Origin of the sequence: Pseudomonas sp. CFBP 13602, assembly GCF_014842725.1 — a bacterium.
In the GTDB taxonomy this organism is placed as follows: Bacteria; Pseudomonadota; Gammaproteobacteria; order Pseudomonadales; family Pseudomonadaceae; genus Aquipseudomonas; species Aquipseudomonas baltica.
This window is the reverse complement of record NZ_JACYVT010000001.1, coordinates 344082-401752: the sequence shown is the minus strand read 5'-3', so window position 1 is coordinate 401752 and position 57671 is coordinate 344082. Positions and strand designations below refer to the sequence as shown.

The following is a 57671-nucleotide window of genomic DNA, read 5'->3' as shown; positions in this document are numbered from 1 at the left end:
GCCGCCAATGCTGACCCCGCCGCCGCTGGTGTCGGTCAGCTTGATCACGACCCGATCAGGATCACTGGGGCCTCCTGGCCAGACCTTGGCCATGGAGGCGCGCAGACGGTCTCGCGAAAAATCGTCGATGAAGGGGATCTGCGCCAGATAATTGCTTTTCCTGTTGGCGGTTGCCAGGCAGCGTCCGAGAATGTCGGCGTAGCGGGCGAGTTGGCTGGCGCTCGCGCGCTGGATCCAGGGGGGTAGCAGCTCGGCAAGCTGCACGTTCGCCGCATCGACGGCCAGACGGTCCAGGCCAACGGTGAGCATGTTGTCGGCGCGGCTGTAGTCTGCATTGCGCTGGAACAGCGTGGCGGAAAACCCGCATTGGACGGCCAGCGCCATGTTGACGCCCAGACCGGTCAGCTGACGATGGCTTTCCAGCGCATCGAGCTCGGTAATGAAGTCGCCGGTCAGCGCACGGGTTTCCACGTGAATGCCGGAGACGGGAGCGGCCTGGAAGTGTTCCAGGACTGTCGCGATCAAGGCCGGATCCAGGCCGTTGAGCCAGCGGGTACGGGCGTGCGGATGACGGGCCGAAGCCGCCACGGTTTTCTTCAGTTGCTGCAGCGAGTCGAAGGCGAACAGCCCGTGGTCGCCGGACCACATCAATACCGGGCTTGCAGGCTTTGAATGGCAGTGCAGCACGAACATGTCGGCCAGCGGGATGGTGTTCGTTTCTGAAGGCACCCGCAAATAGATGGCATGCACGTCGGTGTCGGCAGCATTGCGCAAACGGGCCGTGGGATAGTCGAGTGCAGTGGCGAGCAGTTGCAGCAGTGTCTCGTCGATGCTGCCCTCACGCCGGGCGACGGCCAGGCTGGTGCGCAGGCCGAGTTCACGCAATGCCCGCCGTTGACCTGGCAAGTCATAGGCACCCAGGCAAGGTGGTTGCGGTGCGGACATCTGCCGGCGCACCAGGCCGCGGTAGGTTTTCGTCAGTGCCGGACTGCAGGCCAGCACGAGTTGTTCTATATGCTCGACGTCGGGCCAGTTGAGCTCGATGCCTGCCAGGTTCAGCACTCGATCCGCCGAGGTCAGTGGCGCGATGATGGCGCCGCTGGTCCGCTCCAGAAAGTAGTCGACCAGCCCGATAGCCGCCAACTCCGGTGCTCCGTCGATGTGGAGGCGCAGCTCGTCGGCCGGTAGCGGTGACTGCATCGCCAGCAGGCCGGGTGCGAACAACAGGCGCACACCGTCTTTGACCGGGGAGACGCAGTGCATGGTCGATCGCTGCCAGTTGCGCAGGGTTTCGATCTGCAGCAGCCAGTTGCTCTTGGCCCCATTCGTGGAAGGCTCGACTGCCTGCAGGGCCAGGGCGGTGATCGGCCGCTCGCCACTGAGCCAGTGCAGCCGAGGGTGTGCCAGCATGCGCAGATCCAACGCTTCGGCGACCGCCAGCAGCGGAGAAGGGCGCAGGGCTGACGCGTTGCCGAACACCTCCTGCACCCGGCGCCGTTGCAAGTCGATCAAGCCGTCGGCCAGGGTCTGGAACGCTTGCCCGGTCAGCGCCAGGCGCTGGGGTACAGGCCGAATCATCGCGTTGAACAATGCTCGATCGCTTTTGATCAGCCGCAGGCTGTCGCTCGCCCCGGCGACCAGCCCTTGCAGGTAGTCACCCAGCGCCTGCAGGTCGGCACAATGCGACAGACCCTGGTCCGTGCTGAAAATGTAGTAGCCGAGGCTGGCCTGGTCGGCGTCGCTGATGATCAGCGTGCCTGGCCAGGCCACGGGCTCGTCGTTCAGCGCCTGGTCGGCGTTGAATCGAAGGGTTTCCAGGCGCAAACCGGCAGGCGCTGGCGATGTCACCACCGATTTCAGCAGCTCCAGTTGCGCGTTGCTCGCATGCAGATGGCTTTGCGCCTCCAGCACTGCACTCAGGTAGGCAGTCTGCAGGCTCCGACCCAGGCCATCGCGCAGGCTGCCGCGCTCGTTGTCGGGGTTGGCGCGCCAGAAGTCGGCCAGCGCAGCGCTGTAGTTTTTCGCCAATCGTGAGTTGGTGGCCATCAGCGTACTGCGGTAGCAAAGCGCATCGGCGTCACTCAACGTCTGTCCATAGACGCCGAGGAAACGATGTTCGCAGTCGGGTTGCGGTGAGTCGGCGAGCAGGTCCAGAGCGGTATCGAGCAAGCGCTGCACGTTGACCACTGCCTGAGTCTGGCGGTCGACACGATGCACTTTGTGGCTGCGCGGGATGATCGGGTCGCTGGCAGGCATCGCAGTGCGCAGCGCTGCGGTGAGGTCTCGGTCGAGGATATCGCCGAGCAGCGGCAACTGATGCCAGGTACGGTCGATGGCTTTCAGGCGCCGCGCTTGCGCCAGAATGACCGCTTTCATCCAGCGCTTGAACGGTGATTGAGTCACTGACACCCATTTCGGCTCGCGCGTGCTGGTCGGCCGAGCCCCGGCTTCGGCCTGCAACCGCGCCAACAGGGCATCGCGCAGGGCGGCGCTGCTGGTGAACGGCAGGATGCCTGTGAGTGGCGAGTAATAGTAGGCCGCCGCAAGGTCCGGATCGGTGCGCGTGATGCGCAGTCCGCAGAACACGCCGGGATCGGCATTGCCCAGCAGGCAGACCTGCATGTCCGGCGCAATGGTGGGGCTATCTGGCAGGCCCCGCAGCCAGTCGTACTCGATGACGCTCAGTTGTTCGCTTTCAAATGCCTGGGTGAGGTGGCGGGACATGCACTGGGCAAGTTGACGCGAGTGAAACCAGGGGAGGGTATTGGCCATGATGCGCTCCATCGAAGGAACAGGCGGCAGGTGCCGGCCTGAGAGCGATCAAGGCTAGGGCGATGCAGGCGTACCATGGCTGTACATATGTGGCGAGGGGAGACATACGGATGAGGCTTGAGACGCACTTGCCCCGAGGCGTGGTCGGGGCAGGTGGGATGCGGCGGTGAAGCGCAGCTCTGGACCGGGAACAATCAGACCGGGAACAGTTCGCTCAGCTTCATGGCCAGCATCATGTCGCCTTCGGCGCGCAGCTTGCCGCCCATGAACGCCTGCATGCCATCGGTTTCGCCGCTGACGATGCCCTTGAGGGTTTCGCTGTCCATGACCAGGGTCACGTTGGCGTCCGGGTTTTCGCCTTCCTGCAGCTCGCAGGTACCGTCTTTCACCAGCAGGGCGTACTGCTTGTCTTCGTCGGTGATGTTGAATCCGAATACCAGGTCCAGGCCTTTGGCGGCCTCTGGATTGAACTTGGCTTTCATGGCGTGTACGGCGTCGGCTACGGAGGTCATGGTGCGGTCCTTTTGTTGGAGGTGTGCAATGATCGCGAGGGCCTGGGCGGCCTGGCTCGATAGGGCAGTGAAAGTCCTGCGAGGTTAGGGGGGGTATCGGCGCCTGTCAACGAATAATCATACGTGCGTTTGAATGGCTCGTTTGATGCCGAGCGTTTCCCGGCTGGCCCAAGGCTTTGCCCCCCGGTATGCTGGGCTCATTCCATCGTCCCCTGGCTTGGCGGGCGTCATGCATGTAAGGAGTCACCGTGGAGTTTTTCGCCGATTACGCCGGGTTTCTGATCCGCACCGTCACCCTGGTCGTTGCCATCCTGGTGGTGTTGGCCGCCATCGCGTCGCTGCGCGCCAAGGGCCGGCGCAAACCGGCCGGCCAGTTGCAGGTCAGCAAGCTCAATGACTTCTACAAGGGCCTGCGCGAGCGGCTCGAGGCCGGTCTGTTCGACAAGGACAAGCTCAAGGCCTTGCGCAAGGAACAGGCGAAGAACGAGAAGAAAGCCAAGAAGAAAAAGCCCGACAGCAAGCATCGGGTCTTCGTCCTGGACTTCGATGGCGACATCAAGGCTTCCGCCACCGAAAACCTGCGTCATGAAATCACCGCACTGCTGACCCTGGCCACCCCCAACGACGAGGTCGTGCTGCGCCTGGAAAGCGGCGGCGGCATGGTCCACAGCTACGGCCTGGCGTCCTCGCAACTGGCGCGCATCCGCCAGGCCGGTGTGCCGTTGACCGTGTGCATCGACAAGGTTGCCGCCAGCGGCGGCTACATGATGGCCTGCATCGGCGAGAAGATCATCAGCGCGCCGTTCGCCATCCTCGGGTCCATCGGCGTGGTCGCGCAGTTGCCCAACGTCAACAAGCTGTTGAAGAAGCACGACATCGATTTCGAGGTGCTCACCGCCGGCGAGTACAAGCGCACCTTGACCGTGTTCGGCGAGAACACCGAGAAGGGCCGGGAGAAATTCCAGGAAGACCTCGACGTCACCCACAAGCTGTTCAAGAGTTTCGTTGCCCACTATCGCCCGCAGTTGTCGATCGACGATGTGGCGACCGGCGAGGTCTGGCTCGGCGTGGCGGCGCTCGACAAGCAGCTGGTCGACGAGCTCAAGACCAGCGACGAATACCTGGCCGAACGCGCCAGGCAAGCCGAGGTGTTCCATCTTCATTACGCCAAGGCCAAGAGCCTGCAGGAGCGCGTAGGGCTGGCAGCCAGCGGCTCGGTCGAGCACCTGGCCGGCAAGGCCTGGGAGAAGCTCAGCCAGCAGCGTTTCTGGTAACGTCCAGCGTTATGTAACACCGGGCGCTTCGGGCGCCTTGCTCCACTGGGCCATCTGCGGCATGTCGCCGTGGATTACCCGGATTGGAGCTTGCTCTTGGTTACCCCAGCACCCGCGCTGCATGTCAGCGACACCCCCGCCCATTACCCTGTCATCGCCAAGCATGTCCCGGACTGGTTGCGAAAGGCCGAGCCAGTGGCCATTCGCGCCTACGAGAAAGCCTTGCGCCAGAACCGCGCGAGCCAGGCGACTGCGCAGTATCTGGCGAAAGATTTCGTCGGTCCGGCCGAGTTCGTCGGCTCCCGTCTGCAATCGGCGTTCGACGCTGCCTTCGGTGCAGCGGGCGCTGTCGATGTCACTCGCGCCGAATGGGTCGAATTCGACCGTGGCTCGGCGATTCTCGGCCGACCGCTCAGTGTGCGGCGGCGTACGTTGCTGGAAGCGGCCATGGCCAATTTCAGTGAAGACGAAGCCAGCCCCGGCCACTTCACCGGCGGCACGCTGCTGCTGCAACCCGATGCCCTGCAATTGCGGCTCGAAGAGCACGGCCTGCGCTGGAGCTACGGTTGGCACTATCAGGCCAAGGACACGATCGCGGTACAACCTCACCAGTTCGCCCGGCTGTGCCGCGACCTGGATCTGGGCCGTGCCTACCAGCAACGCTTCGATGAGGTGTTCAAGCCCACGGCGCTCAGAAGCCAATGGGTCACGGGTGCATTTCGCGCCAATATACGCAGCGAACTGGCCGTGCAGGCGCAGCAGGCGTTGCTGCGCGGCCAGCTCGATGCGCAAGCCTGCAGCGTGGTGCAGCAGCTGCTGGCAGATACGCCGGGTGAGGTGAAGTGGCAGGGTCAGCCAGTGATATTGTGCGATCTGCGCGGTTTGGTCACTTGGGTGCACAGCGGCACGACGTTGCACGGTGTGGTGTCCATCCAGACCAGCACGCAATCCAGTGCACCGTGCATCGTCTATATGCCTGGTGCTGGCGACGGTGCCTTCAAGCAGTACCCCAGCTTCGACGCGTTCGGTTCCGACCTGCGTGCGAAGTTGCGTGACGGTGCCTTCCAGGGCTGGTTTGCGGGGTTCGTGGCCGAGCCCGACCGCCGCGAGTTCTTTCTCAGGCTGAACAACACGTTGCGTCCGCAACGTGTCGAGTGGGGCATTGCACAGGGTCCACTGGATGATCCGGACGCCGATATCGGTCTGCGCCGCACCACCAGCGCCCAGGCTTTGGTACCGCTGCTGCACGAGGCGATGCTGGCCAAACGCGCGGCGGATGCGCGCTACTTCGTTGTACCGACTGCCGAGATCGACGCCGCCGAGCGGCAGGCGCGCTGGATGCACTACCTGCAGCAGGGCGTGACGCTGCTCAATGTTGCCGCCTTGTCGGTGCCGGCCCTCGGTGCGTTGATGGCCGCCGTCGGCACCGTTCAACTGCTTGGCGAGCTGTTCGTCGGCATGGACGACTGGACCCACGGGCAGACCGAAGAAGCGGCAGCTCACTTTTTCGCCGTCGCGGTCAATCTCGCTGTGGTGGGCGCCACGGTCGCAGGCGGCGTGGCCCTGGCGCGGTCGCCGTTCGTGGCCGGCATGCTGCCGGTCGTCGACCGAGCCGGGCGCACCCGCCTGTGGCCGACCACCCTGGAAGCGTTCGCAGCCCGCGAGCAGCTTCCGCAGACGCTGGTGCCCGATGCGCAGTGGCAATACGTGCACGGGGGCAGCCACTACATCAAGCACGATGGACTGTTCTACCGACAAAGCTTCGAGGCCAGTAGCGCAAGGTGGTACATCGAACATCCTGCGGCCGACGTCGAGTATCGCCTGGCCTTGACCCACAACGGTGAAGGCGCCTGGCGCGTGGCCCACGAAGATCCAGGGCAATGGACTGCCGTGCAGGCGCTGCGTCGATTCGGCCCTGCGCTGGACGGGCTGGATGATGCCGCGCTGCAACGGGTGCGCCAGGTCAGCGGAATCAGCGGGCGTCAGTTGCGCGATCTGCATCGTCGCGGCGGCAAGCTCCCGGCGCTGGTCAAGGCGTGCGCCGATGACCTGCGCGCCGAACGGGCCGTGCTGGCGCTTCCCGCGAGTGAGCGTACGGCTGCTCTGGCGCGTTTGCGCGAAGCAGCACCAGCGATACCTGTCGGGCATCCGGCGGCCGCCTTGCTTCGCGATTTTCCCCGCCTGCCGCAGGTGGTTGCCGAAGAGATCGCGGCCGGCGCCAACGACCGCGAACGGGCACAGCTGATTGCCGCCGCCCGCGTTCCGCTGCGCTTGGCCACCCAGTCACGCTGGAGCCTGTGGGAGGCGCAGCTCAATCGGGCCATCCTCGGCCTCACTGGCGCCGGCGATGCACGCAGCGCCAGGCTGCGCCAGGGCCTGACGGCGGCCATGAGCGAGCAACAACAGCGCACTGTTTCGCCGCAGAAACTCTTGGCCCTGGCAGCCGGGGATCGCCCGCGGGCCGCCCGGCTCATTGGCCAGCGCCGGCCCAAGGCCTTCACGGCGCCCGAGCGCATCGCGGGGCACCGCTGGGGTTATCGTCTCAGCGGTCGTGGTGGCAGCCAGGACGAACTGGCGCAACCTGTGCGTCCCCTCAGCGCCGCTCGCCAGCAGGCACGCTTCGACGAAGGGCGGCGGCTGGATGCCTCCCTGGCCCACTGGGCCCAGGAAAGCACCACCACGCCAGGTCCCGATGGGCAACCCGTTGCGGTCGCCAGCGCAGATCGCGAGCTGGCGCGGCAGCGCATCATGGCTTCCTGGCGCGGCGAGGCACCCCTGGCCGAGGACGGTGCCGGTGAAATGTCGCAAGTGCTCGATCTCTCGGAGTTGCGCATTGGTACGCTGCCGGTGCTGGAAGGCGACTTTTCCCGGGTTCGCTACCTGTCGCTGGAACAGTGCGGCCTGACCGAGCTGACGCCCGGGTTTCTGGAAATGTTCACCCAATTGGAACACCTGGAGTTGCAAAGCAATTACCTGACGCGGATCCCGCCCGGTGTCACGGCGCTGAACGAACTGCAGATGATCGCGCTCGACGACAACCGCCTGCAGGCCTCGCCAACGATGTTCGATGAGGTGGCCACACTGCCTGGCCTGCACGCACTGGTGCTGCGCGACAACCCCATGCAGATTCCCCCGACCGCCGTGCAGCGCCTGGCCAGCCTGTCCTCGTTGCGCTACCTGGCCCTGGACAACACCGATGGCCAGGCGATGGCCGAGCACCTGCCCATTCTTGCCAGGCTGCCCAACCTGGAAAGCCTGTGGGTGGGCCGCAACGGCATGACCCTGACGCCCCAGGCCATGCAGGCGCTGGGCAGCCTGCAAACGCTGGACTACCTGGACCTGTCGGGGAATCCGGTGGGCCCGCACCTGGACCTGAGCCTGCTTCAGGCCATAGGCGGGCTGCGCCTGCGCGATTGTCAGCTGCAGCAGTGGCCTGTCGGCTTGACCGGCCTGATGGACCGTCAACCGCTGCGCCTGCGCTGGGTCGAGCTGGACGACAATCCCATCGTCGAGGTGCCCGAGCTGCACACGCTGGCGTTCTTCCGAGGCGAGCCACAAGTGCCACGCCCGCTGGGTCTTTCTTTCGCCCACTTGAGCGCCGTTGCGGTCAGCCGCCTGCAGGCCGTGGGCGTGGTCTTCGACTACCTGCAGATACTGGCGCAAGCGGCCGACGGCGAGGCTGCGGCGCGACTGGCCAGGCTGCGTGCGATGCCGGGCAGCCGGCGCTTCATGCAGCTGCTGGGCAGGCTCAGCGATACCGCAGACTACCGTCTGGTCCCCGCCAACCTGGCCGAGCGGGCCTGGAAAGTGATCGACGCGGCAGCTGCGTCGAGCTCGCTGCGCGAGCAATTGTTCGCCATCGCCCAGCGCCCGGACACCTGCGGTGATCAGGTGATGGCACTGTTTGCCGACCTGGAACAACAACAGATGTACGTCCGCGCCGCCGACCCCACGCTCGATGGGCCGCAACGCAGTGCTCAGCTGCTTGGGTTGTCGCGCAGCCTGTACCGCCTGGATCGCGTCGACAGCCTGGCCCGCGCCGATGTGCGGGCGCGCGCGGCGGCCCGCGATATCGACGCGGACGAAATGGAAGAGGTCGAGGTACTGCTGGCCTACCGGATTGGCCTGGCCACGCGGCTGGGTCTGTTGAACCAGCCCCATGGCATGCTGTTCGGGGCCATCGAACCGGTGACGTTGGCCCAGCTCGATGCGGTGGCCGGCCAGGTGCTGCAAGAGGAGAGCGATGCAGCCCTGTTGGAGTGGCACATGAGCCAGGACTACTGGCTCGATTACCTGCGACGCGAGCACCGAGCTCGCCTGGACGCCGCCCAGGCACCGTGGCAGGTGCGCCTGGCGCAGCTGCAGGCGCGTGACTATGACGACGGTTTTGACCAGGAGCTGGTCAGCTTGCAGGTGGAGCGCCAGGCCGCGGAAATGACAGTCCTGCGTGCGCTGACGCAGGAGGCCATGACGCAATAGGCAAGCCCCGGCGGCTGTGGTGCATGGCTACCGCAGCCGCCCTTGTTGGCTCTGTTTTGCTGGGCGTTCTTCGAAACCAGGAAAGCCAAGCATGTCCAGCACCGAGATTCCCCTTCCAGGTCGCCATGATGCGTTCATTCGTGAGCGCACCCCCGCATGGGCCGCCGCCATCGGCACGACGCAGATGAACCAGTTGCAGCAAGCGCTGGTGTCCGAGCAATTCAGCTCGAACGGCCCACTGCCTTGGTTCACCCGTGCTTCGAGCGAGCATCGTGACGCTTTGATATCAGCCCAGGTCGAGCGCCAGCGTTGCCGCTCGAAGCTGAGCCTGGCCCTGGCCGGGTTTCGCAGCGTGGTCGCGTTCGCCGAACCCATCCTCGCCGAGGCCATGCGCATGCGCTTCGGCGCAACCTTGAATGTCCATGCCACGGACTTCATCCGTATCCAGACGCGCGAACACCTGCTGGGTCTGGATAACGACCATGTGCCTCAAGCCGAACCACTGATCATGGCAGCGCTGGGCAACTTCGTGGCAGACCCGGATTTTCATCCGCGCACCACGCTGGCACCCTCGGGCAGCGTGAAAAAGAGCGGTCCGTTCCCGCTCGGGCCGTTCACCAGCCGCTTTGAATACCGCATCGACAACCCACTGCCGATCGACCCCGGACGGTTCGCCACCCTGGTCCGCCAGTTGGACCTGGGGCGTCTGTACCAGGCGCACTTGAGCGAGGTGTTCGAAGCCACCGCCACCCGTGCCCAGGTCGCTGCCGCAGTCAACGCGACCCGCAGGGCCCAGCTGCGGGTGCTGGCCCATGTCGCCCGGATGAAGGGGGACATCGACGAGCAGGGCTTCAAGGTGGTCGAAAGTGTGGTCGCCGGGCGCGTCGAGCGCTGGGGTACCGGCACGGTACAGTTCTCTCGGCTGAGCCTGCTCGGGTCGGCGCTGCACGATGTGCTGGTGATCGGGCCGGCGCGCGGAGTGGGCCAGGCGACGGCGCCCATGCCTTGTCTGGTATGGATGCCGGGCGATGCGCGGGCACCCCTGAAGCAATACGCATCGACGGCCGAGTTCATCCAGGCGCTGGCTGTGGAGCTACTCAAGCCCGAGTCCGTTCGCCGGTTGCTTGCGCGGGTGGCGCAGACCGAACGCGCCGAGTTCCAGGCGCGCCTGCAACGTCGGCTCTGGCGCACCGAGGACGGTGACAACGGGCGCAAGATCGCCGTGGTCAATGCGCGGCCCAAGCTGGATATCGTCGAGGTGTCGGTGCGCGGCGAGCTGTTTGCCCATCTGCACGAGCGCCATGTGGCTTGGCTCAAGGCCGAAGCCAGGTGCCTGGCGGTGCCTACCGATCGGATCGACGCTGATCAGCGTCAGGCGCGCTGGAGCGGTTGGCTGGAGGAGGGGGTGTCGCTGTTGAACCTGGCTGCACTGTGCATTCCGGCGCTGGGCGAGGTGATGGTGCCGGTGATCGCGCAACAGCTGGTCGGTGAGGTCTACCACGGCATCGAGGCCTGGGAGGATGGCCGCACGGACGAAGCGTTCGGACACTTCAAGGGCATCGTCGGCAACCTGGCACTGGCCGTCGTTGCCCACGGCGTGGCCGCCGATTTCGGCACGACCTATCGCGCGGACGGTGTGGTCGACGAGATGCAACAGGTGCGGCTGGCCGACGGTCGCCAACGCCTGCTGCACCCGGATCTGCAGGACTACCGGGCAGTCGATTTGCCCGTCGCTATCGCGGCCGACGACCAAGGCGTCTACCGCCACCTGGGCAAGACCTTCATCCGGCTCGACGATCACTTTTTCGAGGTGCAACTCACTGCCGATCAGGCTCGGGGCCATGTGATTCATCCCACAGGCTCCACGGCCTATCGCCCCAGCGTCCAGCACAATGGCGCAGGCGCCTGGCAGCACTCTCTGGAGCAGCCGTTGCAATGGCGCGGCGCCGGGTTGATGCGCCGCTTCGGTCCCATGACCGAGCGCATAGGCGACGACGACCTGCTGACCCTGGCCGAGATCCATGGCGTACCCCTGGACCGGTTGCGTCGCCTGCACGTCGACCAGGAGCCACTGCCGGCGGCCCTGCACGAGGGTGTCATTCGCTACCGGGCCCATCAGGACCTGGCCGCGCGCATGGGGCCCAGCGGCCAGGGTATGTTCGATGAGCAGGGCAAGCAGCTGTTGGCCTCGCTGATCGAGCGCCAGCAGCCTGCTGCCAGCCGCGAGGCTGGAATACTGCGTCGCGATTTTCCGGGCCTGCCGGTGCGAATTGCCAATGAGATCGGCGCGTCGGTCAGCGCTGCCGAGCGCACGCGTATCCGCGAAGCTGGGCGGCTGCCGCTGCGTGTGGCCGAGCAGGCGCGCGCGCGGTTGGCACAGTGGCGTTCGAGCCAGGCCTGTAGCGCGCTGATCCTCGACACCGGTGGTTCTGCGGACCGCGACAAGGTGGTGATCGGCCTGTTGCCCAGCCTGCCGGGATGGACGGGCCGGGTGCGCCTGGAGTTGCGCGACGGCGGCCAGGCCGGCGACGTCACCGCGGCAGCGGGCGTCGGGGTCGATACCGAGCTCAAGTACATCGTGGCCAGTGAGGGCCGCTACCGCGCCTATGACCAGCGCGACCAGGAACTGGGCGGGTGGATGGATCTGTACAGCGCCATCTGCCGCGCCTTGCCCGACGCCGAACGCAGCGCCCTGGACCTCAATCCCAGCGCCGGGGAGGCACTGCGCCAGCGCTTGAGTGGCCTGGTTCGGGCCGACCGCAGCCGCGTGTCGCGACTGCTCGGGCAACGTCAGGTACAGCCTTGGTTCAAATCACCGGAACGCCATTCGCAGGGCATCGGCTACGCGCTCAGCGGGCGTGGCCAACCAGGCTGGAGGCAGAACCGACGGTTGCGGCACCTGTATCCGGGTTTGTCGCAAGCCAGTCTGCAGGTGCTGCGTGAATCGATGGTACGGCCCGATGAGTCGTTCGAGATGGCCTTGCAGCGCCTGGAGCAGGAATTTCAGGTATTGCGCCGGGAACTCAAGGATTGGCGCCGGCGCGCGCCGGTGGACGTGAACAGGGACAACGCTGCTCGCGATATCATCAGCGCCTGGCGCAGGGAAACCACGATTCTGGACCTTGGCGGGCAGCGCCTGGGTGATCTGCCATTGCTGGTGGCCGACCTCAGCCATGTGCGGCACTTGCGCATGAGCGCCATGGGGTTGCAAGGCGATCCCTCGTTCTTCCTGTCGGTGTTTCCCAATCTGTTCAGCCTGAACCTGTCGAACAACCGGCTGACAGCCATTCCGGGGCAGGTGCGCTCGATGGCCAGGCTGATGACCCTGGACTTCGACGAAAACCTGCTGGCTCCCTCACCGCAGATGTTCGATGCATTGATCAGCCACCCCACCCAGACCGCGCTGCGCTACCTCAGCCTGCGACGCAGCTTCGCGATCCGCCTGGCCGAGGGCAGCATCGTCGATAACCCTCTACCGGCTGAAGCCCTGCAGGCGCTGGGGCAAATTCCGCACCTGCGCGAGCTGGATCTGTCGAGCAATGCGCTGACCCTCGACGATGCCGCCTGTACCGCCCTGGGGCAATTGCGGGAACTGGAAACCTTGCGCCTGCAGCGCAACCATATTCGCTTGAGCGAGGCACGACGCACGGCGCTGGCAGGCTTGTCTGGCCTGCAGACCCTGGATCTGAACGGCAACCCGCTGCTGCTGCCGCCCACGCTCGACAGACTGCTGTCGTTGCGCTATCTGGGGTTGAGCGGGACTGGCATCGGCACCTGGCCGCCGGGGCTGACGCAGGTCTTCAATCGCGTGCCTCAGGTGATCAGAATTGCCAACCTCAGCGGCAACGAGATCGTCCGCGTGCCGGTGTTGGAAAACAGCGCCATGGCGCAGATCAACCTGAACCTGGCCAACCACGGCCGTCCGGTGCTGAATCTGGACAACAACCCCTTGTCGGAACCCAGCTATCAGCGCCTGAGTCGGGCCGGTGTGTTCCCGCGTCGACGCTGGATGGGCGGTGCTGGCGCAGCAGGCCGCCCGGTGGTCGACCAGCGCTGGCTGGAAGGCTGCGAAGCGGGCCTTGCGCAGCGCATCGCGGCGGATCGCAGCAGTGAGGGGGCGGCGGCTTTCTATCGGGTAATGGATCAAGTCTCGCGCACGGCGGGCTACGCCAGACACTCCCTGGCCTACAAGCAGCGCATGTGGGCGATCATGGAGGCACTGGTGCCGCCGGTGCAGGGGGGCGCTGGTGATGGGCTGGGTGTGGTGGACCTGCGTCAGCAGCTGTTCGATCAGGCGACCTTGACCGAGAACACCTGCGGCGATGGCATCAGCGTGGTGATAGATGACTTCGAAACCCGGGTCCTGGCCTGGCAGGCGGCATCCAGCGCCATTGATGGTGGGGCGGCGATGTTCAAGCCGTTGCTGGCCTTGAGTCGCCAGTTGTACAAGGCGGCGTTGGTGGACGAATACGCCGTGGGCATCACCCAGGCGCGCCTGCAACGGCGCGAGGCGTTGCTGGCTGGCGATCCTGCGCCGGCGCTATTGCCGTTCGACGAGATCACCGAGGCGGAACTGCAGGCCGCCGTGCCGGACGAGGTGGAGATTCGCTTGCGCTTGCGCGGGTTGGCGCAGTCACGCCTGGGGCTGCGCGTGCAACCCGAGATGCTCTACACCGAGCAGATCGCTTCGGCCACTGTCGAGCATGTGGTACGCGCCGTGCTGGAGCGCGCTACCGACAGCGGATTGACCGACTGGCTGGTGGATCAGCCTTTCTGGCAGCTGTACCTGCGCAAGGTGTACCCGGAGCGTATGTCAGCGCTTGCGGACTTCTGGGCCGAGGTGATCAACCATTTCGAAGAAGCCCTGGATGCCAACGCTGCATTCACCACAGAGGTATCCGGGCTGCCGCCGTTGCTTGAGCAGCTGAAAACCTTGGCGCCCAGCGTGGTATGGCAGGGCGAGCAGGGGGAGGCGGCGAAAGTGGTGCTGACCGAACAAGCCACGCTGGATCTCTACGGGGCCATCGATCAGGCCCGTCGAAAGGCGCTGGACGCGCTCCATCGAGCGCTGACTCAGGCAGCGTTGGTCGGTTCTTAGGAAGGATCGAGCGGCGGCGTGCAAGTTTGTGACCGCCGCGCCAGCAGTGGCGCGGCGGCTACGGCCTGCAACCAGGGTTCAGCGGCGACGGAACAGCGGCAGCGGTTCGTCGGTGGCCGCCTGGTAGCTCACGGAGAAATCCTTGAGGCTTTCCAGGGCTTCGTACGGGTCTTTGTCGGCGCGCAAGGCGAAGGCATCGAACCCGCAGCGGTGCAGGTAGAACAATTGGTCGCGGAGCACGTCGCCAATGGCGCGCAGTTCGCCCTTGAAGCCATAGCGATCGCGCAGCAGGCGCGCATTGGAGTAGTTGCGGCCGTCGGTGAAGGCCGGGAAGTTCAGGGCGATGACCTGGAACTCGTTGGCCTGTTCACCGATTTCCTCGGCTTCTTCGTCGCTGTCCAGCCAGACGCCCAGCCCACCGTCCCGAGCCTTGAGCGCCGGACCGTGCTCGCGCCACAGCGAGAGGGGCACGATCAGGTCGTCACAGTTGCTGATGCCGTCGAACGAGGTGTCCTTGGGCAGCAGGTGCCAGGTTTCGTCGACGACTTCGTTGTTCTTAATGATTCGCTGCATAGACGCGCTCCTTGAAGGGGTCGATGCCGATCCGCTGGTAGGTATCGATGAAACGCTCGTCTTCGGTGCGTTTTTCCACGTACACGTCGATCAGCTTGGAGATGACATCGGGCATGGCGTCCTGGGCGAATGACGGGCCGAGGATCTTGCCCAGGCTAGCGTCGCGGCTGGCGCTGCCACCCAGGGACACCTGGTAGAACTCCTCACCTTTCTTGTCCACGCCAAGGATGCCGATGTGGCCGACGTGGTGGTGACCGCAGGCGTTCATGCAACCGGAAATATTGAGGTCCAGTTCGCCGATGTCGAACAGGTAGTCCAGGTCGTCGAAACGGCGCTGGATGGATTCGGCGATCGGAATCGACTTGGCGTTGGCCAGGGAGCAGAAATCACCGCCCGGGCAGCAGATGATGTCGGTCAGCAGGCCGATGTTGGGGGTGGCGAAACCGCCTTCGCGCAACTCGTTCCAGAGGCTGAACAGCTGCGCCTGTTCGACGTCGGCCAGAATGATGTTCTGCTCGTGAGAGGTGCGCAGCTGGCCGAAGCTGTACTTGTCGGCCAGATCGGCGACGGCGTCGAGTTGCTTGTCGGTCAGGTCGCCGGGTGCGACGCCGGTGGGCTTGAGCGACAGGGTCACGGCCACATAGCCCGGCTTCTTGTGGGCCAGGGTATTGCGCGAGCGCCAGCGGGCGAAACCCGGATGCTCGGCATCCAGTTGCGCCAGGTCGGCGGCGAAGTCGGGCAGGGCCTTGTACTCCGGGTCGACGAAGTGCTTGGCCACGCGGTGCAGTTCGGCCTCGGTCAGTGTGGTGCTGCCGCCGCGCAAGTGCTGCATCTCGGCATCGACTTTCTGGGCGAACACTTCCGGCGTCAGGGCCTTGACCAGAATCTTGATCCGAGCCTTGTACTTGTTGTCGCGACGGCCATAGCGGTTGTAGACGCGCAGGATGGCATCGAGGTAGCTGAGCAGGTCCTGCCAGGGCAGGAACTCGTTGATGAACGCGCCCACTACCGGCGTCCGGCCAAGGCCGCCACCGACCAGTACGCGGAAGCCCAGCTCGCCAGCGTCGTTGTGCACCGGCTCCAGGCCAATGTCATGCACTTCGATGGCGGCGCGGTCGGTGCTTGCACCATTCACGGCAATCTTGAACTTGCGCGGCAGGTAGGCGAATTCCGGGTGGAACGTGGTCCACTGGCGAACGATCTCGCACCACGGGCGCGGGTCGATCACTTCATCGGCGGCCACGCCGGCGAACTGGTCGGTGGTGACGTTGCGCAGGCAGTTGCCGCTGGTCTGGATCGCATGCATCTGCACGGTAGCCAGTTCGGCCAGGATGTCGGGAATGTCTTCCACGGCCGGCCAGTTGAACTGCACGTTCTGTCGCGTGCTGATGTGCGCGTAGCCCTTGTCGAAGTCGCGAGCGATCTTGGCCATCATGCGCGTCTGCCGCGATGTCAGCTGGCCATAGGGCACGGCGACGCGCAGCATCGGGGCAAAACGCTGGATGTAGAGGCCGTTCTGCAGGCGTAGCGGGCGAAACTCTTCTTCGCTCAGTTCGCCAGCCAGGTAGCGGCGGGTCTGATCTCGGAACTGCTTGACGCGGTCCTCGATGATCCGTTGATCGTACTCGTCATAAACGTACATGGTGATCCTGTTCTCAGGCTGTCTTGTCGCATCATCAGAAAAGCACGCGCACGGTCGCGGGCTCTCGACAGAGCCGACGGAAGATAACAGTTTGTAAATAGACGTAAAAGTGATGTTTGAGTATATGCACAGAACCAGAATGCATATGCCCCGAGGTACCTGTCACCCCTGTAGGAGCGGTCATCGCCCGCGAAGGCCGTACCGCGGAGTGCCTGCCCCCACAGAGTTCGCGATCGCCTTGTGGGAGCGGGCCCTGCCCGCGAAGCGCGCGCCGCGGATTGGACTCAGAGGGCCTTGCTGACGTGAATGTCGCTGATGCTCGCCGCAGCGTCGCCGTGCAAGGCGACCAGGGCAGCCTGGGCCTCTTCCAGCGAGCCGGTGGCCAGGTGGGCGAAGTCCCAGCGGCGTTGGCCGTCGAGGTTGTAGCGGATCACATACTTGATCATGGGCGCCCCTGTATCAGGTGAATTTCGAAGCCGTGCGGCGCACGATCTTGATCTTGTGGGTGAAGCTGCTCTTGCGCGCCACGCTGGACAGCTTGGTGCCCGCAGTGTCGATGGTGATGTTCCAGAAGCCTGTGCTCGGCGCGCTGATCTTGGCCGGGAAGGTATCGAACGCGCCGCCGTGGTAGGTGTGTCGTCCACCGTTCTTGAAGCTGCGGAAATTGGCATCGCTCATCAGGCGGATGTTGCAGAGCTGGGAGCACTCGATGACGACCAAGTCATCTTCATTGAGGTGCTCGCGCTGGTGAACGAATTTCATGGGCTCTCCACTGTTGCCGGTGCGCGAGTTACAGGTGCGCGCAAAAGCGCAACGATATCATGCGCGCCGCGGCACGGATAAATTCTACCGATGCATGGAGCAAATTCATGACCTTGCGGTCACAGGGTATTTAATGACGGAGATGCATCATGAAGTGGGCCTGGTTGACGGCAGTGGTATTGCTCGGTGGTTGTGCCACCGTGACGGACATCGAGAAAAGCCCCGAGACCATGAGCGTGATTTCCGGCAAGACCCCCAAGGAGTATTCCACCTGCGTGGTCGCCCAGCTGAGCGACAGTCGCGGGCCCTCCGTGATCGAGCAGAAGCATGACGGCTATCGGATCATCGTTCCGCAGAAACTCTCTAAGGATCCAGCCGCCGTGCTGATCGTCGACGATCGGTCCGGCGGCAGCAGCATCAAGGTGCACGAACGTCTGTCCAACGTGCCGCTGCGCCCTGCCGACGTGCGTCAGGCGGCCGAGAAATGCATTTCCGGCTGAGCCGTCTCTACTTGCACACCACCACCAGGCTGCGGGTCTGGTAGTTGCCCAGGTCGGCATCTGCCAGCCCGATCTCGCCGGTACGCCGCGGTACACCTTGCGTCGCGACCGTCTGATAGCCGGCAGGGCACTCCAGGCGGGCTTGTTCGTCGCACTTGTCCCAGGACATGGCTTGACCCGAGCAATCGATGTTCAAGCCTTGTTGGCCGTTCTTGAGAATGGTGGGCGAAGTGCTTGCGCAGGCCGAAACGGCAAGCACGGCAAGGGTGGCCAGGGTGGTGCGCAGGAGGGTGCTCATGGGGCGGGATTCTTCAGGTAGACAAGGGGGCCGCTATGCGGTGGCGCAATGCTATACACTGCCAGGCGGCAAGGGTAGTTGTGCAAGGAAATTTTCCGTTGCTCGACCGGTGTAGCAATATTTACCTTGCAGTGGAACTATCTGCATCAGGATTTCTCTATCAACCAATCGGTTGGCCAGCGGCAGGCATTGTTAGGTAGTCGACGCCTGAACCCGACTGTGCCGTAACTCGTCAGCATTGCTCTTCTGTAAGGACTCACATGATCAAGAAATGCTTGTTTCCAGCGGCCGGCTACGGTACTCGCTTCCTGCCAGCGACCAAAGCAATGCCCAAGGAAATGCTGCCGATCGTCAACAAGCCGCTGATCCAGTACGGCGTCGAAGAGGCTCTGGAAGCTGGCCTGAGCCAGATTTCCATCGTCACCGGGCGCGGCAAGCGCGCGATCGAAGACCACTTCGACATCAGCTACGAGCTGGAAACCCAGATCAAGGGCACCGAAAAGGAAAAGTACCTGGTCGGTATTCGCAAGCTGATCGACCAGTGCACCTTCTCCTACACCCGCCAGGTGCAGATGAAAGGCCTGGGCCACGCCATTCTCAGCGGTCGCCCGCTGATCGGCGACGAGGCGTTCGCGGTAGTGCTGGCGGACGACATGTGCGTGAATCTGGACGGCGACGGTGTGCTGCAGCAGATGGTCAAGCTGTACAACCAGTTCCGCTGCTCGATCGTGGCGATCCAGGAAGTCGACCCGCAGGAAACCCACAAGTACGGTGTGATCGCCGGCGACATGATCCGTGAAGATATCTTTCGCGTGACCAGCATGGTTGAAAAGCCAAAGCCTGAAGATGCGCCGTCGAACCTGGCCATCATCGGCCGCTACATCCTGACCCCGGACATCTTCGACCTCATCGAACAGACCGAGCCAGGCAAGAGTGGCGAGATCCAGATCACCGATGCCCTGATGAAGCAGGCCCAGAACGGTTGCGTGCTGGCCTACAAGTTCAAGGGCGAGCGTTTCGACTGCGGCGGCGCCGAAGGCTACATCGACGCCACCAACTTCTGCTTCGAAAACTTCTACAAGACCGGCAAAGCGTTCATCTGACGCCCAATCGGTTAGCATGATCGACGCCGCTGCCCTCTGGACAGCGGCGTTCTTGTTTATGGCTACGGCTCGCGTGCGGGCCGTGCAGGTGCCAGGAGAGCAACATGAGCTATGACTTCGATTTATTCGTGATTGGCGCCGGTTCCGGCGGCGTGCGCGCGGCGCGCTTCGCCGCAGGGTTCGGCGCGAAAGTGGCAGTGGCTGAAAGCCGCTACCTGGGCGGCACCTGCGTCAATGTCGGCTGCGTGCCGAAGAAGTTGCTGGTGTATGGCGCCCACTTCGCCGACGACTTCGACCACGCCAGCGGTTTTGGCTGGAGCCTGGAGAAGCCTTCGTTCGATTGGCCAACCTTGATTGCCAACAAGAACAAGGAGATCGAACGGCTCAATGGCATCTATCGCAACCTGCTGGTCAACAGCGGCGTGAAACTGCTGGAAGGTCATGCACGCCTGGTGGACGCGCACACGGTCGAAGTGGATGGACAGCGCTTCAGCGCCGAGCACATCCTGATAGCCACCGGTGGCTGGCCGCAGATTCCCGATGTGCCGGGACGTGAGCATGCCATCACCTCGAACGAGGCGTTTTTCCTCGAGCAACTGCCCAAGCGTGTCATCGTGGTTGGTGGCGGTTACATCGCCGTCGAATTCGCTGGGATCTTCAATGGCCTGGGCAGCGAAACCACCTTGCTCTACCGCGGCGAGATGTTCCTGCGTGGCTTCGACGGTGCGGTGCGCAAGCACTTGAGCGAAGAGCTGACCAAGCGCGGCATGAACCTGCAGTTCAATTCCGATATTGCCCGCATCGACAAGCTCGACGACGGCAGCCTCAAGGTCACGCTCAAGGACGGTCGCGAGCTGGCGGCGGACTGCGTGTTCTATGCGACCGGGCGCCGGCCGATGCTGGATAACCTGGGGTTGGAAAATACCGGCGTGCAGTTGGACGACAAGGGGTTCATCCAGGTCGACGAGCAGTTCCAGACCACAGAGCCCTCGATCCTGGCGCTGGGCGATGTTATTGGCCGTGTGCAGCTGACCCCGGTAGCGTTGGCCGAGGGCATGGCCGTGGCGCGTCGCCTGTTCAAGCCTGAGCAGTATCGCCCGGTGGACTACAAGCACATCCCCACTGCAGTGTTCAGCCTGCCGAACATCGGCACCGTGGGCTTGACCGAGGAAGAGGCGCGCGAGCAGGGGCATTCGGTACAGATCTTCGAGAGCCGTTTCCGACCCATGCAACTGAGCCTGACCCATAGCCAGGAGCGCACCCTGATGAAACTGGTGGTCGATGCCGACACCGACAAGGTATTGGGTTGCCACATGGTTGGCCCTGATGCCGGCGAGATCGTGCAAGGGTTGGCGATTGCGCTCAAGGCGGGCGCGACCAAGCAGGTCTTCGACGAAACCATCGGCGTGCATCCCACCGCTGCCGAGGAATTCGTCACCATGCGCACTCCAGTGGACGCCTGAGCCTGCGGCCTGCCGGTCAGTCCGGCAGGCCGACCACGGCAGCGTATTCCTGCAGTGCGGCGTCATGGCTGATACCCAGTTTTTCCATGGCGCAGCGCTTTTGCCGGCTGATGGTTTTTTCGCTGCGCTGCAGACGTGCAGCGACGTCGCGTCCGCTCATGCCTCCCACCAGTAACCTCAGTACTTCCAGCTCGCGCGCCGACAGGCGTTCATGGGCGCCCCGGTGTTCCACTTCATATTCGGCCAGGCGTCGGGTGAAGCGTGCACTGAGGTAATGGTTGCCGCGCATGAGGCTGTGGGCCGCCGTGCTCAGATGGCTCAGGCACTCCTGCTTGTCATAGAGCCCTCGGGCGCCGCTGTCGAGGATAGCCCGCAGCACCATGGGATTATCCAGCGTGGTCAGCACCAGCACCGGCAGGCGCGGGTAGCGCAGACGCACCTGGCGCAGCAGTGCCAGGCCGTCGCCACCCTCGAGCTGAGGCATGCGGTAGTCGGTGATCAGCAGATCGCAGGCATGCTGCTGCAGCGATTCGAGCACTCGGTTGGCGTTTTCGGCCTCGCCGACCACGCTGAAACGCGCGCGCGGGGCGCGCTCCAGCGCAATGCGCAGCCCAAGTCGAACGGCCGAGTGGTCGTCGGCCACAATGGTTTTGATAGTCACCTGGTTGATCTCATCTGCGGAAGCGGGCCTCATGCTATCCGCCGGGTCCCAGGCATGGCTGTAGGGAGTGCGTGGGTGCGACTGTGCGAAAAGTCGACAAAAAGCAGTGTCATTGCCCTGTGTTCATATTTCTTCTTTATTATGTGTAGCTTCGATAGGCAAAACCAATCGACAGCATCCAGTTTGCCAATGAGCTATCGGTCAAGCATGTGTCTAGGATGCTGCCTATCGAATTCAAACACGATTTCAACCCCCTGAAGGAGAGTCACCGATGCCGATCATCAACAGCCAAGTCAAGCCATTCAACGCTACCGCTTACCACAATGGCGCTTTCGTGCCGGTCAGCGACGCCGATCTGAAAGGCAAGTGGTCTGTCGTATTCTTCTACCCAGCCGACTTCACCTTCGTTTGCCCAACCGAACTGGGCGACTTGGCCGACAACTACGAAGCTTTCAAGCAACTGGGCGTGGAAATCTATGGTGTGTCGACCGACACCCACTTCACCCACAAGGCCTGGCACGACACTTCGGACACCATCGGCAAGATCCAGTACCCGCTGATCGGTGACCCGACTCACACCATTTCGAAGAACTTCGACGTGCTGATCGAGGCCGACGGCATCGCTGACCGTGGCACTTTCGTGATCAACCCGGAAGGCCAGATCAAGATCGTCGAGCTGAACGACGGCGGTGTAGGCCGTGATGCATCCGAACTGCTGCGCAAGGTCAAAGCGGCCCAGTACGTCGCCGCTCACCCAGGCGAAGTATGCCCAGCCAAGTGGAAAGAAGGCGAAGCCACCCTGGCTCCGTCGCTGGACCTGGTTGGCAAGATCTAAGCAGCTTCCCAGGCTGTCTCCTGCGGGTCACTCCCCGCAGGACTGCATCACCCCTGTAGGAGCGGTCATCGGCCGCGAAAATCCGCCGCGTTTTGCTTGTCCGAACGCAGCGCCTGATTCGCACCCAGCGACCGCTCCCACAGTTTTCAACTTCTCCAAAAGCATCATCGCTCACTCGGGGTCGATTACCCCGGCGGGCAACTGTCGTCTTCGAAACATTCAAAACGGAAATCGCCCTCATGTTGGACGCCAATCTTAAAGCCCAGTTGAAAGCCTATCTGGAACGGGTCACCCAACCGATCGAGATCGTCGCGTCCCTTGATGACGGCGCGAAATCCGAGGAATTGCTCGGTCTGCTGCGCGACATCGACGCGTTGTCGGACAAGATCACGCTGCTCGACAATGGCAACGATGCACGCAAGCCATCGTTTTCCATCACCCGTCCCGGCGCGGACATCGGCCTGCGTTTTGCCGGTATCCCCATGGGTCACGAATTCACCTCGCTGGTACTGGCGCTGCTGCAGGTTGGCGGCCACCCCTCCAAGGCCAGTGCCGAGGTCATCGAACAGATCGCTGCGTTGAAAGGCGAGTTTCTGTTCGAAAGCTATTTTTCCCTGTCATGCCAGAACTGCCCGGACGTGGTCCAGGCGCTGAACCTGATGGCGGTGCTCAACCCCAATATTCGTCACGTCGCCATTGACGGCGCGCTGTTCCAGGCTGAAGTGGAAGAGCGGCAGGTCATGGCCGTGCCGAGCGTCTACCTCAACGGCAAGAACTTCGGTCAGGGCCGCATGGGCCTGGAAGAAATCCTGGCGAAAATCGACACCAGCGCCAGTGATCGCCAGGCTGAAAAGCTCAACGCCAAGCAGGCGTTCGACATGCTGGTGATCGGCGGCGGGCCTGCCGGTGCGGCAGCTGCCATCTACGCTGCCCGCAAAGGCATCCGTACTGGTGTTGCCGCCGAACGTTTCGGCGGCCAGGTGCTGGACACCATGGCCATCGAGAACTTCATTTCCGTGCAGGAAACCGAAGGCCCGAAATTGGCCGTGGCGCTTGAAGAGCACGTCAAGCAATACGAAGTGGACATCATGAACCTGCAGCGTGCCGAGAAACTGATCCCTGGCAAGGACGGTGCGCCGCACGAAGTGATATTTGCCAGCGGTGCGTCACTCAAAGCCAAGACGCTGATTCTGGCGACCGGTGCGCGCTGGCGTGAAATGAACGTGCCGGGTGAGCAGGAGTACCGCAACCGCGGCGTGGCCTACTGCCCGCACTGCGACGGTCCGCTGTTCAAGGGCAAGCGCGTGGCGGTGATCGGTGGTGGCAACTCTGGTGTGGAAGCCGCCATCGACCTGGCCGGTATCGTTGCCCATGTCACGCTGATCGAGTTCGACACCCAGCTGCGTGCCGACGCCGTGCTGCAGCGCAAGCTGCACAGCCTGCCCAACGTCAAGGTGATCACCAGTGCCCTGACCACCGAAGTGACCGGTGACGGCCAGCGCGTCAACGGCCTGCGCTACAAGGATCGGCAGAGCAGCGAGCATCACGAAATCGCTATGGAAGGTATCTTCGTGCAGATCGGCCTGCTGCCCAACACCGACTGGCTCAAAGGCACCATCGAGCTGTCGAACCGCGGCGAGATCATGGTCGATGCACGCGGCGAGACCGATCTGCCGGGTATCTTCGCTGCCGGTGACGTGACCACCGTGCCGTTCAAGCAGATCGTGATCGCGGTCGGCGAGGGCGCCAAGGCTTCGCTGGCGGCCTTCGATCACCTGATCCGCACCTCTGCGCCTGCCTGATCGGGCAATTGACGCGGCTTGCGCCGCTGCTACAGGAGGGGCGCTGGGCTGACGTGGCTTGCGCCGCTGCTACAGGAGGGGCGCTTGACTGACGCGGCTTGCGCCGCTGTTACGGGGTAACACCTGTAGCAGCGGCGCAAGCCGCGTCGCTTTTGACAATATCAAACCCTTTGCCTCAACTTCTGCTGCGCACCCAATCTTCCAGACAAACTTCAAGTAACTAAAGAAGTTGCCGTCCCCACTGTTGCGTCATTTACGTTTCTGCGAAGTTGCACTATCGTGTGCAAGCAAGCGTGGCATCTGCAAGAGAGCCCGGCTCGAAAAAGGGCAGGGCGCCATCAGGTTCTGTCCGGAGTAGAGACATTGTCAAGACTCGCTGAATACCGTGCCGCCGAAAAGGCATTGCAAGAACAACTCGCCCAGCTCGAAACAATGAAGAACGACGCGGGGTTGAAGAAAGAAATCGAGTTCGAGAAAAAGCTCCTGGGTTTGATGAAAACCTATGAAAAGGGCCTGCGCGACATCGTCGCCATTCTCGATCCGCAAACTGCCTCCGCCAGGGCGCCAGCCCCTGCGCCCAAGCAGCAACGGCGGGCGCGGGTGGTCAAGGTGTACGAGAACCCGCACACCGGCGAGCGCATCGAAACCAAGGGTGGCAATCACCACGGCCTCAAAGCCTGGAAACAGGAGCATGGCGTCAGCACCGTAGACGGCTGGTTGCTTCGCTGAGTGAATTCGATGAAAAACGCTGAGTGAGTGCTCAGGTTTTCACATCCTTTTCACAGCCACTGTTCCATTATGAAATCCGCTGATGGAACAGCGCCCCAAATGCCCGCTTCGGCGGGCTTCTTATTGCCTGAAATTCAAGATTATCTTCCGCGTTACACTCTCCGCGTCTCATTGTCGCGCATTCAAAGCGTCGTCGCGTTTGGCATCGTCCATTGCGTTCCGTATCATGACTCGCAGCTACTGCCCATTCATTCAAGGGAGCTTTCATGAGCCTCGATCATTTGAACAGTGTGCCCGGTGTAACCGCGCAACCTGAAGCCGCCACATCCCAGTTCGTCTTCAACCACACCATGTTGCGGGTCAAGAACATCGAGCGGTCGCTGGACTTCTATACCCGGGTATTGGGTTTCAGCCTGGTGGAGAAGCGGGATTTTGCCGAGGCCCAGTTCAGCCTGTATTTCCTGGCACTGGTGGACAAGTCGACGATTCCTGCGGATGACAAGGCGCGCACCACCTGGATGAAGTCGATGCCCGGGGTGCTCGAGTTGACCCATAACCATGGCACCGAGAACGATGCGGACTTTGCCTACCACGATGGCAACAGCGACCCACGCGGTTTCGGTCATATCTGTGTATCGGTGCCGGATATCCACGCCGCCTGTGAGCGTTTCGAAACCCTGGGCGTGGACTTCCAGAAGCGTCTGACCGATGGCCGCATGAAGAGCATCGCTTTCATCAAGGATCCTGACGGCTACTGGGTCGAAATCATCCAGCCGGACCTGTTGCCTTCTGCCCCGCACACCGCGGCGCTTTCTTCGCGGCCGCTGACCGCTCCTACAGGGTCATCCCAGTCTCAGTAGGAGCGGTCCGTGGCCGCGAAGGGGCGATGCGGTCTGGCAGTCATACCGCGGTGCTGCTTCGCGGCCGCTGACCGCTCCTACAGAGGGGGCGTGGCACCGGGGCTACGCAGGGATATGCTGGCGGTAACGCTGGTAGGCGCCGTGATAGGCCGAGACGTTGGCGGGGATGGGTTGGGTGCGACTGGTTTCGTCCAGGCGCACGCAGCGTTCGCATAACAGGGCCAAGCCTTGTGGATCCTGGCCGGCGCACCACGCCGCCTGGATTGCCGCGCCCAATGCCGCGGCTTCCGGCTGCTCGGTGCAGACCACCGGGGCGTCCATGATGTCCGCTACTATCTGCCGCCACACCGGGCTCTTCGAGCCGCCCCCGATCAGCCGTATCACGTGGGTTTGCAGGCCGCCTGCGCGCAGCAGGTCCAGGCCATAGCGCAGGCCGAAGGTGGTACCTTCCACTGCCGCGCGGCACAGGTTTGCCGCGCTCAGGTTGTCACTGGTTAGCCCCAGCACCGAGCCGGTGGCGTGAGGCAGCGCGGGTACCCGTTCGCCATTGAGGAACGGCAGCATCACGATACCTGCGGCGCCAATCGGTGCCTGCGCCACGGCCTTGTTGAAACCGCTGATGTCCAACTGCAGCAACTCGCGCACGGCCGTAGTCACATTGGTCAGGTTCATGGTGCAGATCAGCGGCAACCACCCTCCCGACGACGAACAGAACGTCGCCACCGCCGGTTCGTCCAGCACGGTCGGCTGGTCGCTGCAGGCGTACACCGTGCCGGAAGACCCCAGGCTCATGGTGATGACTCCAGGGTGGGTGTTATCGGTGCCGATGGCGCCCATCATGTTGTCGCCGCCGCCGCTGGCGACCACAGCCAACGGATTGATACCCAGGCGGGCGGCAATTCCCGGACGAATCGTGCCCACAGGCTGATGCGACTCGATCAGCGGCGGCACTGCCGCTTCCAGCCGCCCGCTGGCATCGATCTGGCGCAGCAGGGCGAAGTCCCACTGGCGCTCGCGCACGTTGAAGTAACCGGTGCCCGAAGCGTCACCGTATTCGGCGCGCGCCAGCCCGGTCAGCCAGAAGTTCAGGTAGTCGTGGGGCAACAGCACGTGGGCGATGCGCTCGAATATCTGCGGATGATGCTCGCGGGTCCAGAGCAGCTTCGACACGGTATACCCCGGCGCAATGACCAGCCCCAGGCGGTCGAGCGAGCCCTGGTCACCACCCAGTTCGGCCAGCAGGCGCTCGTTCTGCGGCGTGCTCTCGGTGTCGCACCAGAGCTTGGCCGGGCGCAGCGGTTGCCCGTCTGCGTCCAGCAACACCAGGCCATGCTGCTGGCCGGACACACCGACGCCCAGAATCTGCTGGCCATCGATACCGGCCTGGGCCAGCGCCTGCGCGGTGGCCTGTTCGAACGCGGTCAGCCAGTCACTGGTGTGCTGCTCGCGCCGTCCGTTTTCACCGCTGATCATATGATGAGCGGCCGAGCCCTGGCCCAGTACCTGACCGCTGTCAGCGTCGAGGATCAGCGCCTTGGTGCCTTGGGTGCCGCAGTCGATCCCGAGAAACATGGCCGCTTACTCCTCGCCGTCCAGCAGCGGCTTCAAGGTGGCATGCACACCCTGGGTACGCAGGCTGTGGAGATTGCGTTCGAAGGCCGCGACGAACTCCGCCGAGCGTGGGATCTGCGTGCCGAAGATTTCCTCGACCCCCAGCAGCCGTTGGGTAAGCAATGCCTGGTCGGCCACCAATGCCTGGCAGAACTCGGCGCGTGGATCTGGAATGGTGTAGTGCGTGCCGTTCTCGTCGACGCCGCCCAGATAAAGCGCCCAGGCCGCTACCACCAGCGCCGCGCGCTCGGTGCCCTGCCGATCGGCGATCAGGCGGTTGATGGTCGGCACGGTGAACTTGGGAAACTTCGAGGAGCCGTCCGAACACACGCGTTCCAACTGGTCAGCGATGGCCTGGTTGGAGAAGCGCTCGATCAGCGTGTCCTTGTAGCCTTCCAGGTCGATGCCAGGCACGGAAGCCAGTTGTGGCGTGACGTCGAGGTCCATGTAGGCGCGGATGTAGCGCACGAACAGCGGATCGTTCATGGTCTCGTGAACGAAGCGGTAACCTTTCAGGAAGCCCAGGTAGGTCAGGGCCAGGTGGCTGCCGTTGAGCAGTTTGATCTTCATCTCTTCATAGGGCGTGACATCGTCGGTGAACTGCACGCCGACCTTTTCCCAGGCGGGCCGGCCTGCGCCGAACTTGTCCTCTACCACCCATTGCACGAACGGCTCGCAGACAACCGGCCAGCTGTCCTCTACGCCATGCCGTTCGCGCAGTTGGGCGCGATGGGCCTCGCTGGTCATCGGCGTGATGCGGTCGACCATGGCATTGGGGAACTGCACATGGCTGGCGATCCAGTCGTGCAGCGTCGGGTCCTGCAGCGCCGCGAACGCCAGCAACGCCTTGCGCGCGACTGCGCCGTTATGGGGCAGGTTGTCACAGGACATCACGGTGAAGGCGTCGATGCCGGCGTCGTGCCGTCGTTGCAAGGCCGCGCAGAGAAAGCCGAAGACGGTGGTGGGCGTCAGCGGGTGAGCCAGGTCGTGCTGGATCTGCGGCAAGTGAGCCATGAACTCGCCGTTGCTGTCGTCGATGCAATAGCCCCCTTCGGTGATGGTCAGTGAAACGATGCGCACCGCGGGCTCGGCCAGCTTGACGATCAGGGCCTCGGCGCTCTCTTCGGCCAGGAGCATGTCGGTGATCGCGCCGATCACTCGCACCTCGGTGTCCGGCGTGTCGCCCAGTTCCACCAGGGTGTAGTAGAAATCCTGCTCGGCCAGGGCGTCGCGGACCTTGCGGTCTTCGCTGCGCAAGCCGGCGCCGCAGATAGCCCACTGCCGGGCTTCGCCCTGGTTCATCAGGGCATCGGTGTAGAACGCCTGGTGCGCGCGGTGGAACCCACCGACGCCGATGTGGACGATGCCATGCGCGAGTGTCGTCGGGTCGTAGGCGGGCAACTGGATGTGCTCGGCGAGCTGATGCAGATTCTGTCGATTGAGTTTCATGTTCGGTCCTGTATCAGGCAGCGGCCTGCAGCGGTTTGGCCACGGCAATGCCCTGGGCATCGAAAAGGTGGCAGTACTCGGCGTCCAGCAGCAGGTTCAGGCGTTCGCCGTACTGACTGCGCAGATCGCCGCGGATTCGCAGGGTCAGCGGTTCCTGCGAGTCGGTGACGACGTGGCAGAAGGTATCGCTGCCCAGTCGCTCGCTGACATCGGCGGTCACCGCCAACTGGCATTGTCCCGGCTGCGCCAGGTCGAGGTGCTCGGGGCGGATGCCCAGGGTCACCGCATCGCCGACTTTCAGCGTCTGGCTGACGCGGGGCAGGTAGATCCGGGTGCCGGCGTCGAGGGCAACTTCGCAGCCCTGGCCATCGACCCGGCTGAGCGTGCCTTTGAGGAAACCCATCTTCGGCGTACCGAGAAAACCGGCGACGAACAGGTTGGCCGGATGATGGTACAGCTCCAACGGCGCCCCTACCTGTTCGACGCGGCCGCCGTTGAGCACCACCACCTTGTCGGCCAGGGTCATGGCTTCGACCTGGTCATGGGTGACGTAGATCATGGTGGCCTGCAGTTCCTTGTGCAGGCGCGAGAGTTCCAGGCGGGTCTGCACGCGCAGGGCTGCGTCGAGGTTGGACAGTGGCTCGTCGAACAGGAAAATCTTGGGGTGACGGACGATGGCGCGCCCGATCGCCACGCGCTGGCGCTGGCCGCCCGACAACTGCTTGGGCTTGCGGTCGAGCAGGGCGCCCAGTTCGAGAATGCGCGCAGCTTCCGCTACTTTGCTCTCGACTTCCGCTTTGGGCTTACCGGCCAGGTCCAGTGCGAACGACAGGTTCTTGCGCACCGTCATGTGCGGATACAGGGCGTAGGTCTGGAACACCATGGCCAGGTCGCGCTTGGCCGGGGTCACTTCGGTGATGTCGCGACCGTCCAGCTCGATGGTGCCACTGCTGACTTCCTCGAGCCCGGCGATCAGGCGCAGCAGCGTCGACTTGCCGCAGCCTGACGGGCCGACGAACACCACGAACTCGCGGTCGTGCACTTCCAGGTCGATGCCCTTGATGATCTGCAGGCCTTCGAAGCCCTTTTTCAGGTTTTTTATTTTCAGAGTGGCCATGGGATGGTTCCTGATATGAGTACGTTGTTGGCGATGCTGGCCTCTTCGCGGCCACTGGCCGCTCCTACAAGGGTCGTGCAGAACCCGTAGGAGCGGTCAGCGGCCGCGAAGGCGTCCGTGAAATCGCCACCGGTCACTTGACTGCCCCGAAGGACAGGCCGCGCACCAGCTGCTTCTGGCTGATCCAGCCGAAGATCAGGATCGGCGCGCAGGCCAGGGTCGAAACGGCTGACAGCTTGGCCCAGAACAAGCCTTCCGGGCTCGAGTACGAGGCGATCAGGGCGGTCAACGGCGCGGCGCCGGAGCTGGTCAGGTTCAACGACCAGAAGGCTTCGTTCCAGCACAGGATCAACGACAGCAGCACGGTCGAGGCCAGGCCACCCTTACTGATCGGCAACAGCACCCGAAGCATTTCCTGGCCCAGCGTGGCACCGTCCAGGCGTGCCGCTTCGAGGATTTCCCGGGGGATGTCCTTGAAGTAGGTGTACACCATCCAGACCACGATCGGCAGGTTGATCAGGGTGTAGATGACGATCAGGGCAATGCGTGAATCCAGCAGGCCTGCACCCTTGGCCAGCAGGTAGATGGGCATCAGCACACCCACCGGCGGCAGCATCTTGGTGGAGAGCATCCACAGCAAGGTCTGCTTGGTGCGCTTGGTTTCGTAGAACGCCATCGAGTAGGCGGCCGGCACTGCAATCAACATGCACAGGGCGGTGGCACTGAAGGAAATCAGCACCGAGTTCCAGGCGAAGTGCAGGTAGTCGCTGCGCTCCTGAATGTGCAGGTAGTTTTCCAGGGTTGGCGTGAAGATGAACTGCGGCGGTGTGGCGAAGGCGTCGATCTCGGTCTTGAAGCTGGTCAGCACCATCCAGAAGATCGGGAAGAACACCAGGATCGCCACGGCCCAGGCCAGGCAGCCCAGGACCAGGCTTTGCAGGCGACGCGATTGTTGAAGTGTCATGGTGCAGGCCCTCAATTCTTGTCGGTGAGGTTTTTGCCGATCATCCGCACCAGGATGATGGCGGCGATGTTGGCGATGACCACGGCGATCAAGCCACCGGCGGAGGCCATGCCCACGTCGAACTGCACCAGTGCCTGGTTGTAGATCAGGTAGGCAAGGTTGGTGGAGGCGAAACCCGGACCACCGTTGGTAGTGGTGAAGATTTCCGCGAACACCGAGAGCAGGAAGATCGTTTCGATCATCACCACCACGGCGATGGGCCGCGCCAGATGCGGCAGCGTCAGGTGCCAGAAGATCGCCAGGGCGCCGGCGCCATCAAGCCGCGCGGCCTCTTTCTGTTCCTGGTCCAGCGACTGCATGGCGGTCATCAGCAGCAGGATGGCGAACGGCAGCCATTGCCAACTGACGATGACGATGATCGAGAACAGCGGGTAATGGGCGAGCCAGTCGACCGGTTCGGCACCGAAGAATTTCCACACCGCAGCGAGGATCCCCGACACCGGGTGGAAAATCAGGTTCTTGAAGATCAGCGCGCCAACCGTGGGCATGATGAAGAACGGCGAGATGAGCATCACTCGCACGATACCTCGGCCCAGGAACTCGCTGGCTTCCAGCAGGGCTGCGATCAGTACGCCGAAGACCACGCTGATCAACAGCACGCTGCCGACCAGCAGCAAGGTATTGGTGGCGCCCGGCATGAAGCCGGCGTCGGTGAGGAAGAAGCTGAAATTCTCCAGCCCGACGAATTCGTTCTCGCCGGGGTACAGCAGGTTGTAGCGGATCAGCGAGAAGTAGACGGTCATGCCCAGTGGCACGATCATCCATAGCAGCAGCAAGGCCACCGACGGCGTGACCAGAAACCAGCCGGGGTTGGACAAGCGGCGCTTGCCCGTCACCTCAGCGGCGTCGGGCTGGGGCTTGGCAGTCGTAGTATTCATGAGTGCGCACCTGGTGAGCAGGGCTGCCCGCCACGGTCGGCGGGCAGCAGGGCGGACGTGTTACTGCTTGGGGTAGCCGGCGCGCTTCATGGCGCGCTCGGTCGCCGTCTGCGCAACCACCAACGCCTGGTCCGCGGTGGTCTGCCCGGTCAGCGCGGCAGCGAATGCCTTGCCGACTTCAGTACCGATGGCCTGGAACTCGGGAATGGTCACCAGTTGGATGCCAACGTAGGGCTTGGCGTCGGTCTGCTTGGGATCGGCGACCTTCAGCGATTCCAGCGTGATGTGGGCGAACGGCGCCGCCTTCAGGTACTCGTCGGTGTAGGTCGACTTGCGCGTGCCAGGTGGCACATTGGCCACGCCGTCGGTCTTGGCGACCAGCGCTGCATATTCCTTGGACGTTGCCCAGGCCGAAAACTGCTGCGCGGCCTGCTGGTTCTTCGAGCTGGCTGGGATGGCCAGGGCCCAGGAGTACAGCCAGGCCGAGCCCTTGTCGGTGGTTTCATGAGGGGCGAAGGTGAAGCCGACACTGTCGGCGACCTTGCTTTGGGTCTTGTCCATGGTGAACGAGCCGGCGACGCTGGCGTCGACCCAGATGGCGCACTTGCCACTGTTGAACAGCGCCAGGTTCTCGTTGAAGCCATTGCTCGAAGCGCCTGGAGGGCCGGACTTCTTCATGTTGTCGACATAGAAGTTCAGCGCTTTCTTCCAGGCTTCGCTGTCGAACTGTGGCTTCCACTGGCTATCGAACCAGCTGCCGCCGAAGCTGTTGGCCACGGTAGTGATCAACGCCATGTTCTCGCCCCAGCCGGCCTTGCCGCGCAGGCACAGGCCGTATTGGTCCTTGCTCTTGTCGGTGAGCTTTCCGGCGAATTCGGCGATCTGGGTCCAGGTGGGTTTTTCCGGCATCTCGAGACCGGCCGCCTTGAACAGGTCGGTGCGGTAGTAGGTCATCGAGCTTTCAGCGTAGAACGGCAGGGCGTACAGCTGGCCTTTCACCGACAGGCCGTCGCGCACCGAAGGGAAGACATCGTCTATGTCGTAGCTGGCGGGCAGGTCCTTCATCGGTGACAGCCAACCCTTTGCGCCCCACAGCGAGGCTTCGTACATGCCGATGGTCAACACGTCGAACTGGCCGCCCTGGGTAGCGATATCGGTGGTCAGGCGCTGGCGCAGCACGTTTTCTTCCAGCACCACCCAATTGAGCTTGATGTCGGGATGCTCGGACTCGAAAGTCTTGGCCAGGCGCTGCATGCGAATCATGTCGCTGTTGTTGACGGTGGCGATGGTCAGGGTGGTGTCGGCATGGCTGTAGCCACTGACGGCCAGTGCGCCACACAGACCGCTGGCAACGAGCAGGCGTTTGTAGTCTATGGTCATCTCGCATTCCTCTTCGGCACGCGGGGGGGCGGCCTTGGTTATTATTCTTGTGTCTTCGTAGAGGTGAAGCACTGCCTGTGATTACAGACCCCCGCAGGCATTCTGACAAATCCCTGAGTACACCCACGCTGATACTAATTTGCACTGAGCCGGCTGGCGCAGCGACGCGCCAGAGGCGTGCGCAGCGTCGTTGTGAGGTTTCGTACAGGTTTCAGGAGCTCGACCGCTGCACGGCCAGGCGACGATAGTGCGACGGCGTCATGCCCTTGAGCTGCTGGAAGCGGCGGTTGAAGTTGGAAATATTGTTGAAGCCGGACTCGAAGCACACGTCCGTCACCGGCCGATCGCCGTCAGCCAGCAGCTCGCAGGACTTGCTGATGCGCAGGCGATTGACGAACTCGACGAAGCAGCGGCCGGTAGCCTGTTTGAACACCCGGGAAAAATAGGTCGGTTTCATGCCCAGGTAGGCGGCGACTTCTTCCAGAGACAGCTCGCGCGCATAGTGGGCAAAAATGTAGTCGACCGCGCGGTTGGTGCGCTCCACCGCGTGCTCGTCGGCGTCCTGGGCCGCTGCAGTGCCCGAGAGCAACTGGTAGTCCTCGCAGGCCGCCAGCGATTCCATGAGTATCAGGAAGTGTCCGAGGCGGCTGATACCCTGGCTGTCGGCGATGCGCTGCATCGAGGCACCGGCCTGGGCGATGGTCCGGGCACAGCGGAACTCGATGCCGTAACGGGCTCGTTCGAGCAGCGGCGCAAGACTTTTGAGTTCGCTGAATACCTGGTGGCCATGGTCGAACAGCTCGTCGGTGAAATTGACCAGCATGTCGCGCTTGTTCACCGACTCGTCGTTCTGCAGCTGGCTGATCCAGTTGTGCGGCAGATTGGGCCCGGTGAGAAACAGGCTGCCCGGATTGAAGTTGCCGATGTAGTCGCCGACGAACACTTTGCCGGAGGTGGCGACCAGCAGGTGCAGTTCGTATTCCTTGTGGAAATGCCAGCGCACCAGCGGGCACGGGAAACCATGCTGGCGATAGATGATCGAGCGACCGTCGTGGTCGTCCATCAACTCGTAGGAAGGGTCGGTTATTCGCGTTGCTCGAGTCATGCCGTGGCTGCTTTTGGAGTTGTGCCGATCGGAAATGCGCACCCAAGCATAGCGGTGGACGGGCCTGTGCGTCCAAGGCTGAAACGTCCGGCGTCGAGAAGCCCGGCGTTGAAGCGGCCCTCGCTCAGCGGGCGTCGTCGTTCTTGCGCGGCGTGTTCGAGCGCGGTAGGCCCGGCAAGGAGGGGGGCAGGCTGCCGCGGTCCGGCTCCCAGTCGGGAAGCGATGGCCGGCCCTCGTTCGCTGCCGGTTTGAGCAGCTGTACTTGAGCCAGCAGCGCTTCCATGGCGGCCATCAACCCGACCTTGGAATTGGGCAGCACGGGGTGGTGAGGTGGGATGAACAGGCTCAGGGTCGACACCTGCACCAGAGGCGATGCCGGGCAGTCGGTCACACTGAGCACACAGGCTTCGCGGGACTTGGCGTATTCGGCCAGGCGAATGGTGTCGCGGGTGTAGGCGGGCAGGGCGATGGCCAGCAGGGTGTCGTTGCGGGTGATGCCGGACAGTCGATAGGCCGACCCTTCAAGACCGCCGTCCAGGGTCACGCAGTGCGCGCCGGCGCAGAACGGGCTGAGCCCCGCGGCTGCCATGGCGGCGATGTGAAAGCTGTTGCCGAAACCGACCACGAACACATTCTGCGAGCGGGCCAGGCGCAGGGCCATCTCATCGAAGGTCTGGTTGTCGTTCATGCGTGTGACGTTGTCCAGATGGTGCTTGCTGAGGCTGATCTGCTGTTCCAGATCGAACCCCGTCTCCGGTGCCTGCTTGAGCCGGCCTTCGATGACGTCGGCCGCAGACACCACGGCCAGCAGGTTTTCCATCAGGGCAAAGCGCAGGCCGGTGAAACCGTTGAGGCCGATCGCATTGGCCAGGCGGTTGACGGCGGCGGTGGAGGTGCCGGTGGCGCCGGCCAGTTCTTCTATGTTGAGCGTTGCGCTGCGGTAGGGGTTGGCTTGCAGGAATGTGGAGACTTTCTTCAGCGCGGGCCGCAGCTCTTCGTGCTTGCCACGCAATGCGCGCATCAGCTCGGAATCGTACACTTTGGTACTGTCGATAGGCGCCATCGTCGTTCGTCCTGAATGGGCAATAGGAACTACCTTGGACACCAGAGATTAGTTCGCGGGCCACAAAGTGCCAGCGGCCGCTTAGACCGATTGGTTCTTGGATTGGATCCATTGCGAGAAGTATTTCGTGCTCTTGTGCAGATGATGCCGGAGCATGCTGCCGGTGAAGTTTGCCCGGCGATGCTGCGCGAGGCTCTGGCTCAACTGTTGCAGACGCAGGATCAGAGCCTGAGCGTGTGGCTCGGTCGCATACTGGGCGCCCAGATGCTCATGGCACTGCTCATGGGCGGCTTGCCATTGATCCGCGTTTTCGTACAGCTCGACGGCCGCCTGCGCCAGCTCGTCTGCGCTGCGGCCTATCCGGCCCGGCCAGCGCTCGCCGGTACGCATGCCTTCGGCGCCCGTCGGGGTCGTCACGCTGGGCGTACCGCAGAGCATGGCATCGAGCAACTTGCCCTTGATGCCCGCGCCGAAACGCAGTGGCGCCAGTGCCACCCGTGCCTGACCCACCACCTGCAACGCATCCATTGCCCAGCCCTTGACCAGGAAACCTTGGGCAGGGTTGTGCAGGGCCGTGGCCTTGGGCGGTGTGTAGGCGCCGTGGACGTGCAATTGCGCGCGCGGCAACTGCTTGCGAATGCGTGGCCAGACCTGCTGCTTGAGCCACAGCACGGCGTCCCAGTTGGGCGCGTGGCGAAAATTGCCGATGCAGACGAAGTTGGCTCTCTGCTCGAAGGTCAGTGCTGCGGTGGCTGGCGGCTCGACCATCAGCGGACAATCATGCAGCAGGCTGGCTGGCACGCCGAAGCATTCGGTCAGCAGTTGCGTCTCGAACGGCGAGATCATCAAGCTCAAGTCGCAACGAAAGATGGCTGCCACTTCACGCTGGGTGATATCGGCGTCGCTCATGTGCGCGTAGAGCGTGTCCGGTGCTTCGGCGAACAATGCCGAGAAGTCGTTTTCGTCGTCACTTGCGTGCAGGCGCTGCTTGAGCAAACCCTGACGCGCGTCGCGCAGGCTCTGCAGGTCGCAGGTTTCCAGCACACGCACGGCCTGCGGGCAGTGCTGCTCGACCCGCCAACCGAATTGCTCTTCCATCATGAAGCGATCGAACAGGACCATGTCCGGCTGCAACTCAGCCACGAAGCGGTCGAAACTGTCGTCATTGAGCTCGATGGCTCGTTCGGCGATGCCCAGCGCTGCGAGGTCGGCCTTGTGCTCGCCGACCCTGGCGGGGCTGGCGAAAGTCACGTGCCAGCCTTGGGTCGTGAAGCACTGCAGCAACTGCATCATGTGCCCGCCGGCCGCGGAAGAGGTGGGCTCGGGCCAGACATAGCCAATGACCAGGACGCGCTGAAAAGACATGGGGCAGACTCGGGGGCAAAAACCGGGCGCGCATTAGGCCATGATTACGCGCCGGGGTGTAGCGGCAGGCGCGGCTTCAGGCCGCCAGCATGCTCTTGACCTTGTCGCGCAACTGGTCGATGGAGAACGGCTTGCCGATCATGGCCATGCCCGCCGGAACGTCCAGCGCTTCGGCGTAGCCGCTGGCGAACAGCACCGGCAGTTCGGGACGCAAGGCGCGCGCCTCGACGGCCAGCTCCTTGCCGTCCATGCCGGGCAGGCCCATGTCGGTCATCATCAGGTCGATGGTCTCGGCCGAATCGTTGAGGAAGGTCAGCGCCTGAGGACCGTCCTCGGCTTCCAGTACCTTGAACTCGAATTCCTCCAGCACGTCCACGATCAGCATGCGGACGATCGCATCGTCTTCGACGACAAGAATGGTTTTGGCGGTATCGGACATCGTTCGGATCCTGGTCGGCAAGGGGCGCAGACGGCGCCGAGCCGTCATGTCGCAGATAACGTTACGCCCCGAGGGCAACGAGCACCCGGGAAGCAGGGCGCCAATCATAAAGCATGGGTCGGGGTCAGGCCATGCTTGTGGAGGCATTAAACGAGACCATTCCCACGTTTAGATGTGAAAATTCTTACGAAGCATGAGGAAAAAACCTAACAAATTGACTGAATTGCGGCAAAATCCCCGACCTCGAATACAGGATCCGGGCCCAAGGACATGAACAAACCCTCTTCGATCGACGAGCAGAGCTTCCGTCGCCTGCTCAGTCGCAACGTTGGCTTGCCGCTGGGCGTGGGCGTGCTCAGCGTGGCCGTGTTCATTGCGATCATCGTTTACCTGCTGTCGGTGATCGACTGGGTCGAGCACACCGACCGGGTCATCAACAACGCCAACGAAGCGACCAAGCTGTCGATCGACATGGAAACCGGGATGCGGGGGTACCTGCTCTCGGGTGCCGAGGGCTACCTGGACCCCTATGAACTGGCCAAGCCGCGCCTGGCCGCCGAGTTGCCAGCCTTGCAGGCGTTGGTGGCCGACAACCCGCGCCAGGTCGATCGCCTGACCCGCATCATGGCGCTGCAGAAGGACTGGCTCTCCTACGGCGAGGAGCTGATTTCGCTCAAGCGCGCCACCGGCGACTATTCCAGCGTGGTCCAGACCGGCCGCGGCAAGCGCCTGACCGACGCAATCCGCAAGGAATACGAAGGCTTCATTGCCATGGAGCAGCAACTGCGGGTGGAGCGCAGCGAAAACGTGTCGCGCACCATCTGGGCATCGGTCAGCCTTTATGTACTGTTCGTTCTGGTGGTCAGCGCCTTGCTGGCGTATTTCGGCCGACGCGACATGACCGAACTGTCGACCTCCTATGGCGGCAACCTGGCTGCCCTGCAAAAGGGTGCCAAGCGCCTGCAGGACCAGGCCTGGCTGCGCACCGGCCAGACTCAGCTGGCCGAACAGTTGCTGGGCCAGCAGACCCTGCAGATGCTGGGCCGCAACATGCTGCAGTTCTTCGCCCAGTACCTGGGTTCGGTGGTCGCTGCGGTGTACATCCGCGAAGAGCACGGCAACCTGCGCCGTATCGCCTCGTACGGGTTCTCCCGCGAGCGTGAGGTGACGGACCAGTTGCTGATCAATGGCGAGGGTATTGCCGGCCAGGCCGTGCAGCGCAACCGGGTCATCCGCCTGGACGACGTGCCGGCCGATTACCTGCGTTTGAGCTCAGGCCTGGGCGAGGGCGCAGCCCGCAGCGTGCTGGTCATCCCGACCAGCGACAACGACCAGATCAACGCCGTGGTCGAGTTGGGTTTCCTGCGACCCCTGACCGACCGCGACCTGGAAATCGTCGAGCTGCTGGCCGACAACATCGGCACCGCCATCGAAGCGGCCCGCTACCGTCAGCGCCTGCAGGAAGTGCTCGCCGAAACCCAGCAGCTCAACGAAGAGCTGCAGGTGCAGCAGGAAGAGCTGAAAACCGCCAACGAAGAGCTTGAAGAACAGTCGCGGGTGCTCAAGGAGTCCCAGGCTTACCTGGAAACCCAGCAGGCGGAACTGGAGCAGACCAACGAGCAGTTGGCCGAACGCACCGATGCACTGGGCCAGCAGCGCGATGCGCTGGATCGCAAGAACCTGGAGCTCAACCAGGCCCAGGTACAGCTCGAAGAGCGTGCCGACGAGCTGCAGCGTTCGAGCCGCTACAAGTCCGAATTCCTCGCCAACATGTCCCATGAGTTACGCACGCCACTCAACAGCTCGTTGATCCTGGCCAAGCTGCTGGCGGAAAACCCTCAGGAAAACCTGACCAGCGACCAGGTCAAATTCGCCGAGTCGATCTACTCCGCGGGCAACGATCTGCTCAACCTGATCAACGACATCCTCGACATCTCCAAGGTCGAGGCGGGCAAGCTCGACCTGCGACCGGAGAACAGCAGCGTGCCGCGGCTGGTCGACAGCTTGCGCATGACCTTCGAGCCGCTGGCCGGGCAGAAGCACCTGGAACTGTCGGTGCAGATTCTTCCCGACGCACCGGCGATGTTGTACACCGATCGCCAGCGAGTTGAGCAGATTCTCAAGAACCTGTTGGCCAACGCGCTGAAGTTCACCGAGCAGGGCAGTGTCGAGCTGTTGGTGTCTGGCCATGCCAACCAAGGCATCGCCTTCCAGATTCGCGACACCGGCATCGGTATCGCCGTCGACCAGCAGCAGGCCATCTTCGAGGCCTTCCGCCAGGCGGACGGCACCACCAACCGCCGCTACGGCGGCACCGGCCTGGGCCTGTCGATTTCCCGCGACCTAGCCAACATGCTCGGCGGCTACATCACCGTCAGCAGCGAACTGGGCAAGGGCAGCACCTTTACTTTGGTATTGCCGCAACGCTACGAAGAAATCATCGAGGCGCCGCGGCATGCGCCGCAGCCCATGGTGATCGCTGCGCAGCCGGTGTCCAACACCCCGGCCGTGCTCGAAGCGCCGCTGACCGTGGCGCGCTTTGCCGACGACCGCGATAAAGGCCCGTTCACCAAGCGCTGCATACTGGTGGTCGAGGATGAGCCGAACTTCGCGCGTATCCTTTACGACCTGGCGCATGAGCTGGACTACCACTGTCTGGTGGCCCACGCCGCCGATGAGGGCTTCGACCTGGCGGCGACCTTCGTGCCCGATGCGATCCTGCTCGACATGCGCCTGCCCGATCATTCCGGCCTGACCGTGCTGCAGCGCCTCAAGGAACTGGCCACCACGCGGCACATTCCCGTGCACGTGATTTCGGTCGAGGACCGGGTCGAGGCGGCCATGCACATGGGCGCGATCGGCTATGCGGTCAAGCCGACCACCCGCGACGAACTCAAGGAAGTCTTCGGCCGCCTGGAAGCCAAGCTGACGCAAAAGCTCAAGCGCATTCTGCTGGTGGAAGACGATGACCTGCAGCGCGAGAGCATTTCCCTGCTGATCGGCGACGACGACATCGAGATCACTGCCGTGGGCTTTGCCCAGGAGGCACTCGACCTGCTGCGCGACAACGTCTACGACTGCATGATCATCGACCTCAAGCTGCCCGACATGCTTGGCGGCGACCTGCTCAAGCGCATGTCCAACGAGGAGATCCGTGCGTTCCCGCCGGTCATCGTCTACACCGGGCGCAACCTCACCCGCGACGAAGAAGCCGAGCTGCTCAAGTACTCCCGTTCGATCATCATCAAGGGCGCGCGCTCGCCCGAGCGGCTGCTCGACGAAGTGACGCTGTTCCTGCACAAAGTCGAATCGCAGTTGTCCCATGAGCGGCAAAAGATGTTGAAAACCGCCCGCAGTCGCGACAAGGTCTTCGAGGGCCGCAAGATCCTCGTGGTGGACGACGACGTGCGCAATATCTTTGCCCTGACCAGTGCCCTGGAACACAAGGGCGCCATCGTTGAAGTAGGCCGTAACGGCCGAGAGGCAATCGACAAGTTGAATCAGGTCGAGGACATCGATCTGGTGTTGATGGATGTGATGATGCCCGAGATGGATGGCTACGAGGCCACCCGCGAGATCCGCAAGGACCCGCGCTGGCGCAAGCTGCCGATCATCGCGGTCACTGCCAAGGCCATGAAAGACGATCAGGAACGCTGCCTGCAGGCCGGTTCCAACGACTACCTGGCCAAGCCCATCGACCTGGATCGTCTGTTCTCGCTGATCCGCGTGTGGTTGCCGCAACTGGAGCGCATGTAGTGAGTGATTCCCTGGCCGGCAAGCCCTCCCAGCCGGCTGCCGAGCGCAATATCGATATCGAGATCCGTTTGCTGATCGAGGCGATCTACCTCACCTACAGCTACGATTTCCGCGATTACTCGGGCGCGTCGGTGAAGCGTCGCATCCTGCACGCGCTGCGCCAGATGGAGTGCAGCAGCGTCTCGTCGCTGCAGGCTCGGGTGCTGCACGAGCCTACGGCGTTCATGGAGCTGCTGCAGTACCTGACGATTCCGGTAAGCGAGATGTTCCGTGACCCCGAGCACTTCCTGGCGCTGCGCCGTGAGGTGGTGCCGCTGCTCAAGACCTATCCATCGCTCAAGGTCTGGATCGCCGGGTGCAGCACCGGCGAAGAGGTCTACTCCATGGCCATTCTGCTGCGCGAGGAAGGTCTGCTCGACCGCACCATCATCTATGCCACCGATATCAACCCGACCTCCCTGGAAAAGGCCAAGCAAGGCATCTACTCCATGGAAAGCGTGCGCGCCTATACCCAGAGCTACCAGCGCGCCGGTGGCACCCGCTCGTTCGCCGACTACTACACCGCGGCCTATGGCAACGCCATCTTCGACAGCAGCCTGCGCGAGAACGTGACCTTCGCCGACCACAGCCTGGCCACCGACAGCGTGTTCTCCGAGACCCAGCTGGTGTCCTGCCGCAATGTGCTCATCTATTTCAACAAAGGCCTGCAGGACCGCGCATTCGGGCTGTTCCACGAATCCCTGAGCCATCGCGGCTTTCTCATGCTCGGCAGCAAGGAAACCCTGGATTTCTCGGCCTACAGTTCGCGCTTCGAAACCCTGACGCGCCCCGAACGGATCTATCGCAAGTCATGAGTCGTTTCCAAGCGGTGGTGGTGGGCGCATCGGCCGGTGGCGTCGAGGCACTGCTGGGGGTGTACGGGCAGTTGCCGATGGATTTCAAGCTACCGGTGCTGACCGTGCTGCACCTGCCGGACGAGCGTCACAGCCAGTTGGCGGAAGTGTTCGAAAGGCGCTTGAACCGGCCGGTGCGCCAGGCGCGTGACAAGGAGCCCATCGAACCCGGTATGTTCTACTTTGCCGGCCCCAGTTATCACCTGTCGGTCGAGCGCGATTTCAGCCTGTCGTTGAGCCAGGAGGAGCGGGTGCACTATTCGCGTCCAGCCATAGACTTTCTCTTCGATTCGGCCGCCGATGCCTATGGCAGCGGGTTGATCGGGGTATTGTTGACGGGGGCCAACGAAGACGGCGCGCGAGGTCTGGCCAGCATCAAACACAAAGGTGGCTTGACCATCGTCCAGGACCCCGCCGAGGCGCGGGTCGCGGTCATGCCGCAGGCGGCCATCCGCCTGCAGGCGCCTGATCACATTCTTTCACTCCACGGCATTGGCTGTCTGCTTGCCGAGCTGGAACGAAGCACATGCTAAGCAACGTCCAAGCAAAACTGTTGATCGTCGATGACCTGCCGGAGAACCTGCTGGCCCTGGAGGCGTTGATCGCCAGCCCCGGCCGCGAGGTGCACAAGGCACTCTCGGCCGACGAAGCTTTGTCGCTGCTGTTGCAGCACGAATTCGCCATGGCCATTCTCGATGTGCAGATGCCGGGCATGAACGGCTTCGAGCTGGCCGAGCTCATGCGCAGCACCGAGAAGACCAAGAACATTCCGATCGTGTTCGTCAGCGCCGCCGGGCGCGAGCTCAACTATGCCTTCAAGGGCTACGAAAGCGGCGCCGTGGATTTCCTCCACAAGCCGCTGGACATGCAGGCGGTGAAGAGCAAGGTCAGCGTGTTCGTCGACCTGTACCGCCAGCGCAAGACCCTCAAGGAACAGCTCGATGCGCTGGAGCGCTCGCGTCAGGAACAAGAGGTGCTGCTCAAGCGCCTGCAAGTGACCCAAAGCGAACTGGAGCATGCAGTGCGCATGCGTGACGACTTCATGTCGATCGTTTCCCACGAAGTGCGCACCCCGCTCAATGGGCTGATCCTGGAAACGCAACTGCGCAAACTGCACCTGGCGCGCGATAACGCCGATGCCTTCACCCTCGACAAGATGCGCGCCATGGTCGAACGCGACGAGCGGCAGATCAAGAGCCTGATCCGCTTGATCGAGGACATGCTCGATGTGTCGCGCATCCGCACCGGCAAGCTGTCCATCCGTCCTGCCCAGTTCGACCTGGCGCAACTGGTGCGCAATCTGGTCGACAGTTTTGCGCCTCAGGTGGCTGCCGCCGACTGCACCATCAGCCTGCGTGCGGATGAGCCGGTGCTGGGCATCTGGGACGAGTTCCGCATCGAGCAAGTGGTCAGCAACCTGATCTCGAATGCCTTGCGCTACGGTGGCAAGGGGCCGGTGGAGGTCACGGTGTACGGGCACAACGGCTGGGCGCGCGTGGAAGTGCGGGACCATGGCATCGGTATCAGCAAGGAAAACCAGCTGCGCATCTTTCAGCAATTCGAGCGGGTGTCGGGCAGCAACGTGGTAGCGGGCCTGGGCCTGGGCCTGTTCATTTCCGAGCAGATCGTGGCGGCCCACGGCGGGCGCATCGAAGTCGACAGCGCCCTGGGCGACGGCGCGACGTTCCGGGTCAGCCTGCCGCTTTAGGAATAAGCGCACTCACACGCAACCTCTGTCGCAGGTCATGGTCGTAATGGCAGCAAAACATATAAGTACATAGGCTTCCCCATGAGTGAAGATGCACAAGATGTCGTTCTCATCGTAGAGGACGAACCGTTGATATTGATGGTCCTGGCAGACTACTTGTCCGGCCTGGGCTATCGCGTCCTGAAAGCCGAGAATGGCGAGCAGGCACTGGAAATTCTGTCGACCAAGCCGCACCTGGACCTGATGGTCACCGACTATCGTCTGCCCGGTGGCATTTCCGGGGTGAAGATCGCCGAGCCCGCCGTGTTGCTGCGGCCGGACCTGAAGGTGATATTCATCAGTGGCTATCCGGCGGAAATCCTCGAAACCAACAGCCCGATCGCGCGCAAGGCGCCGATCCTGGCCAAGCCGTTCGACTTGGATACGCTGCACGAGCAGATTCAGGAACTGCTGGCCTGAAAGAGCAGGGCACCTGGCCTGACGGTCAGGTGCCCTGTTTGTTTGCAGGCATTTTGTTGGTAGGCATTCGCCGTCTGCTTCAGGGGGTTGGCAATGCGGCCCCTTTGGGCCAGAGCAACCACACCTGACCTTCCTGCTTCATGTTGCCGGCCAGCTCGCCGGCTTCTGCTCCCGTCCCCCAGAACAGATCGGCACGCACTTCGCCGGCAATGGCGCCACCGGTGTCTTGCGCGGCCACTGGGCGAACCACCGGGGTGCCGTCGGGGCGCGTGGTCGACAGCCATAACAGGCTACCCAACGGGATCACCTTGCGATCGATCGCCACGCTGTAGCCTGCGGTAAGGGGCACGTTGAGCGAGCCACGCGGCCCTTCGTTGCTGTCCGGCCGAAGGCTGAAGAACACGTAGCTCGGATTGCTGGCGAGCAGTTCCGGCACGCGCTGGGGGTTGGCCACGGCCCAGTCACGGATGCGGCCCATGCTCACCTCTTCTTTCTTCAGCAGGCCCTGGTCCACCAGCCAGCGGCCGACCGGACGGTAGGGGTGGCCGTTCTGGTCAGCGTAGCCGACGCGCAGTTGCCGACCGTTATCCAGCTGCAGGCGCCCCGAACCTTGAATCTGCAGGAACTGCAGGTCCATGGGGTCGCGCATCCACGCCACCACGGGCGCGTTGTCGATGCCCTGACGCTGGATGGTGGCCGCGTCATCATAGGGACGCAGCACCTGGCCGTCGAGCCGCCCGCGCAGGCGCTTGCCTTTGAGTTCGGGGTAAAGGCTGTCCAACTGCACGCTGATCATGTCTGCCGGTACGCCGTAGACAGGTACCGGATGCCCTGCGTCGGCCTTGAGGCTGCCGGGATAGACAGGCTCGTAGTAGCCAGTGATCAGGCCGTGTTCGCCTTTTTCCGCAGAGCGCAGGCCGTAGACCTGCAGTTGTGCCTGAAGGAAGGTGCGGATCGCGGTGGGAGCAGTGTCCACCGCTTGCGCCGAGGCGCAGGTGGCGCCCCAGATCGCATCCTTGGCCAGCCGCTGGCAAGCCGAGCGCCAGGCAGTGAAGCCGGCCTGCAGGTCGCTGTCGCTGACCTTGGGCAAATCATCCCAGGTGGCCGGTGCGTAGGTGGCGACGGGTTGTGTGGGTGGCACGGGCTTGTTGTCGTTGTCGCAGGCGGACAACAGCGCCAGCGCCGGCACGACGCCGATGAGCAGGCGTCGCCAGGGGAAACGGAAATGGGTCACGCAACGCATCCTGATAGCGATAAGAGGCGGCTACTTTGGATAAACCCACCCCCAACGTCAAATCCATGCGGCGAACAGGTGTGCAGCGGTAGCCGCCGACGCGGCTCGCGCCGCTGCTACAGAACGACACCATCCCCTGTAGCAGCGGTGCAAGCCGCGTCCGGCTTGATGCGGTTGTACAGGCTTACTGTGTTGCCGCCGACGCGGCTTGCGCCGCTGCTACAGGACCTCATCCCCTGTAGCAGCGGCGCAAGCCGCGTCCGGCTTGATGCGGTTGTTCACCTGCGTCAGCAATAGCTGGCAATCCGACGTACCTGGCCCTGTCCCTGGCCCAGGGTCCACTCGCGATTGAGGGTCTGGAACACATCGTTGACGAACTGCCGATCGGCCGCCGCTTTCTTGCCGACATAGCCCTTGCCGCGGCGGTAGATCGGCATGCGCGCGCGCAGTTCGGGGTGGCTGCGCTCGAAATCCTCGCCGTCGGCGTCATTGGCCAGGGCGTCGATATGTACATCGCCCCGCTGGCAGACCCAAAGAATATGGTCGTCGAGGCTGTCACGGCCGGCTGCCAGAATGCGGGCGAGCTGGTCAACGGTGGGCTGCTGGTTCAGGTTCATGTGTATGCTCCTTGAGCTCTGTGTGATCTGTCAGGTTGTGGTCCCCAACACGGGTCGGCAGGTACGCTTCACGTGTTGTCCGTCTAGGTCAGTACTGGCTCGAGCTCGATGTGTAGTGCTTGAAACCATCACTACATGAAAGCCATGGCGTTCAGGTTGCACCTACCCGCGGGGTACGCGGATCACATCGGAGTGACTCGATGGCTCATCGAGCAGGACTGGTTTCGCCTCTGCTCTGTTCCCGATCAGGGAGACGGCCTCATCATGCAAGTCACAACGAGTCGCGTCAATGAATATGTAGTGCTTTTTTATCAGCACTACATATTTTATTTATGACCTGCAAGTCACGCATTCCGGCCTGCTTCGTCGCACATGGATCCTGTCGCGCGGTGTTTGCAATCCGCAGCTCAGCGCCTTGCCCTTGCTCAGGCCCACGAAAGCCCCGGCAAGGCTTGATTGTTCGAGCGTCTCCCATAATCATGCTCGGCCCGAGCGCAGAAGGTGCGTCCTGTGCAAGTACCCAGTGGAGCCGTATGGAGTTCAAGCAGAGTCTGAGTCGACGGATCGTCATCGTGTTTGCGTTGATGAGCGCTTTCGTCGCCGGCGTATTCGCTGTGGGCATCGTGGCCACCGTGCATCTGGTGGAGCGCAAGCTGACGACCATGAGTTTGAGCGGCAACATGCATCGCCTGCTGTTGGTCGACAATGCGGACGATTGGCGCCACCGACCCGAGAAAGACGAGCTGTTCTACATCGAGGGTGGCAACGGCGACCTGAGCATGCCCAACGAGCTCAAGACCCTGCCGATCGGTTTCCAGAAGCTCACGCTCTGGCCGCGCACCTACTACGCCATGGTCGCCCGCGTCGACAATCGTCAGTACGTATTGCTGCGTGACCAGGAGGGTATGGAACAGCGTGCCAATGTGCTGTTCATCGTGGTAGGCGCTGGCTTTCTGCTGAGCATCGCCCTGGCGATCATGCTGGGCGGACTCCTGGCCCGCCGGGTGATGGCGCCGGTCGTGCGGCTGGCCCGGCAGGTGCGCCATCGCGACAAGATGCTCGGCCTGGCTCCGCCGCTGTCGCCCGATTACACCGACGATGAAGTCGGCGAACTGGCGCGCTCCTTCGATGAAACGCTGAGCAAGCTGCGGGCGGCGCTCAATCGCGAGCAGATGTTCACCAGCGACGTGAGCCACGAATTGCGCACGCCGTTGATGATTCTCGCCAGCTCCTGCGACCTGCTGCTGGCCACCGAGCTGGATGAGCGCTCGCACCGTCAAGTGGCGCGGATTGCACGGGCCACCGACGGCATGAGCCAACTGGTCGAAACGTTCCTGTTGCTGGCACGCGACCGCGATGCGGCCAGCCATGGCAATCCTTCTGCCACCTTGCGCCGGACCGCCGACGAACTGGTCGAGATCTGGGGGCGCCAAATAGAGGCCAAGGGCCTTGAATTCATCTATGTGGCGGACAACCATTCGAGCGAGGTCTACAACCATGCATTCCTGCATTCGGTAATGGGCAACCTGCTGCGCAACGCATGGCACTACACCGACACCGGGTTCGTGCGCCTCACCCTGACCGAAACCGGGTTCCACGTGGAGGACAGCGGTATCGGCATTCCGGAGGAAAAGCGCAACGCCATGTTTCAGCCATTCGTGCGCGGGGACGAGCAGCGCGGCGAGGGTCTGGGCCTGGGCTTGTCCCTGGTGCAGCGCATCTGTGTCAACCAGGGCTGGCACGTGAGCCTGAGCAGTCGCGAGCCCCATGGGTGTTTTTTTGCCGTGCAACTGGGCGACGCCTAGCGCCGGAACACGCTCGAGCCGTGCGCCCAGTCACAGTCTTTTTGTGAACCTTGCCACCTTTTTGTGGTCTTTCAGCTGGCGGCTTGAACCGACGGCATGCCGGGCAATAGGCCCAGGAAGGGCTTTTCATCGCCTCTCTTCGCAAGTAGTAGCCACCCGTAGCGGTAGTAGCGACAGGCACGACCGGTGCAGGCCCAGCCCGCGGGGCATTGTTGCCCCCCCTTTCGAATGGTCCGTTCATCGGGGCCTTTTTTCTTATTCATGTGAAGATCGCCATGCCCTCATCTCAACGTCTTTCTACCGTATTCAGCCGCACCCGCCTGGTTGCCACCGGCCTGTTCACCGGGCTGTTGTTCACTGTCGGCCCTGCGCATGGCGAAGAAGCACCCGACACCAGCCGCTGGGTCAGCGACAACCTCAGTACCTTCGTGCGCAGCGGCCCGACCGATGGCTATCGCATCGTCGGCAGCTTGAAGTCCGGTCAGAAAGTCGAATTGCTTTCCACTCAGGGTGACTACAGCCAGGTGCGCGGCGAGGGTGGTTCCAGTGTCTGGATCCCCAGCAGCGACCTGCAACCCACCCCCGGCCCTGCCGAACACGTTCCGCTGCTGACGCAGCAGGTGGCCGATCTGAGCGGCAAGCTGCAGTCCATCGATGACAGCTGGAAGAACCGAGTCCAGGGCATGCAGGAAACCCTGGATGCGCGCAAGAAGCTGATCGACGAGCTGGAAGCGCGCAGCAAGGCGCTGAACGCCGAGCTCAGCGATGCCCAGTCCGAATTGCGCAGCACCCAGGCGAAGTTGGGTGATGAAAACAAGCACGTCATGATGAGCTACATGGTCTATGGCGGCAGCATTGCCGGTGCTGGTTTGCTGGCCGGGCTGATCCTGCCGATGATGACGCGTGGTCGCAAGCGTAACGATCGCTGGTTCTGAGGGCGGCGCCTACAGGTTGCGCTGAACCCGCCCGGCCGCTCGATGATCTATGGTGTTGCACTCCTTATCGCCACACAGAGAGAGCCTTGCCATGAATACCAGTGATCTACTTGAACAACTGCTGCGCGGTCGCAGCGGACAATCCTCGGCCGGCCAGCCTGGCGCTGCCAAAGGGCAGGGCGGACTGGGCGGTTTGCTGGGCGGACTGCTCGGTGGCGGTCGCGGCGCATCGGGCGGCGCCGGGCTGGGTGGGCTCGGCGGTTTGCTGGGTGGCATGCTGGGCGGAAGCGGGGGCAGTCGTTCCGGTTCGAGCAAGTACACTGCCATGGCGTCGTTGGCAATGATGGCTTACAAGGCCTATCAGACCTGGCAGCAACAGCAGGCAGCCGCACCCCAGCAAGCGTTGCGCACAATCGATCAGCTGTCCGAGTCCGAAGTTGAAGGCCACAGCCATGCGATTTTGCGCGCGTTGATTGCCGCGGCCAAGGCCGATGGCCGGGTGGATGCACAAGAGGAAGCCGCGATTCGCGCCGAATTGACCGAGCATGCCGAGGATGCGCAGTTGCAGCAGTGGCTGGACGCAGAATTGGCGCGGCCGCTGGACGCGCAAGAGCTGGCCAGTGCCGCGGATGGCCCAGCGATGGCAGCAGAGATGTACCTCGCCAGCGTGATGCTCATGGGTCAGCAGGATGCCGGCGAGCGGGCCTGGCTCGACCAACTGGCAGCCGCCCTGAACCTGGCCCCGGAACTTCGCGCCCAGCTCGATCAGCAGGCCAAGACGCAATAACCCCCACCTCAAAAGCCGTACGGCGATGCTGCAGGCCAACCCCATGCACCGCCGACGCGGCTCGCGCCGCTGCTACAAAAACCACACCCCCAGCGCCCTGCAACCCCTGTAGCAGCGGCGCAAGCCGCGTCCGCCAGCCCCGCAACCCAGCAGACGCACGCAACCCCTGTAGCAGCGGCGCAAGCCGCGTCCGGGCGCGGCGCCAATTCCCGTACGGTCGTTACAAGGGCCCCAATTCCAACCAGATCGGGGCATGGTCCGAAGGTTTTTCCATGGCGCGCAGGTCGTAGTCGATACCGGCGGCCCGAACCTGCGGCAGCAGCCCGCGGGATGCCAAAATCACATCGATGCGCAGGCCGCGCTTGGGCTGGTCTTCGAAGCCGCGGCTGCGATAATCGAACCAGCTGAACCGGTCGGCCACCTCCGGGTGCAGGTGACGGAAGCTGTCGACCAGCCCCCAGTCCTGCAACCGTTGCATCCATTCGCGTTCTTCGGGCAAGAAGCTGCACTTGCCCGTCTTCAGCCAACGCTTGGCGTTGTCCGCCCCGATACCAATGTCGCAATCCTGGGGCGAAATGTTCACATCGCCCATCACGATCAATGGCTGATCGTTGCTGAAGCCGCTTTCCAGCAAGCTCTGCAGGTCGCTGTAGAAGCGTCGTTTGGCGGGAAACTTGGTCGGGTGATCGCGACTTTCACCTTGCGGGAAGTAGCCGTTCATCACCGTGACGACCTGGCCCTGGGCATCGGCGAATGTGCCACGGATGAAGCGGCGTTGAGCGTCGTCTTCGTCACCGGCGAAGCCTTTGTCGATACTCAGCGGGGCGGCGCGAGAAAGCAGCGCAACCCCGTAGTGCCCTTTCTGCCCATGAAAGTGCACGTGATAGCCCAGCGCCTCGACCTCGGCCTGCGGAAACTGCTCGTCCGACACCTTGGTTTCCTGCAGCCCGATCACATCGGGCTGGTGCTTGTCGATCAAGGCCGCCAGCTGATGCGGGCGGGCGCGCAAGCCGTTGATGTTGAACGAGACGATTTTCATGGTCGCGGATCCTGGCAAATGCGCGATGCTAACGGAGTGTGGCGCAAGCGACCAGCGCGGCGGCGTGCAATCCAGCGTGATTTGCCTGCCCCGGGCACGGAACCCCTGCCGCCGCGCATCGTCCATTGACTACTCGTTGCACTCGCCAAGGACAGACCTCCATGCTCCAGACCTCGACCACCGCTGCAGAAGTACGTCAGCTCGATGGTGGTTACGCTCGGGAAACCCGCGCGCTGCTCTACCAGACCTACCTGCTTGACCCGACCTTTGCCTACCTGTTCGAAGCCGATCGTCCTGGGTTCGAGCGCCGCGTGCGTTCCACGGTGCGGCAACTGGTCAATCAGCACTTCCTCCAGGACCTACCGGCGCTGGGCCTGTTCTTCGATGACCGTCTGGCCGGCGTTGCGCTGGTAGCGCCACCCCAGCGTCGCCTGGGCATCACCGAGAGCTGGGCCTGGCAATGGCGGATGATGCTGGGCACCGGCGTGGAAGGTACTCGCCGTTATCTTGAATACCATCACGCCGTGCAGCATTGCCTGCCTTCGGATGCGGTGCATGTGCTGCCGCTGATGGGGCTGCATCCCGATTACCAGGGCCCTGAACTGGCCGAGCAACTGCTGACGGCGGTACACAACTGGTGCGCCCAGGACCCGACGTCCGAAGGCGTGGTGTTGGACACCGGCAATCCGCGCTATCTGGCGTTCTTCGAACGGCAAGGCTATACCCAGATCGGCGAAGTGCCATTGGGTCCGGTGGTCGAGCACGTGTTCTTCCATCCCAGCCCTGAAACGGTCCGCAGTTCTGAAACAGTCGGTTACGCACAAGGCTGAACTCCAGTCATCCACGACGCCTGGCAGGGTCCAAATCGACGTACAGGTCGTGATAGCATTCGCCTATGAACTATTCAGGACGATTGGCCGGCAGCCTGGCGCTGCTGGTTGCATGTATGGCGGCTCAGGCCCAAAGCGTACTCGATGTGCGCATCAACCCTGCCAATGCGGCGCTCAAGAGCAATGTCGAAGGCTATATCGGCAGCCTGGGCGATCGTGACGGCGAGGCACTGTTGCGCTTCAGTCGCGGGGCCGAGGAGCAGGCGCAGAAAGCGGCGCAGGCGTTGGGCTATTACCAAGCGCGAGTGAGCAGCGAAGTACAGCCGGGAGAAAATCCTCGCCTGCTGCTGCACATTGAGCCGGGAGAGCCTATACATCTGCGCAACGTCACCGTACGTGTCGAAGGTCCGGCGGCGCAATTGAAGGCCTTCCGCGTGCCGCACAGTCGCGAGCTGGCTCCTGGCGCGGTGCTCAACCACGGTCAGTACGAGAATGCCAAGCAGCTGATACAGAACCAGGCCTCGCGCTATGGATTCTTCAGTGGCACCTTCAGCAAGCAGCGCCTGGCCGTCGACCCACGGGCAGGCCTGGCCGACATCGAACTGGTGTACAACAGCGGTCCGCGGTTCAAGCTGGGCAAGGTCAGTTTCCAGGGCGACACGCCTTTCGACGATGAACTGCTGCAGCGCATGGTGCCCTTCAAGGAAGACACCGCCTACGATTCCGAACTGATTGCCGAGCTGAACCAGGCGCTGCAATCGAGTGGCTATTTCGAAGGCGTGCGGGTCGACGCGGCGCCAACGGCAGCCACCGAGCGGGTCATTCCCGTGGACGTGCAACTGACCACGCGCAAGCCCCGGACCATGGGGTTGGGCCTGGGTTATTCGACCGATGTGGGGCCGCGGGGCAAAGCCAACTGGACCCGCCACTGGGTCAATCCCCAGGGCCACAGCTATGGTGCGGAAATGGAGCTTTCCGCGCCTCGGCAGAACGTCGGGCTCTGGTATGACATCCCCCTGGATCCACCCCTCACCGACAAACTGCGCTGGGCTGGTGGCTACCAATACGAAGAGCTGGCCGACACCGACAGCCTGAGCAAACTGCTGACATTCGGCCCGGAATGGCACAGCAAGCTACCCAGCGGCTGGCAGCGAGTCATCTCGCTGAAGTGGCAACGCGAAGAATACCGGTTGGGCGACGACACCGGCCTGAGTACCCTGTTGATGCCAGGCATCAGCTACACCTACCTCAAGAGCGACAACAAGGTCGACCCGCACAATGGCTACCGTGTGCAGTTCGATGCGCAAGTGGCCAAGGAAGGGCTGATGTCGGACACCAACCTGTTGCATGGCAACGTAATGCTCAAGGGCTTGACCACCGTGGCGCAGAATCATCGCTTGCTTGGCCGAGTGCAGTTGGGCGGCAACGCCACCAACGGTTACAAATCCGTTCCGCCTTCGCTGCGCTTCTTTGCCGGTGGCGATCAGAGCGTGCGTGGCTACGATTACCAGACCCTGTCTCCGGAAAACTCAGATGGCGACCGCATCGGTGGACGCTACATGGTGGCCGGCAGCGTGGAATACCAGTACTCGATTGCCGAGAAATGGCGCCTGGCGACCTTTATCGACAAGGGCAACTCGTTCAACGACCTCAAGTTCGCCGACCTCAAGACGGGCATCGGCGTGGGCGTACGCTGGGTCTCCCCGGTAGGCCCGATTCGTCTCGATCTGGCCCACGCCATGGATGACGACGGTGGCGTGCGCCTGCACTTTTCCATGGGGCCGGAACTATGAAGCCCGCAGTGAAACGAGGTCTGCTGATCTCCTTAGGCGCGGTCGCAGCCTTGCTGCTGACCGTGATCGTGGCCGTGTCGCTGGTATTGGGCACGCAAGCCGGCAGCCGCTGGGCGCTGGCTCGCGTGCCCGGACTGACCCTGGAAAACTTCAGTGGCAGGCTGGGCGGGCATTGGCAGGCCGACAGGCTGGTATGGCAGCAACAGGCGACCCGAGTCGAGGTGCAGGCGCTTGAGCTGGCCTGGTCACCCGCTTGCCTGTGGCGCATGACCCTGTGCATCGACACCTTGCACACCGGCGCCATTCTTGCGCAGTTGCCTGCCAGCGAAGAGCCTGCCAGCAGCGGTCCGATCGTACTGCCCGATCTGCAATTGCCCATCGCGATAGAACTTGGCGATGTGCGTATCGATAGCCTGGAGCTGGATGGGGTGCAACAGCTGAGCGGTCTGGAGCTGGCGGCGCACTGGACCACCGACGGCCTCAAGATCGACCGAGCCCACCTGCAGCGCGATGAACTGGTGCTGGATGTGCACGGCACTCTGCGTCCTGGCGGTCAATGGCCACTCGATCTCGACGCCCAGGTGCAACTGCCCGCAGTGGACGACAAGCCCTGGCAGGTCACCCTCAACGCCACGGGCGATCTGCTGGACACACTGACCCTGGACGGCGAGAGCAGCGGCTACCTGCCCGCGCTGATCACCGGCACAGTGCAGCCGCTGGCCGAGCATTTGCCTGCGCAGTTGCGCATTCAGAGCGAGGCGTTCAAACCCAGCGCCGGGCTGCCCGACACCCTGGCTTTCAATCAGCTGGAACTCCTCGCCAAGGGTGACCTGCAGGCTGGCTATGCCATCGATGGCCGGGCCAGTCTGCCGGCCGAGCAGTCGCCGATGACCCTGTTGCTTGGCGCGCGGGTGGATGCCAAGGGTGCCGTGGTGCAGGCGTTGGACATCTCGTCCAGCGCGCAACAGCACCTGCGGCTGTCTGGCTCTCTGGATTGGCAACAAGGCCTGGCGGCGAAGGCCAGGATCGACTGGCTGGACTTCCCCTGGCACCGCCTGTATCCGGTCATTGCCGAGCCAGCCGTGAAGGTGCGGCGTTTCAACGGCGAGATCGATTACAGCGACGGCAAGTACCTGGGCAACCTGAAAGGTGCCTTCGATGGCCCGGCCGGTGCATTCACCCTGGTAACGCCGTTCAGCGGCGACCTGCAGCAGGTCTTCCTTCCCCAGCTGGAACTGGTGGCCGGGCAGGGCAAGGCGGCAGGTCACTTGAACGTGAAGTTTGCCGACGGCATCGCCTGGGACACGGCACTCGCCTTGAGCGCCATCGATCCGGCCTACTGGGTCGCGCAGATGCCCGGCAGCCTTGCCGGTCCTTTGCGCAGTACGGGTGAATTCAAGAACGAACGACTCAGCCTCGATGCCGACCTGGACCTCAAGGGCCGCTTGCGCGGGCAACCGGCCGTGCTCCAGGCCAAGGCCCAAGGCGCGGGCGAACGTTGGACGCTGGGCAACCTCGACGTTCGCCTGGGTGATAACCGCATCAAGGGTCAAGGCAGCCTGCAGCAGCGAGTCGAGGGTCGGCTGGACATCGACCTGGCCCGCCTGGGGCAGTTGTGGCCCGGGCTGCAGGGTCGGTTGAAAGGTCAGATGGATGCCGCAGGTACCCTGCAGGCACCCCAGGGCAAGCTCAAGCTGGTGGGCCAACAGTTGGCAATGGACAGCAACCGTCTGCAGAACCTGACCCTGGACGCCGGCCTCGATGGGGCCCAGCGCGGCACGCTGGATTTGACAGCTGCAGGCATTCGCGCAGGTGCAACCGACCTGGGCACCTTGAGCGCCAAGGCCTCGGGCGATATCAAGCGACAGCAAGCGCAACTGGATCTCAAGGGGCCTCAGCTGGCCCTGGCGACCAGTCTGGACGGTACGCTGGACAAAGGCTTCACCGCACAAAGCAGCTGGCGCGGGCGACTGGCCAGCGGTTCGGTGCAGGCCGGTGGCCAGGACTGGCGCCTGCAGGCGCCAGCGCGCCTGGAATACCTGGCTGGCGGGCAGCTCAACTTCGGTGCCCATTGTTGGCGCTCAGGACAGGCCAGCCTGTGTAGCGAAGACCAGCGCCTGGCGCCCGAGCCGCGCCTGCGCTACCACCTCAAGCAGTTCCCGCTGGACAGCCTGGCCCAGTGGTTGCCGAAGGATTTCGCCTGGCAGGGCCTGCTCAATGCCGACGTGGCGGTGGATGTGCCCGCCAGCGGTCCGGCCGGTGAGATCACGGTCGATGCCGGCAACGGCACCTTGCGGGTGCGCAACGACCAGCAGTGGGTCGACTTCCCCTATCAAACCCTGCGTCTGACCAGCCGTCTGAACCCGAAGCGAATCGATACCGAGCTCAATTTCCGCGGGGATCGCCTGGGGCAATTGCAGGTGATTGCGCAGATCGATCCGATCCCGGAGAGCAAGCCTGTCACCGGCAGTTTCCGCCTGGCCGGGCTCGACCTTTCCATCGCTCGGCCCTTCGTGCCCATGGTCGAAACCCTCAAGGGGCAGCTCGATGGCAGCGGACAGATCACAGGTTCTCTGATGGCACCGCAGGTCAACGGCAACGTCCGTCTCAGCGGTGGCGAATTAGCCGGCCCGGAACTGCCGACCACCCTTGAAGACCTGCAGTTGCAGGCGCAGATCGCCGGTGAAAGCGTGCGTTTGCAGGGCAGTTGGAAAAGCGGCAAGACCGGCCAAGGGTCGCTGGGCGGCACCGTCGCCTGGGCCGATGCCCTGGATGTAGACGTGCAGCTCAAGGGCTCGCGGCTGCCGATCAATGTCGAACCCTATGCAACCCTGGAAGCGGCGCCCGACCTGCGCATCCAGATGAATGGCGAGCGTCTCGCCGTGGTCGGCAAGGTGTTCATTCCCAAGGGTGCCATCGTGGTTCGGCAATTGCCGCCGTCCACCGTGAAGCTATCCGATGACGTGGTCATCGTCGGCAACCAGACCGAGCAGGGCAAGACGCCGTTGCCCATGGCGATTGATATCGATGTGGAAGTGGGCCAGGAAAAACTCACGTTCAACGGCTTCGGCCTGAGCGCCAACCTGGCAGGCCATGTTCATATCGGCGACAACCTGGACACGCGCGGTGAACTGGCCCTCAATGACGGGCGCTACAACGCCTATGGCCAACGTCTGACCATACGCCGCGCGCGCTTGCTGTTTGCCGGGCCAATCAGTCAGCCGTACCTGGACATCGAGGCGATCCGCACCACCGGTGATGTGATCGCCGGGATCCGCTTGACCGGCAATGCCGAGCAACCCACCAGCGAAGTGTTCTCGGAACCGACCATGAGCCAGGAACAGGCGCTCTCCTACCTGGTGTTGGGCCGCCCGTTGGGCAACAGCGGCGAGGACAACAACATGCTTGCCCAGGCAGCGCTCGGGCTGGGTTTGATGGGCAGCTCGGGGGTGACCAGCAAACTGGCCACCGACCTGGGCATCGAAGATTTCCAGCTCGACACCCAAGGCAGCGGCGATGCCACCAGTGTGGTTGCCAGCGGCAATATTTCCGAGAAGCTCAGCCTGCGCTATGGCGTAGGTGTGTTCGAGCCGGCCAATACCATCGCTTTGCGCTATCTGTTGAGCAAGCGTTTGTATCTGGAAGTGGCCAGCGGCGTCGCCAGCTCGCTGGATCTGTTCTACAAACGCGACTTCTGATGGCAACCCCGGGCCCATGGGTCGGGCCTGGGGGAAGGCTCAAAGGGCCAGGGTTCGGCGGATATTGCCGATCTGCCGCTGGCTCAGGCCGTACTTGTGTGCCAGTTCGCTGCGAGATGTGCCGTTGCGCGTCTCGTGGTGGATCTGCTGGTTGCGCCATTGGCGCAGGAAATGGTCGGCCTTGGGAATTTCCAGGGCCATGCCGGCGAAGCGCTGGATCAACGCCACTACCGTTGCGGCTTCCAGATGTTCCGCCAAGGCGGTGCGTTGCGGGTGTTTGGGGATGTAGCGCGGGCGTCCGCCGTAGAGCTGGGTCAGGCGGTAGGCCTGTTCGACACCGATGCATTCGATCAATACCTGCAGCGAATGGGGAAGTTGCTCGACGTCGATCTGCTGGAGCTGTTGGGTGTTCATGGTGACTTCCTTGTGGCAGCACTTGGCCAATCCGGCCGGAGGTCATTCTTGTCCAGGCGCCCCTGAGGCTCTAGGAGTCAAGAGGTCTCTGGCTGTGGGCAGGTTCCGGCAACTGCGTGGGAAATCCATACCGTCATTGGCATGACATTGGCCGTGGCGATGTGCTCGAACACTGTGCCTCGGTGGTCCCTGGCGATGTAACATGGCATGCAAACAGATACATCCCGGCAACAGAATCCGGGCCAACACGACTGTCAGGACCTCTACATGACTCAAGCTCAACGTATCAAATATTCCTTGCTGATTGCCCTGGTGGTATTGCTGATCATGCTCGGGCTGTCCTATCTGCAGACCCAGGGCGTCATCACCGAAAAACTCTTTCAGTACATTGCCATGGGTATCGCCGTACTGGTGGTGGTGATCAACGGTGTGCTGCGTCGCAAGGTCAAGCGACCGTAAGCGGGCGGCCTTTGAACTAATTTTTCGAGGTGACGCTCCAAGACAGTGCAGCACAAACCAATCACTGTTATGGAGTGCCCCATGTTCAAGAAGACTTTGACTGCCGTCGTTGCAACTTCCGCCCTGATGACCGCTGGCCTGGCGCTGGCCGACAAGCCCGGCGCTGGTTGGATCACCATCGAGAAAGCCATCGAGACCGCCAAGTCCAAGGGTTACACGGAAGTGTGGAAAATCGAAGCTGACGACAACGGCTACTGGGAAGGTGAGGGCAAGAAAGCCGACGGCGTAGCCTACGAGTTCCGTATCGACGGCCAGTCGGGCAACGTGCTGCGCGATCAGAAGGACTGATGCCCGCGGGCTTGTCCTGAGGCGGGTGGGTGTGGCGTACTAGGGCCTCGTTCCGTTGACGCCAGGAAATGCCCGATGCCTGCTAGCGACCCCGCCGTTCAA

General features: G+C 63.0%; 46 protein-coding genes (2 of these 46 cut by a window edge). 24 read left to right on the top strand and 22 right to left on the bottom strand.

Annotated features, from left to right (window positions below):
* Both IFU31_RS01700 and IFU31_RS01695 read right to left on the bottom strand, forming a co-directional pair.
* Positions 1-2772, bottom strand: partial view of a dermonecrotic toxin domain-containing protein gene (locus IFU31_RS01700; protein WP_192102091.1) — the 5' portion only. 1284 nt of this gene lie to the left of the window's left edge; 2772 of the gene's 4056 nt are visible here — the first part of the coding sequence; the start codon lies at positions 2770-2772; its stop codon lies beyond the left edge, outside the window.
* A gap of 194 nt (positions 2773-2966) precedes the next feature.
* Positions 2967-3284 (bottom strand): SCP2 sterol-binding domain-containing protein, encoded by a 318-nt coding sequence (locus tag IFU31_RS01695; protein ID WP_185793470.1) that lies wholly within the window; start codon positions 3282-3284, stop codon positions 2967-2969.
* Between the two features lie 248 nt (positions 3285-3532).
* On the opposite strand from IFU31_RS01695, the gene sohB reads away from it, so the two are divergent.
* The 3 genes from sohB to IFU31_RS01680 all read left to right on the top strand — a co-directional run bounded on the left by sohB (position 3533) and on the right by IFU31_RS01680 (position 14135).
* On the top strand, positions 3533-4558 hold the full coding sequence (gene sohB, locus IFU31_RS01690) for a protease SohB (protein ID WP_122476871.1): 1026 nt from the start codon (positions 3533-3535) through the stop codon (positions 4556-4558).
* Between the two features lie 90 nt (positions 4559-4648).
* The gene (locus IFU31_RS01685) at positions 4649-9037 is read left to right on the top strand and encodes an NEL-type E3 ubiquitin ligase domain-containing protein (protein WP_192102090.1); all 4389 of its coding nucleotides are present in this window, start codon (positions 4649-4651) and stop codon (positions 9035-9037) included.
* Positions 9038-9128: 91 nt separating this feature from the next.
* Positions 9129-14135, top strand: a complete 5007-nt coding sequence (locus tag IFU31_RS01680; protein ID WP_192102089.1) for a dermonecrotic toxin domain-containing protein — start codon at positions 9129-9131, stop codon at positions 14133-14135.
* Between the two features lie 78 nt (positions 14136-14213).
* Here the strand turns inward: IFU31_RS01680 and IFU31_RS01675 are convergent, their stop codons facing one another.
* From IFU31_RS01675 to IFU31_RS01660, 4 genes are all read right to left on the bottom strand, one after another.
* The gene (locus IFU31_RS01675; RefSeq protein WP_122476876.1) at positions 14214-14708 is read right to left on the bottom strand and encodes a DUF934 domain-containing protein; all 495 of its coding nucleotides are present in this window, start codon (positions 14706-14708) and stop codon (positions 14214-14216) included.
* Positions 14692-16350 carry a nitrite/sulfite reductase gene (locus IFU31_RS01670; protein ID WP_122476878.1) on the bottom strand — a complete coding sequence of 553 codons (1659 nt, stop codon included), beginning with the start codon at positions 16348-16350 and terminating at the stop codon, positions 14692-14694. Before IFU31_RS01670 ends, IFU31_RS01675 begins: the two co-directional genes overlap by 17 nt.
* A gap of 284 nt (positions 16351-16634) precedes the next feature.
* The gene (locus IFU31_RS01665; RefSeq protein ID WP_185793466.1) at positions 16635-16796 is read right to left on the bottom strand and encodes a hypothetical protein; all 162 of its coding nucleotides are present in this window, start codon (positions 16794-16796) and stop codon (positions 16635-16637) included.
* Positions 16797-16809: 13 nt separating this feature from the next.
* Positions 16810-17112, bottom strand: coding sequence for a DUF1883 domain-containing protein (locus IFU31_RS01660; protein WP_122476881.1), 303 nt, complete (start codon positions 17110-17112; stop codon positions 16810-16812).
* Between the two features lie 149 nt (positions 17113-17261).
* Between IFU31_RS01660 and IFU31_RS01655 the strand changes: the two genes are divergently transcribed.
* Positions 17262-17612 carry a hypothetical protein gene (locus tag IFU31_RS01655; protein ID WP_122476883.1) on the top strand — a complete coding sequence of 117 codons (351 nt, stop codon included), beginning with the start codon at positions 17262-17264 and terminating at the stop codon, positions 17610-17612.
* 7 nt (positions 17613-17619) lie between these two features.
* Here IFU31_RS01655 and IFU31_RS01650 read toward each other — a convergent pair whose 3' ends face one another.
* Positions 17620-17910 (bottom strand): hypothetical protein, encoded by a 291-nt coding sequence (locus IFU31_RS01650; RefSeq protein ID WP_244657607.1) that lies wholly within the window; start codon positions 17908-17910, stop codon positions 17620-17622.
* Between the two features lie 260 nt (positions 17911-18170).
* Here IFU31_RS01650 and galU point away from each other — a divergent pair, with 260 nt between their 5' ends.
* Both galU and gorA read left to right on the top strand, forming a co-directional pair.
* On the top strand, positions 18171-19013 hold the full coding sequence (gene galU, locus IFU31_RS01645) for a UTP--glucose-1-phosphate uridylyltransferase GalU (RefSeq protein WP_122476885.1): 843 nt from the start codon (positions 18171-18173) through the stop codon (positions 19011-19013).
* 104 nt (positions 19014-19117) lie between these two features.
* Positions 19118-20476, top strand: coding sequence for a glutathione-disulfide reductase (gorA, locus tag IFU31_RS01640; RefSeq protein WP_122476886.1), 1359 nt, complete (start codon positions 19118-19120; stop codon positions 20474-20476).
* A gap of 16 nt (positions 20477-20492) precedes the next feature.
* Here the strand turns inward: gorA and IFU31_RS01635 are convergent, their stop codons facing one another.
* Positions 20493-21137, bottom strand: coding sequence for a response regulator (locus tag IFU31_RS01635; protein WP_163007478.1), 645 nt, complete (start codon positions 21135-21137; stop codon positions 20493-20495).
* Positions 21138-21408: 271 nt separating this feature from the next.
* Here IFU31_RS01635 and ahpC point away from each other — a divergent pair, with 271 nt between their 5' ends.
* The 4 genes from ahpC to gloA all read left to right on the top strand — a co-directional run bounded on the left by ahpC (position 21409) and on the right by gloA (position 25363).
* Positions 21409-21972 (top strand): alkyl hydroperoxide reductase subunit C, encoded by a 564-nt coding sequence (ahpC, locus tag IFU31_RS01630; RefSeq protein WP_122476891.1) that lies wholly within the window; start codon positions 21409-21411, stop codon positions 21970-21972.
* A gap of 239 nt (positions 21973-22211) precedes the next feature.
* The gene (gene ahpF / locus IFU31_RS01625) at positions 22212-23774 is read left to right on the top strand and encodes an alkyl hydroperoxide reductase subunit F (RefSeq protein ID WP_192102088.1); all 1563 of its coding nucleotides are present in this window, start codon (positions 22212-22214) and stop codon (positions 23772-23774) included.
* A 363-nt stretch (positions 23775-24137) separates the two neighbouring features.
* Positions 24138-24503 (top strand): histone-like nucleoid-structuring protein, MvaT/MvaU family, encoded by a 366-nt coding sequence (locus tag IFU31_RS01620; protein ID WP_122476894.1) that lies wholly within the window; start codon positions 24138-24140, stop codon positions 24501-24503.
* Between the two features lie 266 nt (positions 24504-24769).
* Positions 24770-25363 carry a lactoylglutathione lyase gene (gene gloA, locus IFU31_RS01615; RefSeq protein ID WP_192102087.1) on the top strand — a complete coding sequence of 198 codons (594 nt, stop codon included), beginning with the start codon at positions 24770-24772 and terminating at the stop codon, positions 25361-25363.
* A gap of 102 nt (positions 25364-25465) precedes the next feature.
* Here gloA and xylB read toward each other — a convergent pair whose 3' ends face one another.
* The 10 genes from xylB to IFU31_RS01565 form a co-directional block, all read right to left on the bottom strand.
* Positions 25466-26935, bottom strand: coding sequence for a xylulokinase (gene xylB / locus IFU31_RS01610; RefSeq protein WP_192102086.1), 1470 nt, complete (start codon positions 26933-26935; stop codon positions 25466-25468).
* A gap of 6 nt (positions 26936-26941) precedes the next feature.
* Positions 26942-28423 (bottom strand): mannitol dehydrogenase family protein, encoded by a 1482-nt coding sequence (locus IFU31_RS01605; protein ID WP_192102085.1) that lies wholly within the window; start codon positions 28421-28423, stop codon positions 26942-26944.
* A gap of 13 nt (positions 28424-28436) precedes the next feature.
* A complete protein-coding gene (locus tag IFU31_RS01600; protein WP_122476901.1) occupies positions 28437-29540 on the bottom strand; it encodes an ABC transporter ATP-binding protein in 1104 nt (367 codons plus the stop codon).
* 133 nt (positions 29541-29673) lie between these two features.
* Positions 29674-30504: a carbohydrate ABC transporter permease gene (locus IFU31_RS01595; protein WP_122715221.1), complete on the bottom strand. Its 831-nt coding sequence runs from the start codon at positions 30502-30504 to the stop codon at positions 29674-29676.
* A gap of 11 nt (positions 30505-30515) precedes the next feature.
* The gene (locus IFU31_RS01590) at positions 30516-31442 is read right to left on the bottom strand and encodes a carbohydrate ABC transporter permease (protein WP_122476905.1); all 927 of its coding nucleotides are present in this window, start codon (positions 31440-31442) and stop codon (positions 30516-30518) included.
* A gap of 60 nt (positions 31443-31502) precedes the next feature.
* On the bottom strand, positions 31503-32822 hold the full coding sequence (locus IFU31_RS01585) for an ABC transporter substrate-binding protein (RefSeq protein WP_185793459.1): 1320 nt from the start codon (positions 32820-32822) through the stop codon (positions 31503-31505).
* A gap of 211 nt (positions 32823-33033) precedes the next feature.
* Entirely contained in the window at positions 33034-33927 is an 894-nt protein-coding gene (locus IFU31_RS01580; RefSeq protein ID WP_185793458.1) for an AraC family transcriptional regulator, read from the bottom strand.
* 124 nt (positions 33928-34051) lie between these two features.
* Positions 34052-34990: a MurR/RpiR family transcriptional regulator gene (locus IFU31_RS01575; RefSeq protein WP_192102084.1), complete on the bottom strand. Its 939-nt coding sequence runs from the start codon at positions 34988-34990 to the stop codon at positions 34052-34054.
* Between the two features lie 81 nt (positions 34991-35071).
* Positions 35072-36355: a glycosyltransferase gene (locus IFU31_RS01570; RefSeq protein ID WP_192102083.1), complete on the bottom strand. Its 1284-nt coding sequence runs from the start codon at positions 36353-36355 to the stop codon at positions 35072-35074.
* A gap of 76 nt (positions 36356-36431) precedes the next feature.
* Positions 36432-36794: a response regulator gene (locus IFU31_RS01565; RefSeq protein WP_192047183.1), complete on the bottom strand. Its 363-nt coding sequence runs from the start codon at positions 36792-36794 to the stop codon at positions 36432-36434.
* A 270-nt stretch (positions 36795-37064) separates the two neighbouring features.
* Between IFU31_RS01565 and IFU31_RS01560 the strand changes: the two genes are divergently transcribed.
* The 5 genes from IFU31_RS01560 (at position 37065) to IFU31_RS01540 (ending at position 43610) form a co-directional block, all read left to right on the top strand.
* Positions 37065-40550 (top strand): response regulator, encoded by a 3486-nt coding sequence (locus IFU31_RS01560; RefSeq protein ID WP_192102082.1) that lies wholly within the window; start codon positions 37065-37067, stop codon positions 40548-40550.
* Positions 40550-41404, top strand: a complete 855-nt coding sequence (locus IFU31_RS01555; protein WP_240998718.1) for a CheR family methyltransferase — start codon at positions 40550-40552, stop codon at positions 41402-41404. Before IFU31_RS01560 ends, IFU31_RS01555 begins: the two co-directional genes overlap by 1 nt.
* On the top strand, positions 41401-41976 hold the full coding sequence (locus IFU31_RS01550) for a chemotaxis protein CheB (protein ID WP_192056247.1): 576 nt from the start codon (positions 41401-41403) through the stop codon (positions 41974-41976). The genes IFU31_RS01555 and IFU31_RS01550 overlap by 4 nt, the downstream gene beginning before the upstream one ends.
* Entirely contained in the window at positions 41970-43151 is a 1182-nt protein-coding gene (locus tag IFU31_RS01545; protein WP_122476919.1) for a hybrid sensor histidine kinase/response regulator, read from the top strand. Before IFU31_RS01550 ends, IFU31_RS01545 begins: the two co-directional genes overlap by 7 nt.
* An 81-nt stretch (positions 43152-43232) precedes the next feature.
* Positions 43233-43610, top strand: a complete 378-nt coding sequence (locus IFU31_RS01540) for a response regulator (RefSeq protein ID WP_122476920.1) — start codon at positions 43233-43235, stop codon at positions 43608-43610.
* 79 nt (positions 43611-43689) lie between these two features.
* Here the strand turns inward: IFU31_RS01540 and mltA are convergent, their stop codons facing one another.
* Both mltA and IFU31_RS01530 read right to left on the bottom strand, forming a co-directional pair.
* Entirely contained in the window at positions 43690-44844 is a 1155-nt protein-coding gene (gene mltA, locus IFU31_RS01535) for a murein transglycosylase A (RefSeq protein ID WP_425311966.1), read from the bottom strand.
* Between the two features lie 287 nt (positions 44845-45131).
* On the bottom strand, positions 45132-45461 hold the full coding sequence (locus IFU31_RS01530) for a hypothetical protein (protein WP_122476924.1): 330 nt from the start codon (positions 45459-45461) through the stop codon (positions 45132-45134).
* A 533-nt stretch (positions 45462-45994) separates the two neighbouring features.
* Between IFU31_RS01530 and IFU31_RS01525 the strand changes: the two genes are divergently transcribed.
* The 3 genes from IFU31_RS01525 (at position 45995) to IFU31_RS01515 (ending at position 48988) form a co-directional block, all read left to right on the top strand.
* Positions 45995-47266, top strand: coding sequence for a sensor histidine kinase (locus tag IFU31_RS01525; RefSeq protein ID WP_192102081.1), 1272 nt, complete (start codon positions 45995-45997; stop codon positions 47264-47266).
* A gap of 275 nt (positions 47267-47541) precedes the next feature.
* On the top strand, positions 47542-48201 hold the full coding sequence (locus IFU31_RS01520; protein WP_122476930.1) for a TIGR04211 family SH3 domain-containing protein: 660 nt from the start codon (positions 47542-47544) through the stop codon (positions 48199-48201).
* A 91-nt stretch (positions 48202-48292) separates the two neighbouring features.
* Positions 48293-48988, top strand: a complete 696-nt coding sequence (locus IFU31_RS01515) for a DUF533 domain-containing protein (protein WP_192102080.1) — start codon at positions 48293-48295, stop codon at positions 48986-48988.
* A gap of 220 nt (positions 48989-49208) precedes the next feature.
* Here the strand turns inward: IFU31_RS01515 and xthA are convergent, their stop codons facing one another.
* A complete protein-coding gene (xthA, locus tag IFU31_RS01510; RefSeq protein ID WP_192056255.1) occupies positions 49209-50027 on the bottom strand; it encodes an exodeoxyribonuclease III in 819 nt (272 codons plus the stop codon).
* Positions 50028-50188: 161 nt separating this feature from the next.
* Here xthA and IFU31_RS01505 point away from each other — a divergent pair, with 161 nt between their 5' ends.
* The 3 genes from IFU31_RS01505 to IFU31_RS01495 all read left to right on the top strand — a co-directional run bounded on the left by IFU31_RS01505 (position 50189) and on the right by IFU31_RS01495 (position 56348).
* A complete protein-coding gene (locus IFU31_RS01505) occupies positions 50189-50857 on the top strand; it encodes a GNAT family N-acetyltransferase (protein WP_192102079.1) in 669 nt (222 codons plus the stop codon).
* Between the two features lie 65 nt (positions 50858-50922).
* Positions 50923-52650: an autotransporter assembly complex protein TamA gene (locus tag IFU31_RS01500; RefSeq protein ID WP_122476936.1), complete on the top strand. Its 1728-nt coding sequence runs from the start codon at positions 50923-50925 to the stop codon at positions 52648-52650.
* Between the two features lie 8 nt (positions 52651-52658).
* The gene (locus IFU31_RS01495; protein ID WP_192102078.1) at positions 52659-56348 is read left to right on the top strand and encodes a translocation/assembly module TamB domain-containing protein; all 3690 of its coding nucleotides are present in this window, start codon (positions 52659-52661) and stop codon (positions 56346-56348) included.
* A 39-nt stretch (positions 56349-56387) separates the two neighbouring features.
* Here IFU31_RS01495 and IFU31_RS01490 read toward each other — a convergent pair whose 3' ends face one another.
* Positions 56388-56762, bottom strand: coding sequence for a Mor transcription activator family protein (locus IFU31_RS01490; protein WP_185793445.1), 375 nt, complete (start codon positions 56760-56762; stop codon positions 56388-56390).
* Positions 56763-57029: 267 nt separating this feature from the next.
* Between IFU31_RS01490 and IFU31_RS01485 the strand changes: the two genes are divergently transcribed.
* The 3 genes from IFU31_RS01485 to IFU31_RS01475 form a co-directional block, all read left to right on the top strand.
* Complete coding sequence (locus tag IFU31_RS01485) at positions 57030-57221, top strand: hypothetical protein (RefSeq protein ID WP_185793444.1); 192 nt, start codon at positions 57030-57032, stop codon at positions 57219-57221.
* A gap of 81 nt (positions 57222-57302) precedes the next feature.
* Complete coding sequence (locus IFU31_RS01480; protein ID WP_122476941.1) at positions 57303-57569, top strand: PepSY domain-containing protein; 267 nt, start codon at positions 57303-57305, stop codon at positions 57567-57569.
* 75 nt (positions 57570-57644) lie between these two features.
* Positions 57645-57671: the beginning of an Ldh family oxidoreductase gene (locus IFU31_RS01475; RefSeq protein ID WP_192102077.1), read on the top strand. Its footprint extends 999 nt past the window's final position; 27 of the gene's 1026 nt are visible here — the first part of the coding sequence; it begins with the start codon at positions 57645-57647; its stop codon lies off the right edge, out of view.

Bases quoted from the DNA above. Each gene is read 5' to 3' on its own strand.
- IFU31_RS01695 (WP_185793470.1), bottom strand. From the start codon at position 3,284: ATGACCTCCGTAGCCGACGCCGTACACGCCATGAAAGCCAAGTTCAAT.
- IFU31_RS01680 (WP_192102089.1), top strand. From the start codon at position 9,129: ATGTCCAGCACCGAGATTCCCCTTCCAGGTCGCCATGATGCGTTCATT.
- IFU31_RS01675 (WP_122476876.1), bottom strand. From the start codon at position 14,708: ATGCAGCGAATCATTAAGAACAACGAAGTCGTCGACGAAACCTGGCAC.
- IFU31_RS01670 (WP_122476878.1), bottom strand. From the start codon at position 16,350: ATGTACGTTTATGACGAGTACGATCAACGGATCATCGAGGACCGCGTC.
- IFU31_RS01665 (WP_185793466.1), bottom strand. From the start codon at position 16,796: ATGATCAAGTATGTGATCCGCTACAACCTCGACGGCCAACGCCGCTGG.
- IFU31_RS01660 (WP_122476881.1), bottom strand. From the start codon at position 17,112: ATGAAATTCGTTCACCAGCGCGAGCACCTCAATGAAGATGACTTGGTC.
- IFU31_RS01655 (WP_122476883.1), top strand. From the start codon at position 17,262: ATGAAGTGGGCCTGGTTGACGGCAGTGGTATTGCTCGGTGGTTGTGCC.
- IFU31_RS01650 (WP_244657607.1), bottom strand. From the start codon at position 17,910: ATGAGCACCCTCCTGCGCACCACCCTGGCCACCCTTGCCGTGCTTGCC.
- galU (WP_122476885.1), top strand. From the start codon at position 18,171: ATGATCAAGAAATGCTTGTTTCCAGCGGCCGGCTACGGTACTCGCTTC.
- gorA (WP_122476886.1), top strand. From the start codon at position 19,118: ATGAGCTATGACTTCGATTTATTCGTGATTGGCGCCGGTTCCGGCGGC.
- ahpC (WP_122476891.1), top strand. From the start codon at position 21,409: ATGCCGATCATCAACAGCCAAGTCAAGCCATTCAACGCTACCGCTTAC.
- ahpF (WP_192102088.1), top strand. From the start codon at position 22,212: ATGTTGGACGCCAATCTTAAAGCCCAGTTGAAAGCCTATCTGGAACGG.
- gloA (WP_192102087.1), top strand. From the start codon at position 24,770: ATGAGCCTCGATCATTTGAACAGTGTGCCCGGTGTAACCGCGCAACCT.
- xylB (WP_192102086.1), bottom strand. From the start codon at position 26,935: ATGTTTCTCGGGATCGACTGCGGCACCCAAGGCACCAAGGCGCTGATC.
- IFU31_RS01605 (WP_192102085.1), bottom strand. From the start codon at position 28,423: ATGAAACTCAATCGACAGAATCTGCATCAGCTCGCCGAGCACATCCAG.
- IFU31_RS01600 (WP_122476901.1), bottom strand. From the start codon at position 29,540: ATGGCCACTCTGAAAATAAAAAACCTGAAAAAGGGCTTCGAAGGCCTG.
- IFU31_RS01595 (WP_122715221.1), bottom strand. From the start codon at position 30,504: ATGACACTTCAACAATCGCGTCGCCTGCAAAGCCTGGTCCTGGGCTGC.
- IFU31_RS01590 (WP_122476905.1), bottom strand. From the start codon at position 31,442: ATGAATACTACGACTGCCAAGCCCCAGCCCGACGCCGCTGAGGTGACG.
- IFU31_RS01585 (WP_185793459.1), bottom strand. From the start codon at position 32,822: ATGACCATAGACTACAAACGCCTGCTCGTTGCCAGCGGTCTGTGTGGC.
- IFU31_RS01580 (WP_185793458.1), bottom strand. From the start codon at position 33,927: ATGACTCGAGCAACGCGAATAACCGACCCTTCCTACGAGTTGATGGAC.
- IFU31_RS01575 (WP_192102084.1), bottom strand. From the start codon at position 34,990: ATGGCGCCTATCGACAGTACCAAAGTGTACGATTCCGAGCTGATGCGC.
- IFU31_RS01570 (WP_192102083.1), bottom strand. From the start codon at position 36,355: ATGTCTTTTCAGCGCGTCCTGGTCATTGGCTATGTCTGGCCCGAGCCC.
- IFU31_RS01565 (WP_192047183.1), bottom strand. From the start codon at position 36,794: ATGTCCGATACCGCCAAAACCATTCTTGTCGTCGAAGACGATGCGATC.
- IFU31_RS01560 (WP_192102082.1), top strand. From the start codon at position 37,065: ATGAACAAACCCTCTTCGATCGACGAGCAGAGCTTCCGTCGCCTGCTC.
- IFU31_RS01550 (WP_192056247.1), top strand. From the start codon at position 41,401: ATGAGTCGTTTCCAAGCGGTGGTGGTGGGCGCATCGGCCGGTGGCGTC.
- IFU31_RS01545 (WP_122476919.1), top strand. From the start codon at position 41,970: ATGCTAAGCAACGTCCAAGCAAAACTGTTGATCGTCGATGACCTGCCG.
- IFU31_RS01540 (WP_122476920.1), top strand. From the start codon at position 43,233: ATGAGTGAAGATGCACAAGATGTCGTTCTCATCGTAGAGGACGAACCG.
- IFU31_RS01530 (WP_122476924.1), bottom strand. From the start codon at position 45,461: ATGAACCTGAACCAGCAGCCCACCGTTGACCAGCTCGCCCGCATTCTG.
- IFU31_RS01525 (WP_192102081.1), top strand. From the start codon at position 45,995: ATGGAGTTCAAGCAGAGTCTGAGTCGACGGATCGTCATCGTGTTTGCG.
- IFU31_RS01520 (WP_122476930.1), top strand. From the start codon at position 47,542: ATGCCCTCATCTCAACGTCTTTCTACCGTATTCAGCCGCACCCGCCTG.
- IFU31_RS01515 (WP_192102080.1), top strand. From the start codon at position 48,293: ATGAATACCAGTGATCTACTTGAACAACTGCTGCGCGGTCGCAGCGGA.
- xthA (WP_192056255.1), bottom strand. From the start codon at position 50,027: ATGAAAATCGTCTCGTTCAACATCAACGGCTTGCGCGCCCGCCCGCAT.
- IFU31_RS01505 (WP_192102079.1), top strand. From the start codon at position 50,189: ATGCTCCAGACCTCGACCACCGCTGCAGAAGTACGTCAGCTCGATGGT.
- IFU31_RS01500 (WP_122476936.1), top strand. From the start codon at position 50,923: ATGAACTATTCAGGACGATTGGCCGGCAGCCTGGCGCTGCTGGTTGCA.
- IFU31_RS01490 (WP_185793445.1), bottom strand. From the start codon at position 56,762: ATGAACACCCAACAGCTCCAGCAGATCGACGTCGAGCAACTTCCCCAT.
- IFU31_RS01485 (WP_185793444.1), top strand. From the start codon at position 57,030: ATGACTCAAGCTCAACGTATCAAATATTCCTTGCTGATTGCCCTGGTG.
- IFU31_RS01480 (WP_122476941.1), top strand. From the start codon at position 57,303: ATGTTCAAGAAGACTTTGACTGCCGTCGTTGCAACTTCCGCCCTGATG.